Raw genomic sequence first — 55,193 nt, forward strand, 5'->3', positions numbered from 1 at the left:
ACCGTAGTGCGGCACGGGATAAAATTTCACCAGATCAAGCCCCGTTTTCGCCGCGGCCCCATAGTCGCCCACATCGTCCATAACGCTCGCGTACTCCACGCTGGGTGCGGCGATAATCGCGCCCGCCGACTCGCCCACGTATACGAGCTCGCCGCTTCGGACGCGACTAGCGATGAGGTCTGTAAGACCTTTCTTTTTAAACTCGCGCAAAAGATAAAAGGTGTTGCCGCCGCTTACGTAAAGTACCTGCGCCGCGCCGATCTTTGCCTTCGCTTCGGCCTCGCTCGCTTTGGAAACGTCTAAAATTTGAAGCGTAAAGCCCATTTTGGCAAACGCCTCTTTCGCCTCGTCCACGTAGTCTCGGTACTCCTCTACGTTTGCGGCGGTCGGGATAAAAAGCACCTCTTTAGCGCGGATATTTTGTCTCGCATAGTCCTCAAAAAGCGTCGCCGCACCCGCAAAATAGGAGCATAAAAACATCTCTATCATCGTTTTTCCTTTCAAAAGGCCGAAATTTTGCGCTATTTTAGCTTAAATTTTATAAAATCACCGAAAATTTAAACGAAGGAGCGAGCGTGAAAAAAATGTGGGAGGGGCGCTTTAGCGAGGCGAGTTCGGCGCTTTTGGAGGAGTTTAACGCCTCGATCGGCTTTGATAGGGCGCTTTGGCAGGAGGATATCGCGGGCAGTAAGGCGCACGCTCGGATGCTCGGCGCTTGCGGGATTTTAAAGGCTGAGGAGAGCGAAAAGATCGTCACTGGGCTTGACGCCGTGTTTGAAGAGATAAAAAGCGGTAAATTTGAGTTTAAAACCGCCAACGAGGACATCCACATGGCGGTCGAAAAGCGCCTAAGCGAGCTCATCGGAAGCGATCTTGGCGGCAGGCTACACACCGCGCGCAGCAGAAACGACCAGGTCGCGCTTGATTTTCGCCTCTACGTGCTCAAAAGCGGCGCTGCTATAGCCGAAAAAACTCGCGAGCTAGTCGCCGCGCTACGAGATATAGCTAGCGAGCACGCGGACACGCTGATGCCCGGCTACACGCACCTTCAGCACGCCCAGCCCGTGAGCCTTGCCTATCATTTGCTAGCTTACGCGTTTATGTTTCGCCGCGACTACGAGCGCTTTGCCAGCTCGCGCGAGCGAAATAACCTCTGTCCGCTGGGCTCTGCCGCGCTTGCGGGCACGCCGCATCCGATAAATCGCGAGCTGGTCGCGCAGCAGCTTGGCTTTGCGGGAGTAACGCCAAACGCGATGGACAGTGTCAGCGACCGCGATTTCGCGCTGGAGATTTTGTTTAACGTAAGCGTGCTGATGACGCATGCGTCGCGCCTGTGCGAGGAGCTCATTTTGTGGAGCTCGCAGGAGTTCGGATTCGTCACGATCAGCGATGCGTACAGCACGGGCAGCTCGATCATGCCGCAGAAGAAAAACCCAGATGTCGCCGAGCTAATACGGGGCAAAACGGGGCGCGTAAACGGCAATCTCGTCGCGCTGCTAACGGTGATGAAGGGCTTGCCGCTAGCCTACAACAAAGACATGCAGGAGGATAAGGAGGGTGTTTTTGACAGCGTCGCCACCTCGCTTGCTAGCCTTGAAATTTTAAAACAGATGCTAAAAACGGCTAAATTTAACGAGCAAAATATGCTAGCGATGACGCGCCGCGGGCACCTCACGGCGACCGATCTGGCGGATTATCTCGTGCGGGAGAAAAACGTGCCGTTTCGCCAGGCGCACTTCATCACGGGCAAGGCCGTGGCGTATGCGGAAAATTTGGGACTGGATTTGAGCGAGTTAAATGCGCAGCAGCTTGCAAGCGTGGATGAGAGCTTGGGCGGCGATGCGGTTAAATTTCTTGATCTAAACGCTTCTAAGGAGGCGCGAAAGTCGCAAGGAGGCACGGCGAACGAGAGCGTTGCGGCGCAGATTGAAATTTTAAACGGGTGGCTGAAAGGCTAAATTTAAGGAGTCAAATTTGACCGCTCGACTTAGCAAAAGCGGCGGTCTATTTGGAGATTTAGCGAGCTTGCCGTGCTTGCGGCCGGCTCGCTAAGCAAAATTTACGCTCAAATTTCGAGCGTAAATTTAAAATTTAAAACGTACTTTGCGGATCGGTTGCGGTATCTACCCAGCCCAGTTTTGCGCCAGCTAGTAGGTGAAAGTGCAGATGCATGACCTCTTGGCCGCCGTTTTCGCCGCAGTTCGTCACTAATCGGTATCCGCTCTTATCTACGCCCATCAGCACCGCGACCTCTTGGATAAATTTCGTCATCTCGCCCATCAGCGCCCCGTCCATCTCCTGGAAATTTTCAAAGTGCTTTTTCGGGATGATCAAAATATGAATCGGAGCCTTTGGATTTATGTCGTTAAAGGCTAGAAATTTGTCGTTTTCTAGTACTTTGTTGCAAGGTATCTCGCCCGCTACGATTTTTTCGAATATCGTCATGATTTTCTCCTGGTTAAAATTTGGCTTAATTATAACAAGTAAAAGTTAAAATTTCCCGCCTTTTAGGCAGATTTTATTAAATTTTGACTACAATCTATCCTAAAATTCAGTAAAGGTAAAAACTTGCAAGAGTATAAAGAAAGTATCGCAAAATGCGGGAATTTGGCGGATTTGGACAAGATTCGCGTCGCGCTACTGGGCAAAAAGGGCGCGATCACGTCGGAGTTTGCTAAGCTTAAGGATATGGACGAAGCGGCCAAGAAGGAATTTGCGGCAAATTTAAACAAGCTAAGAGACGAATTTGAAGCGCTTTTGGCGGCTAAAAAAACCGAGCTTGAAAGCGGCGAGATAAAAGCCAAAATGAAGGCCGAGGCCATCGATATAACGCTATTTAACGAGCCAAGCGGCGCGGGCGCGCTGCATCCCGTGATGGCCACGATGGATAAGATCATCGAGTACTTTATGATGCAAAATTTTTCGCTCGATACCGGGCCGCTGATAGAGGATGATTTTCATAACTTCGAGGCGCTAAATTTGCCTAAATATCACCCTGCACGCGATATGCAGGATACGTTTTATTTTAAAGACTTTAGACTCCTTCGCACGCACACTAGCCCCGTGCAGGTGCGCACGATGATGAGCAAAAAGCCGCCGATTCGCATGATAGCTCCGGGAACGGTGTTTCGCCGCGATATGGATCTAACGCACACGCCGATGTTTCATCAGGTAGAAGGCCTCGTGGTCGAGGAGGGCGGCGCGGTGAGCTTTGCAAATTTAAAATCAATGCTTGAAAATTTCTTAAAATACATGTTCGGCGACGTTAAAGTGCGCTTTCGCCCTAGCTTTTTCCCGTTTACGGAGCCTAGCGCGGAGGTCGATATCAGCTGTATTTTCTGCCACGGCGACGGATGCCGCATATGCAAGCAAACTGGCTGGCTCGAGGTACTAGGATGCGGCGTGGTCGATCCAAACGTCTTTAAGGCTGTGGGCTACAAAAACGTGAGCGGATACGCATTTGGACTCGGAGTCGAGAGATTTGCGATGCTGCTTCATCAAATTCCTGATTTGCGCTCGCTTTTCGAGGGAGATTTAAGATTATTGGAGCAGTTTAAATGATAATTTCAAGAAATTGGCTAAACGAATGGCTAGACATCTCAAACGTAACGAGCGAAACTCTGCTAAAGACGTTAAATTCGATCGGGCTTGAGGTCGATAGCTTTAAAGAGATCAGGGTACCTAAAAACATCGTCGTAGGCTACGTAAAAAGTAAGATAAAACACGAAAACGCCGAGAAACTAAGCGTTTGTCAAGTGGACGTGGGCGGCGAGACGCTACAAATCGTCTGCGGCGCGAAAAACGTCGAGGCCGGACAGTTCGTGCCGGTGGCGCTATCAGGCGCCGTTATGCCAAGCGGTCTAGAGATAAAGAGGACAAAACTGCGCGGCGTAGAGTCAAACGGCATGATCTGCTCATCCGTCGAGCTAGGCCTCGTAAAAACAAACGACGGCATAATGCCGCTAGATGAAAGTGTCGGCGAGCTAAAACTAGGCAAAGAAATTTGCGAATATCCGCTACTAAACGACGACATCATCGAGATCGAGCTAACGCCAAACCGTGGCGACTGCTTGAGCGTTTACGGCGTAGCGAGGGATCTATCGGCTGCGCTTGATCTGCCGCTAAAAGATGCCGCCAGATACGAAGAGGGCGAAAATTTACTCGGGATCGGGCGCATTTTAGCTATCCACGCCGAGGAAAATTTACAAAGTAGCTTTCAGTACCGAGCCTTTGAGATAAAAGAGTATTTTGATGAAAATTTACTGATGAAGATCCGCTTGGCACTGATCGAGTCTGACAAACAAAACCGCATCGAGCGCCTACTAGACTATGCTACGCACTCAACCGGCGTGCTATTTAGCGCATATGATTACGCCAAGCTCAAAAAGGACGACGAGCGTGCTATTTTTGATCTGCAAAAGGGCGCAAATTTGGCGACTGAAATTTTAGCCGGCGGCGAGCTTTTGGGCGTTGGCGGCGTATATCAGACCGATGCGGCGAGGCTTGACGAAAACAGCAAACTAATCATAGTAGAGGCTAGCTACACCGATCCTCAAGTTATCGCGACTACGGTTTACGAAGACAAGCAAATGCCGCGCCAATCGCAGGCTTATCGCTCATTAAGAGGCAGCGAGCCAAACGTCGGCTTTGGCGCTGATTTTTTATTTAAGCAGCTAGTCGCGTTAAAATCGGTCGCGCTTTATGCGGGTTCTCAGCAAAGCGTGATGACGCGAGAGCCGAAGGTCGTGAGCTTTACGATGAGCGAAATGCAAAAAATGATCGGTCAAGAAGTCGCGCAAAACGACGTCGTGAGGATACTTAAAAAGCTTGGATTTAGCCTAACTTTTAATGCCGAAAAAGAGGGTGCGAACGTGAAAGTTCCGCTATTTCGCCACGACATCGTAAATGCGCAGGACGTCTGCGAAGAGATCGTGCGAATGGTCGGTATCGACAATATCGTCTCAAAACCGCTAAATTTCAGCGAAGCTAACCGCATAAACGATACTTTTACGGACTATAAAAATGCGCTAAATTTGCGTAAAAAAGCCGCTGCGGCTGGATTTTTCGAGAGCGTGCATTATGTATTTGATGATGCTAATGAGCTATCGGCACTCGGTTTTGCGCCTTGCAAAGCCGAGATAGCTAACCCGATAAATAGCGAGCTAAACACGCTAAGACCGACGCTTGCAAATCACCTGCTAAAGTCAGCCGAGCGAAACGTAAAAAATCAGCGAAAATCGGTCAAAATTTTTGAATTCGGTAGCGTATTTAGCGAGGATGGCGAGCAAAGCGAGAGATTTGGCTTCGTAGCTAGCGGACTAACGAGGGAGCCTAGTCTACTAAACAGCGCAAAACCTGCCGATATCGACTTCTTGGGCTTTGCAACGGCCGTTAGAAACGCGATCGGCGAATTTGAGCTAAAAGCGTGTGACGAAGTAAAATATCTAAGTGAATTTGAACAAGCGAAAATCTATCAAAACGGCGTTTGCGTGGGCTATATCGGCCGCGTAGACGTACGAGTCGAGGCTGCGCGCGACCTACCGCGAACCTATCTTTGCGAGATAGAGTTTGAAAAGCTTAAATTTGACGGTGCAGTCGTCAAGCCATACTCGAAATTTCCGGCTATCAGCAGAGATTTGAGTCTAATCGTGCCTAAATCCATGAAATTTGAAGCGATAAAAGAGTGCATAAACGCGCTAAAAATCGACTGCCTAAAAGAATTTGCGCCGGTTGATGTATACTCGGACGAAAAGCTCGGAGACGACGTAAGCCTGAGCGTCAAATTTAACTTCCAAGACATACAAAAAACGCTCGAGGACGAGGAAGTAGCGGCGATAATGGATAAAATTTTGGACGCTTTAAAGCAAAATTTAAATATCGGACTAAGATGAAAGTTTACGCATTAAGAACGCCGATAAGCGCGAGCCTGGAAAACATCGCGGCCGATAAATCTATCTCGCATAGATGCGCGATATTTTCGCTTTTAAGCGATAAGCCAAGCCGCGTGAAAAACTATCTAAAGGCCGAGGATACGCTAAATACGCTGGAAATCGTAAAAAATTTGGGCGCGCGTATCGAGGAAAAAGAGGACGAGCTAATCATAACTCCGAGCGCAAATTTAAAAGAACCTAGCGTTGTTTTAGAGTGCGGAAACTCGGGCACGGCGATGAGGCTTTTTATGGGCTTTTTGGCCGCTAGCGATGGTTTTTTCGTGCTAAGCGGGGACGAGTTTTTAAATCGTCGTCCGATGGCGCGCGTGGCCAAGCCGCTGATCAGCGTTGGCGCTAAAATAGACGGCGCAAACGGCGGAGATCATGCGCCTTTGGCGATCCGAGGCAAGAAGCTGGAGTATTTTAAATTTGATAGCAAAATCGCCTCCGCACAGGTAAAATCGGCGCTGATTTTGGCGGGACTAAAGTCAAGCGGCTGCGAGCTTAGCGAACCTGAGCTTAGTCGCGATCACACCGAGCGCATGCTAACCGGCATGGGGGCAAATTTACAAATTTTGCCTCACGGCGTCAAGGTTGAGCCGATGAACGCGCCGCTAAAACCGCTTGAAATTTGCGTTCCAAACGACCCTAGCTCGGCGTTTTTCTTTGCCGTAGCCGCAGCGATAATCCCAAATTCCCACATCGTGCTAAAAAATATGCTGCTAAATAAAACGCGCGTCGAGGCCTTTAAAATTTTAGCCAAAATGGGCGCGCAAGTAACGTTTAAAGAGACTTCAAGCGCATACGAAAGTATCGGCGAGATCGAGATAAAGCACGCGCCGCTAAAGGCCGTGGACGTGAATGAAAATATATCGTGGCTAATCGACGAGGTGCCAGCACTTGCCATAGCATTCGCAAACGCGCAGGGCATTAGTAGCGTGAAAAACGCAAAAGAGCTTCGCGTAAAAGAGAGCGACCGCATCGCGATCATGGTGCAAGGACTACGAAAATGCGGGCTTGAGGTCGAAGAATTTGAAGACGGCTTTAGCGTAAAAGGCGGCGAGGCAAACTGCGCTATCATCGACAGTAACGGCGATCACCGTATCGCGATGAGCTTTGCGGTGCTTGGCCTAAAATGCGGGATGGTTATAGAAAAGAGCGAATTTATCGCGACTTCGTTTCCAAATTTTAGTGGGATTTTAAGACAACTTGGAGCCAGCGTTGAAGATTGAGCTTGCTAGCAGTTACGGCTTTTGCTTTGGCGTCAAGCGCGCCATAAAAATCGCCGAAAACGCTAAGGACGCCGTAACCATCGGACCCATCATACATAACAATGACGAGATAAATCGCCTAAATAAAAATTTTAATGTTAAAACGCTTGAGGGGATAAGCGAAATCGACGGCGAAAAAAAAGCGATCATTCGTACGCACGGCATCACAAAAGGCGACCTAGCCGAGCTAAAAAAAAGCGATATAAAGGTGATTGATGCTACGTGCCCATTTGTGACCAAGCCGCAGCAAATTTGCGAGAAAATGAGCAAAGAGGGCTACGATATCGTGATATTCGGCGATGAAAAACATCCCGAGATAAAGGGTGTAAAATCATACGCCGTCGGTAAGGTTTTCGTCGTGCTAGAAGAGAGCGAGCTAGAGAACGTAAAACTAGCTCAAAAAGTAGCCGTCATCAGTCAAACTACGCGTAAGGTAGAAAAATTTATGCAAATCGTAAATTATTTGATGCTGCGCGTAAAAGAGGTACGCGTTTTTAATACGATTTGTAATGCTACTTTTGAAAACCAAGAAGCTGTTAAAAACTTAGCCGTTAGAGCCGACGTGATGGTTGTAGTCGGCGGCAAAAACAGCTCAAATACAAAGCAGCTTTATCTCATCTCAAAAACCGCCTGCGAGGATAGCTATCTCGTGGAAAATGAGTTGGAACTCGAGCGCGCATGGTTTGAGGGGAAAAATCTCTGCGGAGTGAGCGCTGGAGCCTCTACGCCTGATTGGATTATCCAAAAAGTGATTGATAAGCTGGAGAGCTTTCAAATTTAATAAATACTCATTACCTTTTTAAACAAAATTTCAAATTTAGCCCTGAAATTTCGCAAGTTAATCTACAAATAAGTTAATATTAAGTAAAATTGGGTCTAATTGTGTTAAAAGCAAAATATATACAAAAGGAACAAGATGGCTGCGGTGAACAAAAAAGTTCAGCTTAGTAAGGCAAACGACGGTATCGAAGACGACGATTTTGCCGCGATGTTAGAGGAGTCTTTTAAAAAGACTGAAGAAGATAGCGACGGAATAATCGTCGATATTAAAGGCGACGAGGTTTTTGTAAACGTCGGTAAAAAATCGGAGGGAATTTTAAATATTTCCGAGATCCAAGACGAAAACGGAGAGCTTAAATTTAAAGCTGGCGACACGATAAAAGTCGTAATAACCGGCTCAAGAGGCGGTAAACCCATCGTTTCTCACAAAAAAGCGCTTAGAAAAGAAAAAGTAAAAGCTTACATAGACTCATATAACGAAGAAAATCAAGACGTATTTGACGTAAAAATAATCGGTAAAAATAAAGGCGGTTTTGTTGCTCAAAATAGCGAGGGTATCGAGTTTTTCTTGCCTCGCTCGCAAGGCGGTTTTAAGGACGCAAACGCGGTAGTAGGAAAGTCGTTTAAAGTAAAAGTCATAAAGATAGATAAAGACGAGCAAAGCATCATCGTATCGAGAAAAAAACTACTCGACGAAGATAGAAAGAAAAAAAGAGAGGCAATATCCGCAGTCGCTGAAAATACGGACGTAATAGAGGGCGTAGTTAAGAAAATCACTACCTACGGCATGTTTGTGGATGTAGGCGGAGTAGACGGACTCGTACACTATAGCGAGATAAGCTATAAAGGACCAGTAAATCCTGGCTCTATCTACAAAGAGGGCGATAAGGTTTTAGTGAAAGTTATCAAATACGATAACGAGAAGAAGCACCTGTCTCTATCTATCAAGGCCGCAACTCCTGATCCTTGGGAAGAGATAAAAGACGGTCTAGAAGTGGGCGATACTATAAAGGTAACGGTCAGTAACATAGAGCCTTACGGCGCATTTGTCGATCTTGGTAATGATATAGAGGGCTTTTTGCACATCTCTGAAATTTCATGGGATAAAAATATCAAAAATCCAAAAGATCACATCAGTGAGGGCGAGGAGCTTGACGTCGAGGTTATCGAGATAGACGCGAAAGATCGCCGCTTAAGAGTGAGCCTAAAAAATCTACTCAAAAAACCGTTTGACGAATTTAAGGCCAAATTTAAAGAAGGCGACGTTACTAAAGGCGTAGTTACTAGCGTGACGAACTTTGGCGCATTTGTTAGAATCGGCGGAGTGGAGGGTTTACTTCATAACGAAGATGCTTCTTGGGATAGAAACAACAAGTGCAAAGATTTATTTAAAGTAGGCGATGAGATTGAGGTTAAAATCATAAAAATCGACTCTAACGAGCAAAAAATTTCGCTTAGCCAAAAAGATCTAAAACAAAGCCCGGTACAAGCTTATGCAAAGAAATTTAACGTAGGCGACATTGTGACGGGCAAAATTCGCGATATTAAAGATTTCGGCGTATTTGTAGAACTCGGCGATAACGTAGATGCGCTCATCCGCAAAGAAGACCTCGGTAGCGTAAGCGCTGAAAGTCTAAACATAAACGATAATATTGAAGCTGCGATAGCCTTTATCGACGAGAAGAAAAATAGAATCCGCCTAAGCGTAAGACGTCTTGCAAGACAAAAAGAGCGCGAGGTGTTAAACGAGATAAATAGCGACGATAAGGTTACTTTGGGCGACATTATCAAAGAACAGCTATCGTAAATAAATGAAGCGATATCTGCTCTGGGGCGCGATGGCTTTTATACTGATTTTCGTCTGTATATGCGGCGCTTTGCTGTATAAGTATGCGGATGTAAATTTAAAAGCGCCCGCGCCTGCGGATCTAAAGATATCGCAAAATAACGAGGAGCAAAATTTGTCCGGCGGTCCAGCTTCTTGGGTCGGCGAAATGGCAAATTTAGCTCCTAGAAAATATGCTTTGGCAAGCAACGAGATATTTGTAGAATTTAAAGACGACTCAAAATCCGTCATAAAAACAGCCTATCAGCTAATGATTGATAAAAACGATATCTATTCGATGTTTTGCCTTACTCAAACATTAAAAAACATACCCGTAGATTTTAGCGTAGTAAAAGAAAATTCACAAAATTTAATTTACATCAACACGCAAGATAACGGCGTTTTAAACCGCGTTATAAACGAACTTAAAGCGTATGATATACGCTCAACCTTCAAGGAGATCAAGCTATGAAAACGATAATAGTGTGCGACGCAATACATAAAGTCGGCTTTGAAATTTTAAATCGCGAAGAGGATATAAAAGTAATCGATGCGGTAAGTATGCCTAAAGACAAGCTTTTGGAGATCTTAGGCGAGGCTGACGTAGCCATCACGCGAAGCTCGACCGAAGTCGGCGAGGCGTTTTTAAATGCGGCCAAAAATTTAAAAGCTCTCGTGCGTGCGGGCGTTGGCGTCGATAACGTGGATATCGACGGTTGCTCAAAACGCGGAATTATCGCGATGAACGTCCCTACGGCAAACACGATTGCCGCGGTAGAGCTAACGATGGCTCATATGCTAGCCGCCGCCCGCTCGTTTCCGTACGCTCACAACGATCTAAAAATCGACCGAATTTGGAAACGCGAGAAATGGTACGGCGTCGAGCTTTTTAACAAGACTCTAGGCGTCATCGGCTTTGGCAACATTGGCTCTCGCGTAGCTACTAGGGCTGCGGCTTTCGGTATGCAAATCGTTGCTTACGATCCGTATATCGATCCGTCGAAAGTAACCGATATGGGCGGCGTTTATACGCGAAATTTCGACGATATCCTTGCGTGCGATTTCATCACCATACACACTCCTAAAAATAAAGAAACCGTAAACATGATCGGCGAGGCGGAGATCGCAAAGATGAAGGACGGCGTGCGCCTAATAAACTGCGCTCGCGGTGGCCTTTACAACGAGGAGGCGCTGTATAATGGCCTAAAAAGCGGTAAGATAGCGTTTGCTGGTATCGATGTGTTTGAGAAGGAGCCGGCGACGGATCATCCGTTGCTTGAGCTAAATAACGTCAGCGTTACGCCGCATCTTGGCGCAAATACGCTGGAGTCTCAAGCCAATATCGCTATCGCCGCAGCCGAGCAGGCTATCTCGGCGGCTCGCGGCATCAGCTATCCTAGTGCGCTAAATTTACCGATAAAAACGGAAGACCTACCGCCTTTTGTGGAGCCTTATATCGAGCTTACGAGCAAGATGGCCTTCCTTGCCGCGCAGATCAACAAAAAAGCTATCAAAGCTATCCGTATCGAGACGCACGGCCCTATCAGCGAGTACACCAACTCTATGCTTACCTTTGCGATCGTGGGCGCTTTAAAAGAGAGTTTAGGCGATACGATAAACTACGTAAACGCTAAATTTTTGTGCGACGAAAAGGGTATAACGACGGAGAGCAGCGTCGGCGGCAATAGTATTTTCAAAAACAAAATCACCGTTCGTATCACGACCGAAAACGACGTCGTGACGATCGGCGGAACGGTGTTTGGCGAAAATCAACAACGCATCGTGACGATAAACGGCTTTAAAACCGACTTTAAGCCTAAAGGCAAGATGATTATCTTTAAAAACAACGACGTTCCGGGCGTTATCGCTAAAATTTCGTCTATCCTCGCTGAGGAAAAGATCAATATCGCCGACTTCCGCCTAGGACGCGACGATCACGGTATGGCGCTAGCGGTCGTGTTGGTCGACGAAAAGATAACCAAAGAGACGCTGGCTAAGCTAAACGATCTTGACGTTTGCGTATGGGCAAAATACGCAGTTGTCTAAATTTAAGCCCTAATTCGGGCTTAAATTTAAGGAGGGTTTGAGTATGAAATTTTTACTTTTTATTCCGATTTTGCTTTTGCTGATGGGCTGCGAGAGCGAGGCGCAAAAGCAAAGTACTAAAAATTTCGAGAAAATTTTGACCGAAAAAAAGAAATTTCAAAAGATACAAAAAGACGATCCTAGCGTAAGCGAACAGATGAAAAGAGAAATCCACTCGCAGTCTGAACAAAGCAAGGAAAAAGGCGAGTTCAAATTTAAGCCTTAAATTTGAGTTTTACTTCGGCGGGCGCGGTCAAATTTGCCGCCTCGCCGCTTCTTAAACTAAACTAAAAGCTTTTTTGATATAATCACCCTTTAAAACTACAAGGAGAGAAAATGGCAACCTATTCTATGGGCGACCTAAAAAAAGGACTAAAGATCGAGCTAGACGGCGTTCCGTATAAAGTCGTCGAGTATCAGCACGTAAAACCTGGCAAGGGCGCGGCTTTCGTTCGCGCGAAAATCAAATCTTTCATCGACGGCAAAGTGCTTGAAAAGACGTTCCACGCGGGCGACAAATGCGATCAGCCGAATTTGGAAGAAAAAGAGATGCAGTATCTTTACGACGACGGCGAGTTCTGCCAGTTTATGGACACTGCGACCTACGAGCAAGTGGCGATCAGCGACGAGGACGTGGGCGATGTCAAAAAATGGATGATAGACGGCATGATGGTTGAGATTTTGTTTCACAACGGCAAGGCTATCGGCGTAGAAGTGCCGCAAGTCGTCGAGCTAAAGATCGTTGAGACTCCGCCGAATTTTAAAGGCGACACCCAGGGCGGCAAAAAGCCTGCTACGCTTGAAAGCGGCGCAGTCGTGCAGATACCTTTCCACGTGCTTGAGGGCGAGGTTATCCGCGTAGATACCGTCCGCGGCGAATACATCGAGCGCGCAAATAAATAATCGCAGTCGTCAAATTTGATGAAAGCAAAATTTGACGAGCTCATAGCCCAAGTAAAGCCGCTGTTTAAAGATAACGGCTTTACCAAAAACGGGCTAAATTTCTACAAAAATACTCCAGATTTTATCTATGTCGTAAATTTTCAAAAAAGTAGCGGCAATACCGCATTTGAAACTAGATTTTACGTAAACTGCAGCATTCATGGCGCGTTTATCGATGCCGCGACTGGCAAAGAATTTATCTCAAAACCCAAAGAATACGAATGTCATTTTAGAGATAGGATTTCATCTATCATAGACTCCAAAACAGCTTGCTATGAAATCAACGAAAGTACCGACGCGGCAGCGCTTTGCGAAAATTTAACGAGCGATTTAAGAGCGGTATTTAGATTTTTTGACGCGGTAAAACCGAACGAAATTTGATTGATTTGATGCTGGAGCGAAACGGCCTAGCGGTGATTGACCAGCTTTTTGAATATTTACTCATAAAGCGTGAACAAGAATTTTTGACTCGCCAAGCGTTAAGTTTGTTTGAAAAACATGGAAACGAAACTAGATGGAAAATTTTTGAGAGGCGTATAAACGATTTGCTGAAAAAATATGAAAAAGACGAGATAAAATTTGAAAAAATAAAAGCCAAGGCCTAAGCCTCGGCTTAGACTTTAGGCTGATTTTTTAACGCTATCGACCAAAGCAACGATCTCTTCGTGGTTTGGCAGGGCATTTACTTCCGTGCCGATGAGATCTTTTTTGGAAAATACTACTTTTCCGTTTACTTCAACTATGAAGTTTCCGCCGCTACCGACGATTTTGCTAATATTAGCGCCTGGGATTTGACTTAAAAATTCATCTTCTACACGAGAAGCTACCGGTCTATAGTTTCAAGAATTGCAATACGTAATCTTTACTTCCATTTTCCTTCCTTTCGAATTTAAAGTGCGCCGATTATAGCGTAAATTTAGCAAATAGCAGTATAATTATGGAAAATTTAAGGAGAAAATTATGAAAAAAGTTGCCGTGATTTTTGCCGACGGGTTTGAGGAGATAGAGGGCGTTAGCATCGTGGACGTGCTTAGACGAGGCGGTGTGGAGGCCCATATAGTAGGCCTTGACAAGCTACCTATAACGGGCGCTCACGGAGTGAAATTCGTCTGCGATATGACGCTTTACGACCTTGAGGAGGGTGACTACGATATGCTGGTTTTGCCGGGCGGATACACCGGCGTCACGAATCTCTCGGGCAACCTAAAAATGAGAGAGACGATCAAAAAGTTTGATAAAAAAGGCAAATTCGTCGCCGCCATTTGCGCCGCGCCGATAGCTCTTGGAGTGGCGGAGATCATGAGGGGCGAGTATACCTGCTATCCTAGCTGCGAGGCTAGCATAGAGGGCGGAACGTACGTGAGCGATAAAAACGTCGTGCAAAGCGGAAATATCATCACCTCAAAAGGCCCTGCCACCGCAATGGAGTTTGCTTTGGAGCTTGTTAAAATTTTAAACGGCGAGCAAGTTTATAGCGAAGTGAAAAACGGACTTTTATTTGTCAAATAACGATTTGCGGGTTTAAATTTTGATAGACACCGCACCTTTGTTTAAATAAAGGTGCGGCTGGTTAAATTTTTGAGTAAAACACGAAAGTGTCAAATTTGCGATTGTAATTTGCCGACAAAATCGCGTTTTTAGCTTAATTATAAAATTTATTTGCGCCGATTGGCCGATGCTTTGCATCAAACCTGACTTAAATTTACTTCAAATTTTACGCAACCCCAAACCTTCGAATAAAAATAAATTTCCAAAAAAGCCAGCCGAGGTTTAAATTTACAAAAAATTATAAAAATATCAATTTTTATCTAGCTTTTTTATTTAAATTCAGGTATCATCTATTAACCGATTTTATCGGGAATTTGATTTAAGGAAACGTTACTGTGAATATTTACGTCGGTAACTTGTCATATCGCATGACTGAGGCAGAGCTTAAGGATACATTTGCGCCGTTTGGCGAAGTAAAACGCGCGAAAATCGTCAAAGATCGCGATACAAATCGCTCAAAAGGATTCGGATTCGTCGAGATAGAAAACGACGCAGACGCGTTAAAAGCGATCGAAGCGCTAAACAACAAGGAAGTAGGCGGCAGAGCTCTAAGAGTAAACGAATCTAAACCTAAAGAATAATCCGGCCGTCAAATCTGACGGCTTTTAACTAATTTTTAAATTTAAGCTTTTTAAGCAAAATTCTCTCAAAATGAACCAAAAAATCACTTCTCGTATCGCTCCGACGCCAAGCGGCTTTTTGCATGCGGGCAACGTCTATAACTTCTTGCTAACCTATCTTTTTACTCGTGCGTTTGACGGGATTTTGTACTTAAGGATCGACGACTACGACTTGCCGCGCTACCGCAGGCAGTATGTGGAAAATATCTTTCGCGTGCTTGATATGCTGGGCATTGATTTTGATGGCGGACCCGGCGGAGTGGGGGAATTTGAAACCAAATTTAGCTCCAAATTTCGCCTTGGAGCCTACCAAAATGCGCTAAAAAAGCTCGAGCAAAAAGGCGTTTGCTATGCTTGCGAGTGTTCGCACTCGATGAAAAGCTCGTTTAAAAACGGCATTTACACGCGGGTTTGCGCGGAGAAAAATCTTAAATTTAAAAAAGACGAAACGGCCATGCGGCTACGCGTCCTTGACGGGGCGGAAATTTTAGTCGGGCAAAATTTGATAAATTTTGATGCTCTGTGTGGCAAACCAGACGGTCCGGCAAACCAGACGGGCGTGCTTTGCGGTAATGAGCAAGCAACGCAAGGCGGCACGGCAAACGGTTTAAAAAATTCGGCAAATTTGGGCGACTCGGGCGGAGCGAAACCCGGCGGTGAAAAATTTAGCCCTAACGCCGCGGAAAATTTAAATTCGGCAAATTTGGGCGCCCTAAATTTGACGGACGAAACGACTTTTGAAACGGAAAAATTCGCGCAAGCTCAAAGCGTAAATTTGGCGCAAATTTTGGGCGATTTCGTCGTTTGGAAAAAGGACGACACGCCCGCGTATAATCTCGCTAGCCTCGTGGATGACGAGATTTTGGGCGTAAATTTGCTAGTGCGAGGCGAGGATCTGCTCGCGTGCTCGGCTGCGCAAAAATACGCGGCGCAAATTTTGGGCTACGGGTTTGAAAGCGCGAATTTCATCCATCACGGCCTGCTAGCGCGTGAGGGCAAAAAGCTATCCAAAAGCTCGCGCGCACCTGCGGTGAGCGTAACGGACGGTGCCAAAATCCACTATAAATTTGCCGCCCTTAGGCTCGGCCTTGACGCATCAAAATGCGACGCTTTGTCAAATTTGCTTGAGATGTTTAAAGAGAAATTTGTTTGATAGAATTTTAAACGATAAATTTGACGATATGGAGCATCCGGCTTAAAAATGGTCCGCTAGAAATAATATTTTTTGATTTTATCCATTTCGATATTGCTTTTTTGTTCAAAATACTCCTTTACTTCCATATAAGCTTTCTTATCGATTATGTATAAAAGATAGTTTTTGTTTGCTACTAGCCCAGTCAAGTAACCAGAATATTGAAGCTGTTGATCGCTTTGGGGCAAGCCGTTAATCACAATTGCTGAAAATATTGAAAGCCCCTTTAATCTGCCAGAAAAAACGATATGAAAAAATAGCTTAAATAAAATATTAAGCGCAATAGGAATAACAATAAAATACCAAAGGCCTATGCACAAAATCAAAATACACATGAGTATAAAAATAATCTCTATAATGCGCGAAGAGGGCATCAGCCAAAAACTCTTAGATAAATTTAGATCGCAGGACGCTAATTTTCTTTCGATTTTATCATTTTTGTAAAAGCAAATAAAATTTGAGGTAAATTTCACCTCAAATTTATTTTTTATCACGCAAACGTAATACGAGATGATGATATATAGCAGCCCTTGCACGATAAAGTATTCCAAAATAATGTTATTTACTAAAATCTGACGAGGCGTTTTGTCAAATTCAGGCCAAAAATAATCAAGTCCGAGCATTATAACGACCGTTGCGAAAATACAAAACGGAAGTAAATTTGCAACAAAAAACCTCTCGTAGTTTTTGATAACTATCGGCTCTTTATCGTAATCCCTCTCAAATTTATCCGAGCCTAAATTCGTGAAATTTGAGTCTTTTTTGTCTGCCGTATTCAAATTTTACTCCCGCTACCTGCTAAATTTACCCGAATTTTAGCAAAATTTACGTCCGTCCGCGAGATTGCGTCAAATTTGCCGCTCAAATTTAAGCCGAATTTTGAGTCGTAAATTTAGATCAAATACGCGTCGCCGACTGCAAATTTTACGCCGCCGGCCCAAAAACCCGAGCGTCAAATTCGGGTTAAAATTTGACGGCAAAGACGGGCTAAATTTTTGTAAAGATTCCAGTCGAAATTTCACGAAAAATCCGTCTAAACAGCCTATTTTCCGCGCTTGCTTAAATTTAAGCCAGGCCGAATTTATCCGCCTAAAAGCAAAGTTTCTGTAAAATCAAATGCATTAAAAAGGACGAAAAATGAGCGATTTTACAGATTTTACGCACCTGCACCTACACACGGAGTATTCGCTGCTAGACGGCGCCAACCGTATCAAAGAGCTAGCCAAAACCCTAAAAAGCCAAGGCGTCAAAGCCGCAGCCATCACCGACCACGGCAATATGTTTGGCGCGATAGACTTTTATAAAACGATGAAAGGTGAGGGAATAAAGCCGCTAATCGGCATCGAAGCCTACATCCACAACGGCGAGGAGCTGGGGGATAAAAGCACCAAACAGCGCTTCCACCTCTGCCTCATCGCTAAAAACGAAATCGGCTATAAAAACCTGATGTATCTTAGCTCCATGAGCTATATCGAGGGGTTTTATTATTATCCGCGTATCAACAAAAAGATGCTAAAAGAGCACAGCGAGGGCATCATCTGCTCCTCAGCGTGCCTGCAAGGCGAGGTGAACTGGAACCTCAACCAAAGCGAGCGAAATTTGCGTTTCGGCGCGGGAGGATATGAGGCGGCGAAGGAAGCCGCGCTGTGGTACAAAGAAGTATTCGGCGATGATTTTTACCTAGAAATCATGCGCCACGGCATCGGCGATCAGCGCAGGATAGACGATGAAATTTTGCGCCTAGCAAAAGAGCTAAACATCAAGGTAATCGCAACCAACGACACGCACTATACGTTTAAGCAAAGAGCCGACGCGCACGAGGTTTTCATGTGTATCGCGATGAACAAACTGCTCGACGATCCAAACCGCCTGCGCCACAGCGTGCATGAGTTTTACGTCAAGACGCCCGCGCAGATGAGCGAGCTTTTCGCCGATATCCCCGAAGCCGTCGCAAATACGCAAGAAATCGTAGATAAATGCGACCTCACGATCAAACTAGGCGACGCGACGCCGCCAAATTTTAAATTTACGCTCGAGTACGCCGCCGAGCGAAATTTGAGCCTGCCCGAGCCTGATAAACGCTACAGCATACCAAACGACAGCGTGCTGTTTGAGCACGAGTGCAGGCGGGGGCTAGAAGATAGGCTTAAATTCGTCCCCGCAGAGCGCCACGAGGAGTACCGCACCCGTTTGCAGCGCGAGATAGATATCATAAACAAGATGAACTTCCCGGGCTATATGATGATCGTTTGGGACTTTATCAATGAAGCTAAAAAGCGCGGCGTGCCGGTGGGTCCCGGACGCGGCTCGGCGGCGGGAAGCCTGGTCGCATATAGCTTGAAAATAACCGACCTTGATCCGCTGCCGTATAACCTGCTTTTCGAGCGTTTTTTGAACCCCGAGCGCGTGAGCATGCCCGATATCGACGTGGACTTTTGTCAAAACCGCCGCGGCGAGATCATCGACTACGTCATCGAAAAGTACGGTAAATTTAACGTCGCGCAAGTCATAACCTTCGGTAAGCTACTAGCAAAAGGCGTCATCCGAGACGTCGCGCGCGTATGCGATATGCCCTATGCCGAGGCCGACGCGATGGCTAAGCTCATACCCGACGAGCTAGGTATCACGCTAGAACAAGCCTTTGCAAAAGAGCCAAAGATCGGCGAGCTGATAGCGACTAACTCAAATGCAAATAGAATTTGGAAATTCGCCCTTGATCTAGAAGGTCTAAACCGAAACGCCGGCATGCACGCAGCAGGCGTGGTCATCTCAAACGAGGAGCTGTGGAACAAAACCCCGCTTTTCCGTCAGCCAAACGCCGAGGAGGATCACTTCGTCACGCAGTATAGCCTAAAGTACCTAGAGGACGTGGACTTAATCAAATTTGACTTCCTGGGCTTAAAGACGCTAACTGTGATCGATAACGCCGTCAAGCTCGTAAAAAAGAGATTCGGTAAAGAGATTATCTGGGAGCAGGTTAATAAAAACGACCCAAAAACCTACGAGACGATCAGTAGCGGCCAGACGCTGGGGCTGTTTCAGATAGAGAGCGAAGGCATGCAAAAAGTCGGAGCCGATATGCGCCCGGATTGCTTCGAGGATATCATCGCGATGATCTCGCTTTACCGCCCGGGCCCGATGGATCTTATACCAGATTTCATCAAGCGCAAACACGGCCTGGAGCCTATCACGTACATTTTTCCCGAGCTTCAGCCGATCTTAGAGCCCACATACGGCGTCATCGTATATCAAGAGCAGGTTATGCAAATCGTGCAGACTATCGGCGGCTTCTCGCTAGGAGGCGCCGATCTCGTGCGCCGCGCAATGGGTAAAAAGATAAAAGAGGAGATGGATAGACTAAAGGGCAAATTTATCGAAGGCGCCGAAGCGCAGGGGCTAGACGGCAAAAAGGCCGACGAGCTGTTTGAGCTTATTTTGCACTTTGCCTCTTACGGATTTAACAAATCCCACGCCGCGGCATACACCTACGTGACATTTCAGACGGCCTATATGAAGACGTACTATCCGGCCGAATTTATGGCGGCTCTCATCACGAGCGAGGAGACCAACGCCGATAAGATTTCGCGCTACATCGACGAGTGTAAGCGCCTAGATATCGCTATCCTACCGCCGTCGGTCAATAAATCTGCCAAAGAATTCTCAGTCGTTAGCGAAGGCGGCAAAGACGCCATCATCTACGGCCTAGGCGCTATAAAAGGCGTCGGAGGCGCGGCGATCGAAAATATCTTAGAGGAGCAGGCTAAGGGCGAGTTTAAAGACATCGACGACTTCGTCTCGCGCGTGGATAACTTTAAGGTAAATAAAAAAGTCTTTGAAAGCCTGATAAAATCGGGCTCGTTTGATAGCTTCGGCCTAACGCGCAAGATGATGCTAAACAACCTAGATAACATCGTGGAGGCGTGCAAAAACGCCGCGACTATCAAGAAAAACGCGGCCGAGAGCCTATTTGGCGACGACGAGAGCATGGGTACGGTTAAAACCAATCTCGTTCGCGACGACTCCGAGCTAGAGCTAAAAACCAAGCTCAAATTTGAGCTAGAAAGCGTGGGTATCTACCTCTCCGGTCACCCGCTAGACGAGTACCGCGAGCAAATCTCGAAGATAAAATACACGCTAAGCGATAAATTTGACGAGCTACCCGAAAACGGCGAGATGCTGCTAGTCGGCAAGATAGAGGATCTAACGACTAGGATCAGCAAGAAAAACGGCAAAAAAATGGGCACGATCGAGATGCTGGATTTTCACGGTACGGTCGAGATCGCGGTCTTTGACAGAGGCCTTGGCGCGGTCGAGTCGATGAGTGCCGATGAGCGCGATTTGCCGCATGCGTTTAAGGTTCGCTACTCCAAAGACGGGCAGTTTATGCGCATAAATTTGGATAAAATTTTGACTCTTGACGAGGCTATGGGCATGGATTTTTCGCATCCGCTCGAAAAATACAAAGAGCAAATCGAACAGATAAAACACACGCCTAGCAAGGACTTTGGCAAGATAGATAAAACGAGCGAGATCCTAGTCGTCGGCAAGATCAGAGAGGTCGCCAGCATCACGAGCAAAAAGAGCGGCAAAGAGTTTATGATGCTAAGCATCATGGACCTTTTTAGCACGTTTAAGGTTGCGGCGTTTGATTCCGAAAAGGGGCTCATCGAGAGCCTAAGCGAGGAGCAAAAGGACGCTCCGCTAGCATTTAAGGTGCGCTACAGCCGCGACGATCAGGGCGCTCGCATAAATCTAATCGACGTCGTGAGCCTAGAGGACGCGCGCGATATGAATTTCCAAAGCAGAAGCTTTAAACAGCGCAAGGAAAGTAGCGGCGGCAGCTACCAAAACGGCTCGGCGGCTAGCGAAAGCAGAGGCAAAAGAGAGCTTGAGGATCTGGTTTTGGAGCTAAATTTGGACGAAACGGGTAAGGATCTCATCACGCAAATTTACCGCGCCGCCATCGGCGAACACCGCACCGCAGCCGATAAAAACAACAAACGCCTAATCATCCGTATCAAAGACGTGCAGGAAGGCCGCGCGCTGGTTTATACGACGGAGTTTATCGTGGGAGAGGGTTTTGAGGAGAGGGCGTTAGGTTTAAGGCAAGCCGTTTAGATTAAATTTGACGGCTCGTCTTTTTGGTTTATACTTCGCTGCTTTTAAATTTAGCTCGGTCATTACCCGCACGGTAGCTCCCGTCGTAAAATTTGAATCCGCCTAGTCTAAACGCAAAAATACTTTACCTTATGTTTATGTGTTTAAATTTGGAGTCAAATTTTTAAATTTTAGTTGCCAAAACCCGCATCTTGAAAATGTTAAATTTGACCGTAAAAAGCAAAAGTATGAAATATAAATGCAATCCACTTGAGAAAGGGTATAAATGAAAAAATTATTTCTAATCGGCGTTGTGTTTTTTGCCATGGCTGTATCGGCTAGCGAGCCCAAAAAAGGCGAACTAAGCCCCGAAAAAGAGGCGTTTTTAAACGCTAGATACGAGGAGCTCAAAAAATCCTGCGCCCAAAAGGACGCGAGAGCTTGCAAGCGCGTGATCTTGTTTTACCAAAAACAGGCCAAAAAGCAAAACGAAAAAGACATCCGCGAGGCGATGCAAATTTTACTCGGCGCGTGCAAAGAAGGCAAATTTGACGCATGCGCGGCAGCGGGCGAAATGCACATAAATAACAAAGATTTCATCGCCGCTAGAGAGATTTTGAGTCCGGCTTGCGATAACGGCTATCAGGATGCTTGCGTGCAGTACGGCAAGAGCCTTGAGGCTGACGGCGCGCCAGGCAAGGACGAAAAGCGCGCGAAAAAGCTATACGAAACCGCCTGCGAAAAGGGCTCGGCGCTAGGATGCGAGCATCTGGGACTAGCGATCGGTAGCAGCGCGCCGCAGCAAGCGGTCGGCTATATGCGCAAGGCGTGCGAGATGGACGCTTGGCGATGTTTTAGATTCGGCACGATGGCGATGCCTTATGGGGCCAAGGAAGGGGTAATGGCGCTTGTTAGAAGCTGCCACGAAACAGATATGCTCGCAGGCTGCATCATGCTGGCTAAATACCACGAAAAAGAGCTGCGCGAGATCTCCGGCGAGGCTGAGGTGAAACGGCTACACGCGCGCCTTTGCGAGCTGGTGCCGCACGGGGAGCACTGCCAAAAAGCGCGGTGAATTTAGCTAAATTTGCAGTTTTTGGGTTTGAGGCGAGCAACTCGGCGAGGCGAGGTAAATTTAAAGTCAAATTTAAAAGCACTCGCTAAGACGGCCTAAAATTTAACAAAAACTAGGTCAAAGGAGCAAAAATGGCGATCATAAAAGTAGGTCTACAAAAATCATATCGTATCCTAAATCCGGGCGCGACCACGCTCATATCGGCCAAGTACGATGGCGACGTCAACGCGATGGCGATAACGTGGGCGCAGGCGCTTGACTACGACAAGGTTACCATCGTGCCGCACAACGGCTCGTACACGCGGACGCTCATCGAAAAGAGCGGGTATTTCGCCGTGCAGATCCCCACGGCCGCGCAGGCGGAGCTAGTTAGCGAGCTGGGCGCCAAAAACAACTCGCGCTTTGATAACGCGGACAAGATGAAAAACATGGAAATCTTTTATAAAGAGGAGTTTGATGTACCGCTGATAGCGGGCTGCGCAGCATGGCTCGTTTGCAAGCGTATCCCCGAGCCGCATAACGAGCAGAGCCATGATCTTTTCATCGGCGAGGTCGTCGCGACGTATGCGGACGAGCGGGTCTTTGACGGCGGGCACTGGCTGTTTGAAAAGATCCCTGACGAGCTAAAAACGCTTCACTACGTCGCCGGCAGTCGGTACTATCTAGACGGTAAAGCGGTAGATACCAAGCGCACGCCCATAAGCGGCGAGTAAGCGCCTCGCAAAATGCCGGCAAATTTGTGAATTTAAGACGAGCGCACGCGTAAATACGCGGCGAGCTTCGGTAAAATTTCAAGCCAAAGAATCTGAAAAGGATAGAAAATGAAAAAATATATCGTCATCACGGGCGCGAGTTCTGGTATCGGAGCGGCTACGGCAAAGGCGTTTGCGAGGCGCGGAGAAAATTTGATCCTAATCGCTCGCAGAGCGGAACTGCTGCAAAGCTTAAAGGACGAGATCGCTAAAATTTCGCCTGAATCAGACGCCCTCGTTAAAATTTGCGACCTTGCGCGCAGCGAGAACGTCCTAGCGCTTTGGGACGAGCTAAAAAGCTACGAGCTAAAGGCGCTCATAAACAATGCGGGCTTTGGAGATTACGGTACGGTCGGCGAGCGCGATCTATCCAAAATCTCACAGATGTTACAGCTCAACGTCATTTCGCTCACGCTGCTAAGCCACCTCTTCGTGCGCGACTACAAGCGCAAGCCCGCCCAGCTCATCAATATCTCCTCCGCGGGCGGCTACAGTATGGTGTCAAACGCCGTCACCTACTGCGCGAGCAAGTTTTTCGTAAGTGCCTTTACCGAGGGCTTGCACCGCGAGCTAGCGCAGGATAAAGACGCCAAAGTGCAGGCTAAAGTTCTAGCGCCCGCCGCGACTAGGACGGAGTTCGGTCCCGTGGCGACGGATGATGCAGGCTACGACTACGACGCGGCTTTTAAGCGCTATCACTCAAGCGAGGAGATGGCGGAATTTCTGCTCGCGCTTTACGATAGCGACGCGTGCGTGGGCGCGGTGGATCGAAACAACTTCGAGTTTAGTTTAGGGGCTGCGCGATTTGACTACGCGGGCAAACGCTAAATTTATGCATTGTGCGTCGCACGACGAGCCGTAAAATTTGAGTAACGCAGCGCCTGAGCTAAATTTGAGCTCAAAGCGCGTTAAAATTTAAAGAAATTTAAGGAATGAAAATGGGTAAAACGGCCTTGGTCGCAGGAGCTACGGGAGCAGTCGGACGCGAGATCGTGCGCGGACTTTGCGAGAATGAAAACTATGACAAAATCATCGTTTGGACGCGCAGGGAGCTAAAATTTAGCCACGAAAAGCTAGAGACGCAGATCGTAAATTTTAGCGACGTCAAAAACATGCCGCCGCGCGAGATAGACGAGATATTTTGCGCGATGGGCACGACGATGAAGCAAGCCGGTAGCCGCGGGCAGTTTTATAAAGTGGACGTGAGCTACCCCGTAAATATCGCAAAATGGGGCATCGCATCAGGTGCGCGCCGTTTCGCGCTCATCTCGTCGCAGGGCGCAAACGAGCGGTCGAGATTTTTTTATCTGCGCGTAAAAGGCAAGGCGGAGAAAAAAATCGCCGCGCTGGGTTTTAAAAGCTTGCAAATAGCGCGGCTGCCTGCGATAAAAAGCGAGCGCGAGCAGGTGCGTATGGGCGAGCTCTTTACGATTTGGCTGTTTGGGCTTTTGCCAAAATTTATCTTAACGAACTACCGCCCGATGAGCGCGAAAGATATCGCGGCTGCCGTCATCGCCGCCGCGCAGACGGAGGCTAATGGCGTGCAAATTTATCATCCCAGAGAGTTTATTTAAAAGCAAAATCGTAAAGGTAGTTTTGGCTTTAGGGTTTTAAAAATGCTGAAAAATGCGCCCGCTATTTTAAAATAAAAAATCGGCCGAATTTTGCAAGGCGCGCGGGCTTATTTAAATTTGGCCCTTGAGCGCGGTTTAGCTATTTGCTCGGTCGCGGCCAAAAGTCGGGCGTGTTAAAAGAGGCTCGCGTTTATGTTTGGCTATTTACCTGGCTGCGGCCAAAAGCGCCTCTAGGATGGCTTTCACGCCGCAAGCCGCCTAACAGGTAGCGCGAGCCTGCGCGCAGTTTTGCTTTGCTCGCGCAAAAATCAAAACGCCTACTTAAAGACTATGCCAGATGCGGTAAAATCCATTTGTTCCGGTTCGACGTTTAGTAATGATTTAAAAACTAGCTTGCCTACGGCTTTTAGCTCCGTCTCATGCGCGGGATTTGGATGCTGCTGCAACTCCTGCTGCATCGCCATCAGCAAAAACCCAAGCCCCATAGATATCTGATACGAGTTCATCATTTCCGTAGCCTTTCCCTCAAACAGCTCCGGTTTTTTGCGCAAAAACTCGGCGATCTGTAAAAATGCGGGCTTTACGGCCTCGTCCGGCATCGGATGATTAAAATACGCCGCGTAAGCGCCTCCTAGCAGTGCCACGATGCCGGTCGCCACGTTTTCTTTGGGTATGCCGTATAGCTGCTCGACGCTACCGTTTAGCTTATCTATACCCTCTACTAGCAAGCGCCGCCCCTCGTCTTGCTGCGCGGCGGGAAAAAGCTGCGCTATCTGCTCTATGCCGTCCATATCCAAAAAATGATCTCCCGCTCGCACCAGCGCGCCCGTATAGAGTATATCGGTCTTAACGTCTTTGACATAGGCGGAATCATCGGGCGGATTTAAATTTTTCTTCGCCTCATTCATAGCACGGTTATACGCATCCTGCCGCAACCACTGCTCGTTAAAATCGATATAATCGATAACATAAAGCGCTTGCGCGCTACTAAAACACATCACCGCTCCAAGTGCTGCCGCGCTGACTCGAATCTTGCCTAAAATTTTCATAAAACGCCTCCTAATACAAATTCATGCGACGTCGCCGCATTGCCCGCATTATACCTAAAATAACGCGGCTACGATCTTTTTTATTCTGATTGCCTCTACGCTGTCGCCGCGCAGACGGAGGATAAGGGCGTGCAAATTTATCATCCTAAAGATTTTTTACAAACTCGCAGTGATACGTAGGGCAAATTTACGCGCCGCCAAACGTCTTAAATTTCGCGCTTTAGCTCAAATTTGATGCCGCTAGCCGCCTAAATTTACTAGCCGCTTCGCCTGCAAAATCGGCGCTAAAATTTAATCCCTCGCACGACCTGCGCGCCAAGACCAGTTTGCATATGCCGCAAAAACATCGCGTGATAAAAATCCCCTTCGTGCCCCGGCGTGTCGTAGGTGGCGACGAGGCTTGCCGGCACTAGGACTTTGCGCCTGATGTTTGCCTCGTTTGCGCTAAGTTTTAGGTGCGAGACTAGCTGATAGACGCAAAGGTCGGTGCAGTCGCCTAGCACTACGAAGGTGTCGATCTGCGGATTTTGCGCGATAAACGCGTTAAATTCGGCGCAGTAAGCCGCGCTCAGGGAGTTTTTGCGAAAGATTTTTATCTCGCCAAAAAACGGTAGTTCGCGTAGCTGCGGTATCGTCTTTGCGCCATCGGTGCCTTTGATAGCGTGTGGAGGAAACGCGTCAAATTCCGCGCAGTTTGCCTCGTGGCTATCCTCGAGCAGCACGAGATTTCTCGCACCCGCCGCGTAAGCCGCGCTAAAAGTCCGCGCTATGGCGTCCGCGATCGCGCCCACTCGCGGGCTAGCTAGCGGCCCCATGCTGCAAAATCCCTCTATCATATCCACGCTGATAAATGCGGTGTTTGCCGCATCGCCCGCTAAAAGTTCGCTAAATTTAATCTCCTTTAGCTCCTTAAACCACTCCGCCAAATCCTCTAAGATTTTTGCATCAAATTTCATTTTCTTTCCTTGTTTTGATTGTTTTTACGTTCGTTGTTCGGCTAGCCGAAGCAAATTTCAAACCGCGATCCGCCCTAAATTTCGCGTTCAAATTTAAACTCCGCCTAGAGCATCAAATTTTATCAAATTTACCGCCTAACCGCGCGTCTTTGCGGGCAAATTTACGCAAAAGCTCTTTGGCTCAAGCTCGATCTCGATACTGCCGCCGTGGGCTTGGACTATTTGCAGGCACAGGTGCAGACCAAGGCCGTTGCCCTTTAGCTTGCTCGTTTTAAACGGCTCAAAGACCATGGCTTGGTTTTTGATCGGCACGCCGCTATCGGTCACGGCAAATTTATGCTCGCCCTCGCGCTGCTCGTAGTCCACGCGCACCCAGCCCTCGTCGTCCTCGTTTTCCTCGACCGCATCGATCGCGTTAAATAGCATATTTTGAAACACCATCGCCAGTAGATCGCGGTCGCCCACATATGGCAGATCGGGGAAATCTAGGCTAAATTTGATCTCCTTGCCGTATGTGTAGCACTCTATTGCCGCCTCGCACTCGCCTTTTAGCTCGGCTAGATTAAATTCGCGCGCGTTTATCGTTAGGCCTTTGGTGAAAAGCAAGGTGGCCTTGATGATGCGTTCAACCCGCCAGATCGCCTTTTGCATCTGCTCGACTACGGGGCGAGCGCGTTCGTCCGCTTTTTTTATCAGCGTGGAGGCCAGCAGCGAGATCGAGCCCACGGGGTTGCGTATCTCGTGGGCTAGGTGGGCTGCGACCTGACCCATCGAGGCTAGGCGCTCGGTGCGCTTTTCGGTCGTTATGTCGGTTGCGGAGATGATTTTTTTGCCATCTTTTTGGGCGATTTTGATGAGGTAGATTTGCCCCGCGGCGTTTATCTCGCCTCCCTCTTGCGGGATAAATTTTAAAATTTGCCCTAGTTTTAGGGCTTCCGAGTTTTGTAAAAATATCTCTCCCGCCTCGTCCAAAACCCAGATCGCATTGGGCAAAATTTCCACAATATCTTTGATGAAACCTTGCAGATTAGCATACGACGCGGTCAGATTTTTGTACTCGCGCTCTATCAGATAGGTCTGCTCGATCAGGCTTTTTAGTCCGTCCTGGACGCTGGTTTTATCGATCTGGGTCATAAAAGCTCCTCGAAATTTTCTAAATCAAAAAGTAAAATTCGGTCGTTTTTTAGGCGGCTTACTTCGTTGCTAAAGCCGCTTTTGGAAAACAGCGCGACGGCGTCTGGCACAAAGCCTAGTCGCTCGCATTTTTTAAGGAGTAAATTTACCACGTTTTTGCAAATTTTATGCTCTTTAAATTTAGCTTCTCCGACGATGATACGTCCGTCTAGGCTCAAAAATATATCTATCTCGATATTTTTCGCCCACAGACTCCGCACCCGCGCGGGCTGGGCACCTAGTCTAAATGCCAAAAGCTCGCGGCAAAGCAGCTCAAAGCCAAAGCCCGCGTACGAGTCGAACTCTCGTCTGATAATCTCCATCAAAGCGGCATTTTCGCCGTTTTTTAAAAGGGCTAAATTTGGCTCGATGAAATAAAACCAAAACCTAGTAAAATTGTCGTTAAAGACCACTTTATCCTGCGCCTTATCGCGCTCTGGTAGCTTTTTGGCCTTTTGATATTTGCTTTTTACGCGCGGTTTTTCCAGCGTCTTTTCGATGCTAACCACGCCCGAGTTTATCGCGGCGGCATAAATTTTTAGGATGAGAGGGCGGGGCAGAAATTTATTTAGAGCGTATTTTTTGCGGTCGTTTTTAGCAAGCTTGCAAAGGGCAAATTTAAGCTCGTTTTCAAAAGGCGCGTCAAAGCTAAATTTGAGCGACAGATTTTCAAATTTATCTAAAATTTCCTTTTCGATCGCCTCGAAAATATCGTAATAATTCGCCTCAAATTTTAGTGCGTCAAAGACTAGATGAAAGTAAATAAGCTGCAAGATATCAAGGTGCTTAAAGCGCGCGTAGCTTGATTTTAAGGCGTAGATTTTTGCTCCTTTTTAGCCCATTTTAGCACAACTTTGGTTATAATCTCTTTTTTTATAAGGAAAAATTTTGGTTAGCATCGACGAAATCAGAAAAAATATTATTTTAAAAAAGGGCGTGCGGTACTTTGACTACACGGCCTCGGGCCTAGCCTACGCGCCTATCGAGCGCAAGATCGCAAAATACCTAAAAACCTACGCCAACACGCACTCAGAAAGCGCCTCAAACGCGCTAAAAACGCAAAAACGCTACGAAAAAGCAAGGCAGAACCTAAAAGACGCGCTCGGGCTTGACGAGCGATTTTATCTGATCTCAGCCGGCTGCGGCGCGACTGGAGCTATAAAGAAATTTCAGGAGATCATGGGGCTTTACCTGCCGCCTATGAGCGCGAACCGCCTGGGCGAGGAGAGGCTAAAGGGCGCAAATTTGCCCCTCGTCATTGTCTCGCCCTACGAGCACCACTCAAACGAAGTCAGCCTGCGCGAGGGGCTATGCGAGGTCGTGCGCATACCGCTAAGCAAGAGCGGGGAGATAAATTTCGGCAGGCTCGATCAACTGCTCAAAATCAACTCAAAGCGCGAAATCATCGGCTGTTTTAGCGCGGCCTCAAACGTCACGGGGATAATCAGCGACTACAAAAAAATCTACGTGATGATGAAGCGATACGGCGCGACCGTGGCCTTTGACGCGGCTAGTTTTAGCTCGCACGACAACCTCGACGCCGACTACTTCGACGCGCTATTTCTATCGCCGCATAAGCTTTTAGGAGGCGTAGGCAGCTGCGGACTGCTCGCGATAAAAAAGGAACTCGTAAAATCGGACAAACCGACCTTCGCCGCGGGCGGGACGGTTAGTTACGTGAGCCGCAGCTCGCATTTTTTTGCGCCAAGCGTGGAGCGCACAGAGGAGGGCGGCACCCAGCACGTGATGGGGCTCATAAGAGCCGCTCTAGCGTATCGGCTACGAAACGAAGTAGGGCTAGACGTCATAAAGAGCCGTGAGGATGAGCTTGCAAGGCTATTTTGCGAGGGGCTGGATAATATCCACGAGGTCGTGAGCTACTGCCCGCGCGGAGTGCCCAGATTGCCGATTTTCGCGTTTAACGTTAAGGGTGTTTCGCCGTATGATTTCGCCGAGGCGCTGAGCGAGGACTACGGCGTGCAGACCCGCGCGGGGTGCGCGTGCGCCGGTCCGTACGGACACGATCTGCTCGGACTAAAAGACGATCAGAAATTTGATCAAAAGCCCGGCTGGGTGCGCGTGAGCCTGCACTACTCGCACACGCAAAAAGACGTCGCCTATCTGCTAAAGGCCATCAAAAAAACTATCAAAAAATTTAAAACCAAAAAGGATAAAAAATGAATAAAATTTTAGCCGCGGCCTTGTTTGCCCTTTGCGCCGTTTGCGCGCAGGCAAAGCCATATAGCCCCGAGCAGTACGCAAAAGTACTGCGCGAGTACAACTCCGTCGCGGGCGCGAACAACTACTTTGAAAGCGGTAAATTTAAAGAAGAATTCGAGCTTCGCAAAAAATACTGCGACGAGGGTCTAAGAGACGCCTGTGGGGATCTTGGGCTGCTCTACGTTACTGGTCTAGGCGCGCCAAGAGATAGTAAAAGAGCGGGCGAACTACTCGAGTACGCCGCTAAAAACGGCGAGTTTAAGGCCATTTCGCAGTACTACGAAGCCGCACTTAACATAGCTCGCGCGGCGGAAAAATATCCGGACGACAAGGTTACTCAGCACCTAGGAGCCGAGTTTAAAAACTCGCTAGAGCAGTGCAAAGCCTACAAGGGCGACCGCCACGTGTGCTTCCGCGCGCTGGTGATCAGCGGTATGCTGCCAAAGGGCGAGGGCGGCCTGGGACTATCGCAGACTGAGTTTGCCAAGACGTGGGAGGATATCGTCGTGAGCGACGTCGAGCGCAACGGCATGGACGAATCGAAAGTAAACGCGCTGGCAAACGAGCTAGACGGGCTGGCGACACGGTAAATTTGCGGGCTTTTGCGGCGTAAATTTGCTTTTTCGGCCAGGCGATCCGTCAAATTTGACCGTCCGCGCTTTTGTCTTTTTGCGGACGGCTTCGCGTCTCATGTAAATTTAGATTACTCGGCTCAAATTTGACGAGTCGGCGATTGCTAGGCTTAAATTTGGGTCGATTTTGAGTAAATTTATCAAGCGGCGCATAATTTGCTTTTGCTCAAATTTGACCGCTTTTTACGGATAAATTTAGCTCTCTCCTGAATGGCATTTTGCCGCTTGCGAGTTTTTGCCCGGCGGACTTTACGGCTATCTTTACGGCGTAAATTTGCTAAATTCTGCTAGCGCCTGGGCAAACTCGGTCATCAGGTTTAAAGCCTTTGCTTGCGCTTTTTTGCGCGCGGTCAAATTTAGGCGTCCGCGCGGGTTTTTGTCCTACTCAAATTTGACGTATTTTTGTGTCCCGCTCAAATTTGCGCGGCGTTAATTTTTACGAATTTACAAAAACTTTGGAGAAAATTTAGATGCGAGATTCGCGTGAGTTTCAGGTCTTAGCGGGAGAGGTAAAAAACGTGAGATGGGATGCGGCGACGGATGAGTGCGCTTTTGAGATCGCGGGTGCGAAATTTAACGCCAAAATCGCCAAAGAGCAGCGCCTCGTGCCGCGCGAAAACGACCGCCTAGCCGTAGCCTACGACGAGCAAAACGAGGTTTGGAATTTTAAAAATTTAACCTCGGACAAGTGGCTCAAAAACTACTCTTGGCGCGCGTATTTGATGATTTTTGAGGAGGCTGTGCTTAAGTCTTTGCCAAGGCCAGAACTTTATGGATTTATTTTGATGATACCAATTTTTTGCCTGTGCAATTATCTCCCGACGCCCGTCTCTTTATTTCTTATTTTTGCGGTTTTTATTTGTTTGCTTTTATCGGTACCTTTGATGTATACAGACGACAAAACTCCGACCGATAAGGCAAATGCGTATCTAGCTTTGAGAAAATTTTTAAAAGAAGCAGATTTATAGTTCGCCGTCAAATTCGCCCGCTAAAAAACGCGGCAAATTCGGCGCCTATTTTTAAATTTAACGGGCGAATGAGCGATCAAATTTATAGGCGCGCAAATTTATATCGCCCGAATTTTGGACGCGAAAACGTAAAATTTAAAAGGATTTAGCTTGCAAGAAACGCAAAACGGCCTAAAACTGCTCGGCGGCCGCGTAAATTCGCTTGAGTGCGTCTATAAAGACAAAAGCGGATTTGATTATAGCTTTAGCTTGGAGGATCAAATTTTAAACATCCGCTCGCTGCAAAGCTCGCTCCTGCCGGTAAATGACGGCGACGAAACGCTGGTCGTTTGCGATAAAAAGGGGCGGGTTTTGGGGCTAAAAAACCGCTCCCTAAACTCCGCGGCCTGGTATGCCTATGAGCCTAGCCTCTTTTCTGCGACTCTATTTCTTGCGCTTTTTGTGCTTTTTGCGCTGTTTGCCGCGGCTTGCATTTGGGCTGTTTTTTCGGGGCTTGACGAATGGCGGCTGCTTTTTAGCGATTTGCTGCTTGTTTTTGCTTTCGGCTCTTTTGCTATCGTTTGGTTTAAATATCACCGCGAGGCGCTTTTGAGCTTGCGCGTTAGATCGATGCTGGGCGCCGTAAAAGAGCCCAAAGCAAGCGGCGAGGTTAGCGGCACGGCGCGAAATCTAAGGATTTTTGAGACGAAAGAGAAAAATTATTTTAGCGTCACGGTCGGCGATACGTTTTTGTGGGGTAGCAGCCCTAAAAAGCGCGCCCTGGAGCTAGCAAACGGCGACGAAGCGAGCGTGAAATACGAAAATTTCAAGGTTTTAGAAATACGAAATCTCAGTAAAAATCTGACGGCGAAAAAATCTCAAGGCTTTTTCGAGAGGGGCGTTAGTTTTATCGCGGATATCGCGATCAGCCTTTGCGCGGGACTTGTTTTGCTCTATGCGGGGACGATGGATTTTTGGTTTTCGCCTTTTGCGGGGATTGCCGGCTTGATAATCTTGCTCGGCGGATTTGGATTTAACGTGTTTTATAAAAAAGATTAACTTTTTGGCGCGCGGTCTAGTCGTAAATTTGCGTCTTTTGGCGTGCTTGGTAAATTTGACGTGGGGATTTCAAATTTGAGCCCGTTTGCCGTAAATTTGACATGTTAAATTTTAGCTGCCAAAGTTGACTCGTCAAATTTAAAGTCGCCAACCCGCGTTTAAATTTCACAAAAATGCTTGCAAATTTTGCAGATTTTCTTTTATGGATGTGGGGCGGTAGAGTGCTGAGATAACGGCGATGTAGTCTGGATTTAGCGCGACCTTCGTGATTTATAGCGAGGCAAATTTACGCACGGCAAGGCTAAAGCACGCTCGTCAAATTTAGCCTAAATTTCGCAAAAACTCCGCGTATTCTCTAGCTCCGCGCTCTAAATCGTCCTGGCTTGATACGTAGTCCACGCCCGGGGTCTCCTCGGCGCCGTAAAATGCGAAAAAGTCGCGGTAGTCGGCGCGAAAATAGTATTTAAACGCAAGCTCAAACGGCGTAAGAATCTCGCGCAAGCTAAAATGATAGCGTCCTTGCGGGCAGTAGTCGCTCTTTTTTGATACCCGCAGTCACGGCTAGTGCGACCTTGCGGCCCGTAATACCGTCCGAGCCGCATCCGTAGGCAAAGCCGTGCGTCATCACCGCGTCGATCCATGATTTTAAAATCGGAGGGCAAGAGAAGTTGTGAAGCGGAAACTGCAAAACGAGGGCGTCGTGGGCTCTGATGAGCTCTTGCTCGCGCGCGGCGTCGATATCGCCGCTCCCGTAAACCTGCGTCAAATCATGAACGCTAAAGCGCTGCGGCTCTTTGAGAGCCTCTTGTAGCAGGCGTTTGTTTATGACCGAGTTTTGGATGCCCGGGTGGGCTAAGATAATTAGAGTTTTCATTTTTTTCCTTTTTAATCGAGCAAATTTTATCGGACTTTGCTTAAATTTGAGCGGAGAATTGCGCAGTCTAATGACGTAAATTTAGCGTATTTTTACAAAAACGCTTGCAAATTTCGCAGATTTTCTTTTATGGATGCTGGGTGGTAGAGTGCTGAGATAATGGCGATATAGTCTGGATTTAGCGCGGCGATTTGAGCGATATTTGCTGCGTTTATACCGCCGATCACGCAAATGGGGATACGTAAAATTTCCTTTGCGCGCATTATCGTTTCAAATTTGCAAAGCGGAGCGTTTGGTTTGGTCGGGCTCGCAAACACGGCGCCAAATGCCGCGTAAGAAGCGCCCTCATCCTGCGTCTTTAGCGCCAAATTTAAGTCGTCGTAGCAGCTAACGCCGATAAATGCGTCCTCGCCTAGGATCTTGCGAGCGGCCTTTACTCCGCCGTCATCTTTGCCGATGTGCACGGCGTTCGCGCCTATTTTAGCGGCAAATTTTACATCGTCGTTTACAATAAATCTCGCTCCGTAGCGCTCGCAAAGCTCTTTTAGAGCAGTCGCTACGCGCTCATTTTTGGGATCGAGCTTGGTGCGGTACTGTAAAAACTTCACTCCGCACTCTAGCAGCTCGCGAGTTTGTTTGAGTACGCTATTTTCAGGCGTTAGGACATCATCCGTGATAGCGTAAATTTTAGCCACGGTTTGCGCCCGCGGCTTTGTGATCTAGCAGCCGCATGCCGAAATTTGAGCCGTGAGCGTTTTTGATGGCGTTTGCGACAAAGGCTTTGGCACGCCTGATCGCCGTTATCTCGTCTGCCCCGGACGCTATGGCGCAGGCGATAGCCGCGGAGAAGCTGCAGCCCGCACCGTGCATGATCGTAGGCTGCTCTAGCGGCTCGCCGAATTTAACTACCTCGCCGCTTTTTTTATAAAGCGTATCCTCGCAAATCTCGCTCGTTTGCGTGCGTTTTAGCACCACGTCGCAGGGCAGATCCGCGCCTAAATTTAACCGCTCGCCGTCAAAATTTAACCCCAAAATGCGCGCTTCGTCTAAATTCGGCGTTGCGATGCGGGCGAGGCTTAAAAGCTCCTTTAACGCGTTTATGGCGCCCTCTTGCAGCAACTTGGCGCCTGATTTAGCCACGCAGACGGGGTCTATCACGACTGGCGCGCCGTGGTTTTGCTCTAGCCAGGCTTTGACGCAGGCTATGAGCTGTTCGTTAAAGAGCATGCCGATCTTTACGGTGTCAAATTTTAGCTCGGCGCAGACTGCTTCCAGCTGCGCGTTTAAAAACTCGGGCGTTACGGGCATCACCGCACTCACTCCGCTCGTGTTTTGCGCGGTTAGAGCCGTGATCGCAGTCGCGCTGTAGCAGCCGTAGGCCTCGCAGGTTTTTATGTCCGCTTGTATGCCTGCGCCCCCGACGCTGTCGCTGCCAGCGATGATTAGGATATTTTTTTTAGGATTTTTCATTGTTTTGCCTTGAGCGGTTTTGTTAAATTTATCTTTAGGCGAATTTATTTGTCGCCAAAATCCTTGCCAAACTCTACGCCTAGCTCCTTTAAATTTACGGGGCCGTTTCCTTGCGACTCCATCGGCGTCGGCCGAGTTTGCGGCTGCGTTTGCGCAGGTTGCAAGTCTAAAGAGTTTTGCTCGGTTTGATCGTTTTTGGTGGCGTTATTTTCGGCTTTTTTAGCTTTTTTCTTCTCTTCTTCTAGTTTTTTGCCGGTTAGGCACTCGTAAATTTCCGAGTGATTTTTCTTTGCCCAGTCCTCTTTTACCTCGATTTTTTGGTACTCTTTGCTAGTAGGCGAGACAAGGCCGTTTTTGACTAGGGTTTTGTTTAAGATTTTGCTTTCGTCGCTTACTTCGCACAGCCATCTATCGCCTAGATTTTTTATCGTGAGCACGTAGTAGTTGCGCTCGGGACGAAATATCTTTTTGATCTCTTTGTCGTAGGATTTGCCGAAAATTTCCAGCCCTTTTTTATCTTTTATGCATTTTGAGCCGTCGTAAAATTTAACGTTTGCAAGCTTGCAAGGGGCGATCACGGCGGCGTTTAGTCTAAAGACAAAGGTATCGTAGTCTAAAATTTTCTCTAAAAAAAGAATTTCTTTGGTAACTTTTTCGCGTTTGGATTTGGTAGTCTGCGTGATTTGCATGTCGGTAAACTGGGCGGCCAAATTTACCGACAGCAAGGCTAAAGCGCAAATTTTAAGCAGAGTAAAAAATGCGCTTTTTTTCATTATTTCAGATCGTATTTTTCTAGCAGTTTATCGTAGCTGCCGTCTTTTTTCATCTCTTCAAGCGCGGCGTTTATTTTAGCGATTAGATCTGCTTGCTTGCCTTTGTCAAACGCCATAGAAAAGCCCTCGCTACCGTCGGTTTCTTTATAAAACTCCTCAAGCTCAGGATTTTTCTTTAAAAAGCCGTAACCGATCGAGCTATCAAGCACGACCGCGTCTATCTTGCCTTTTTTTAGTCCCATGATTAGCGGAACCGGATCCTCGGCAGGTACGACTTTAGCGCCTGCGATAGAGTTAGCGGCGATCTCTTGGACGGTGCCTTGTTGCACGCCTACTCTTTTGCCGTTTAAGGCGTCTTTGCTCGCGATAGCGTCGTTGCCTTTAGCGCGCAGGTAGATGTTTTCGGTCGCATAGTAAGCCTGCGTGAAATCAATCGACTTTCGTCTATCGTCGGTTGCGCTCATCGCGCTTGCTACGGCGTCGATCTTGCCCGTTTTTAGAGCTGGGATTAGGCCGTCAAAGCTCATATTTACGATCTTGTACTCAAAACCCGCGCGTTTAGCGAGCTCCGCTACTAGATCCATATCAAAGCCCGTGATCTTGTTTTGCTCGTCCACGTACTCAAACGGCGGATAGTTTGCGGCGGTACCGATCTTTAGCTCGGCGGCGCCAAGCGTAGCTAGAGCCGCTAAAAGCAGCGCAAAAATCTTTTTCATTTTCTCTCCTTTAAATTTGGTTTTAAATTTAATCCCGCGACTAGGTGCTGGCTCGTAAATTTACTTCAGGCCGTATTTTTCCATCATCTTGTCAAATTCGCCGCTCTTTTTGAGCTCCTCTATCGCGGCGTCTATCTTGCCGATTAGCTCTAGGTGCTTGCCTTTATCAAACGCGACGGCAAAGCCCTCGGTGCCGTCTGGAAGCTTTAAAAACTCCTCCAAATCAGAGTTTTGTTTTAGGTACTCGTAGCCGATAGGGCTATCGGTTAGCACGACGTCTATTTTGCCAGCTTTTAGCGACAAAATCGCAGCCGCTACGTTTTCTGCAGGCACGGCTAGGTCGCCGCAGATAGATTTAGCCGCGGTCTCTTGCAATGTGCCTATTTGCGCGCTTATTTTTTTGAGATGCATATTGGTCGCATTTACGTCGGTACCTTTTTTGCGGATGAAAAGATTATCCGAAAAATAATAAGGCTTGGTGAAATCGACTGATTTTCTTCTCTCCTCAGTCGCGCTCATACCGCTTAGCGCGGCATCTATCTTGCCCGTTTTTAGGGCAGGGATCAGTCCGTCAAAGCTCATGTTTTGCACGTCGAATTTGACGCCGATTTTCTTGCCGACGGCCTCTATCATGTCGATTTCAAAGCCTACGATCTTGTTGTGCTCGTCAATATACTCAAACGGCGGATAGTCTGCACTAGAGCCCACTCTTATCGTTTGCTGTACCGCTACGGGGGCTGCCTCGTTTTTTACTGCGGTGTCTTTGCTTGCTTTTTCATTCGAGCTTTGACCGCAGCCTGAAAGCATCAAAGCGGCGGCTACGAAAACGAAAAGTTTTTTAAATTTGCCGGCGGACAAAGCCGCAACGATGTTTTGGGACATTTTGACCTCCTTTTAGTGGTTTAAAATTTTACCTAGAAAATCCTGTAAACGCTGATTGCTAGGGTTTTCAAATACGTTTTTAGGCGTGTCGTCCACGGCTATTTTGCCGCCGTGCATGAAAAATATCCTATTTGCCACGTTTTTAGCAAAGCCCATCTCGTGGGTGACGACTAGCATCGTGATGCCTTTTGCCGCGACGTCTTTCATGATGTCTAGTACCTCGCCGATCATCTCGGGATCTAGCGCGCTGGTCGGCTCGTCAAAGAGTATGACCTCGGGGTTCATCGCGAGGCTTCTAGCGATTGCTATACGCTGTTTTTGACCGCCTGAGAGCTTGTGCGGGAAGGCGTATTTTTTATCGCTTAGACCCACGCTTTTTAGTAGCTCGTCGGCTCTTTTTTCCGCGCTTTCTTTATCCAAAATCCCCGCTTTTATCGGAGCTAGGGTTAAATTTTGCAAGACGTTTTTGTTTGCAAAAAGGTTAAAGTGCTGAAAAACCATGCTCACTTTTTGACGGATTTTGTTTATATCCGTTTTTTTGTCCGTTATATCCTCGCCGTTTATCTTTATGTGCCCGCCGCTTGGCTCCTCTAAGCGGTTTATGCAGCGCAAAAAAGTGCTTTTGCCGCCACCGCTAGGGCCTATGATAGCGATGATTTCGCCTTGTTTGATATCTACGCTGATGCCATCGAGGACGCGTAAATCGCCGTAATTTTTACTCAAATTTCTAATCTCAATCATGGCGATTTAGTCTCCTCTCTAAAATTTTAACCAAAAAGGTAAAGAACTTCACGCTGACGTAGTAAACTATGCCCGTGAAAATGACGGGCTCCGGGCTATAAAACACCGCTTGCAGGCTCTTGCTTTGCATCGTGATATCTATAACGCTGATATAGCCTACGACCGAGGTTTCTTTAAACAGCGAAATAAATTCGTTCGCAAGCGCAGGCAAGATGTTTTTAGTCGCCTGCGGAAACACCACCTCGCGCATCGAGACGTAGTAGTTTAGGCCCATCGCCCTTGCGGCTTCCATTTGCCCTTTATCGACGCTATTTATACCGCTACGCACGATCTCTGCGACGTATGCGGAGCTGTTTAGCCCAAGCGCGATCAAAGCGACGTAAAAGTTGTCGCTCCAGGTTGCGAAAATCACGACCGAAAATATAAGAAGCTGCAAAATAATCGGCGTTCCGCGCAAGATATCTACGTATTCGTCGATGAGAAAGCTTAAAATTTTGATATTTAAAAACTTTAAAAACGCCAAAATAAAGCCCAAAGTCACGCCGATAGCCGTGCCGCCTACGGTGAGTCCCAGCGTCACGCCGTAGCTTTTAAGGTAAGCTAGACGTTGCGCCTCGTTTAACTCCGTCGGATAAAAATAATAAACGCCCGCGGAGACGATGACGACGAAAAACAGCGCCCTAAAAAATTTTTCGTTTAGCATTTCTTAAACCTTAAAAGCGTAATGAGGCTTAATAATACGAAAAAAAATATAAATTTAACCTTTTTTACGCGAAAAAATTATCTTTTAAACAAATTTATCATATTATCGTAACTCAAATTTAAAACCCGAGGGAAATTTATGGATTACGCTCGCTATATCGCCATCGCGCTGTATTTTGGATTTTTGCTTTTCGTGGGGCGATACTCGTATAACAAAAACGCCAATATGGGCGAATACCTGCTCGATAATCGCCGCCTAGGGCCCGTAGTTACGGCGCTAAGCGCGGGAGCTAGCGACATGAGCGGCTGGATGCTGCTTGGCGTGCCGGGCGCGCTATATGCCACCGGGCTTGCTACGATTTGGATGGTTTTGGGGCTAGTTATCGGCGCGTATTGTAATTACCTCTTTTTAGCAAAGCGCCTGCGCGTTTATACCGAGGTTGCCAGCGACAGCATCACGATCCCAGATTTTTTACAAAATCGCTTCAAGGACGAGACTAAAATTTTACGCATAGTCTCAGGGCTTTTGATTTTGATATTTTTCACGCTATACGTGAGCAGCGGCATAATCGCGGGCGGCAAGAGCTTTGAGAGCTTTTTTGGCTTGGATTTTAAATTCGGCGCAATCTTTACGCTGGCTATCGTAGTTTTTTACACGTTTTTCGGCGGATTTCGCGCGGTTTGCATCACGGACGCGTTTCAGGGTACGCTGATGTTTTTGGTTCTAGTCGCCGTGCCGATAGTGGCGTTTTGTAATCTAAATTTACCTGACGGCGCTACATTTTGGAGCGAGGTGGCAAAATACGGCAAAAATCACCTAAACGTCTTTTACGGCCAGACTTTTTTAAGCATCCTAGGACTCATGGCGTGGGGACTTGGATATTTCGGGCAGCCGCATATCATCGTGAGATTTATGGCGATACGAAGCTCAAAAGAGCTAGCCCAAGCGCGCCGCATCGGTATCGGCTGGATGGCGATAGGCTTAGCTGGAGCGATAATGAGCGGGCTTATCGGCTTTGTGTATTACAGCGAGTTAAATTTGCCTCTAGCAGACCCCGAAAAGGTCTTTTTGCAGCTTGGCGAGACGCTGTTTCATCCGTTTTTCGTGGGTATCATCATCTCGGCCGTGCTTTCAGCCATCATGAGCACGATCTCTAGCCAGCTTTTGGTTAGCGCAAGCTCGGTGACGCAGGACTTCGTGTTTGCCTTTTATAAAAAAGAAATCTCGCAAAAAGCTCAGGTCGCCGCGGGCAGATACGCCGTCGTGGCCGTCGCGCTAGTGGCTACCGCGCTTGCTTTTAGCTTTAACGAAAGCGTGCTAAACGTCGTGGGCTACGCGTGGGCCGGTTTTGGCGCGAGCTTTGGGCCGGTGCTGCTTTTTAGTCTTTATTGGCGCAGGATGAGCGCGCTAGCGGCCTTGCTGGGTATGATAACGGGCGGAGCGACGGTGATTGCTTGGATAGCGCTTGGGCTAAATTCTTACGTTTACGAGATATTGCCGGGCTTTGCGGTTTCTTGCGTCGTGATTTATCTCACCAGCCTCTACGGCGACGCGATAGATAAGATGAGCAACGAGCCAAACTCGGCCACCGTGCAGGACGAATTTGAAAAAATGAAAACGAGGCTGTAAATGCAAAGTAGCGTAAAATGCGGTAATTGTGGCGCCGAGGTCGATGTAAATTTGGCTCTAAAAACCGAGCTTGAGCTTGAAATGAAGCAAAAAATGGCGGCAGCCAGGCGAGATTTCGACAAAGAGATCGAAACTAAAAGGGCCGAATACAAGGCGCATTTGGACGCCTTAAACGCGAAGGAAAAAGAATTCGACGCTAAATTTGCAGCAGCCTTAAACGCTAAAAAAACAGAGCTTGAAAACGAAATAAAAGCAAAACTCGAGGGCGAAAATTTAAACATAGTAAATGCCCTAAAAAACGAGCTTGAAGCCAAGTCAAAGCAGATAAACGAGCTAAATTTAAAGACGCTTGAAATAGAAAAGCTAAAGCGCGAAAAGAGCGAGTTTGAAAGCGCGCTGATGGCTAAAACCGAGGCTGAGCTAAGCAAGCGCCTAAACGAGGAAAAAGAGCGGCTAGGCAAGGCTTTGGCCGAGCAAAACGAGCTAAAATTTAAGCAAAAAGACGAGCAGCTAGAAGCGCTAAAAAAGCAGCTAAACGAGGCGCAAAGGCGCATAGAGCAGGGCAGCGAGCAACTCCAAGGCGAGACGCAAGAGCTTGCCATCGAGGCGTGGCTGCGGGAGAAGTTCGTATTTGACGTCATAGACGAGGTCAAAAAGGGCGCAAACGGCGCGGACGTGATGCAGATCGTAAACACCCGCGAGGCGCAAAACTGCGGCAAAATTTACTACGAGAGTAAGCGCACGAAAAATTTCTCAAACGAATGGATAGAAAAATTTAAGGCCGATATGCGTGCCTCGGGCGCCGACGTCGGAGTACTCGTTAGCGAGGCGCGGCCGCGGGAGCTGGAGCGCATGGGGCTGGTTGACGGCGTATGGGTGTGCAACTACGAGGAGTTTAAGGCGCTTTGCTTTGTGCTAAGGCAGGGCATTGTGGAGCTAAATTTCGCTAGGAACTCTGCACAAAACCGCTCAAACAAGATGGAGATGCTCTACTCGTATCTAGTTAGCAACGAGTTTAAGATGCGCATCGAGGCTATCGTGGAGGGCTTTTCTGCGATGAGCGAGGAGCTAGAGCGCGAGAAAAACGCGATGAAACGCATCTGGAAGAGCCGCGAAAAACAGATAGAAAAGGTGCGCGACAACGCGATCGAAATGTTTGGCTCGATAAAGGGGATCGCGGGAAATGCGATAGGGGAGATAAGGACGCTGGAGCTGGGGTTTGATGCGGGCGATTTTGATTCCCCGTAAACGGCGGATTTTAGAATAAATTTTTTTACGACCGCTTCAGTCACGGACGACTAGTCCGCTCCTTTGCGGGTAAGAAAAATTTATTTAAACTACGCCTATTCTGTCCGGAATATTTGTCTCATATTCTGCTAAATTTGCAAATTTAACTCTGCTAAAATTTAAAAACGAAAGGCTCAAATTTGAGTGATTATGATTTGCCTAAAGGTGCCGGGCTTGATGACGATGAGAAGGTTCTGTATTGCTATCAAAGTACAAATTCTTTTTTTGTCGTTAGGATGTTTATTTGCATGTTTTTGTTATTCGTTTTGTTTAATATCATAGACGGTAGTATCTTGTCTATGATTGCCATATCCGCCGTTTCAATTTTTCTATTTTACATTATGTATTGCGAGATATTAAATTATAAAAGACGGTGCATATATATTACCAATCAAAATTTTATTACTGGAAATAATATAAAAACAAAAAAAGAGGAAATATCATATTTCTATACAATTTATGCATTCGGATATCATCCCGTAATCGTCTTTTATAAAAATAAAAAGTTTTTGTATTTTTTATTTGTCGAGGATGATGTAAATTTTAAAACTGCGATGAGCGCTATTTACGATATCTCGCTTAATGAAGATTTTAAATTTGATTTAGGTAGCGGAGCGTATGGATTCGCCAAGAGCTATGCGATAAGGAAATTAATAAAATAGTGCAAGTACGCAAAAGCATATTGATTAAGCACTGGTTCGGTGTGCCGCCGCGCTACATATTTTAAATTTGCAACGGGGCTAAATCTACAAATTTGATTCGGCCAAAATTTAAAAAGCCAGCGAAGTTCTACTTTAGCTTCACTGCGTTCGCTACCGCTTAAGGCAGCCTGCAAGCAAGAGGAGACTGCTACGCTTGCAACCGCCAAGCATGGCGCAGTTTAAACCCCTCAACATAAAAGCAAAATAACGTCAAATTTTAACAAACTAAATTTAGGGTCTTCAAGATGCAAGTCCGGGCGAGTAAAATTTTTCAAATTTAGCCTTAAATTCAGCTCGCATCGACATAAATTTTATACTTGCCGCAGCGGATGCAGCGAAACAGATAGCCCGCCATATCGCCGCTCGCGACGAGGTAATCACGCACGTCCTCTACCGCAAATTCGCCGCGCAGGGCGTAGTCTGCAAGCACCTCCTCCGCTATGCCCAAATCCTGCAGCTCCTTCGTACCCACGCCGCCCAAAAACTCGCAGTAATCGTCGCAACAAGCAAGCCAGTGCTCCCCCTGCCAGCTAAAATATCCTGGCGTCCTTTTAAACAGCTCCTCGGTTTTAGCCTGCGCGTCCGAAGTGCTAGGCGACAGAGGATCGGCATCCTGGATGAAGCTGGCGTCAAATTTTGCCGCCGCCGCGCCGCTAGCGATGCAGTGCGGACAGAGGTAGTTCACGTCCGCCGTGCTGTAAACGCTACCGCAATAATACACGTCCGTCGCCTGCTCGCAGCACTCGCAAACCACGCTCGCGTCGTCCTTAAACGCACCTGTTTTAAAGGGATCCGGGTGGTAGCGAAAATGAGGTAGACTTTTTAGCTTTTTGCTTTGGCGTGCGGCTTCGCTCGCGGTTTTTGGGCGCTTTATCGCTCCCGCGTCGCCGTTTTGCGCATACTGCTTTAGATAGCCGAGCTTTTTGAGCTGCTTTTTGTCCTTCGGATCGCAAATTTTGCCGAGTAGCTCGCAGGCGCTCTTTTTGAGCTCCAGCAGTTCGTAAACGTCGACTAGCACGAGCTTTGCCTCTTTTTCGCCGCATTTTTCGAGCTCGTCCTTGAACTCATACAGCGCCAAAATGCTCGCTGCACCGCCGTCTGAGTCCCAAAACGCCTTTTGAAGCGCGATATATTTTTCTTTTAATTTATCCATTTTCTCCCCTCAAATTTGCGGTTGCGTGCGGGATTATCTTTAAATTTTACTGAGTAGACCTGCTATTTTTGGGTCAAATTTTACTCAGCGCAGATCGCTTTGAGCTTTGCAAGATCTAAAATCAAACTATGCGAGAACGCGTCTATCACGACTCCTGCGTATTTGCCTTCGGCGCCATCTAGTATCGCGGCGTAGTCCTTTAGGCGCAGGTTTATCGCCTCCTGCTCGGCGTCGTTTCGCCATCTCATCATCTCGGCTCTGCTGGAAAATGCCGGAAAGTAGCTAAGTCCGCTCTCCTCGTCTTCTAGTAAGACAAATTTGATATTTGAGCCCTCTTCTTCGTAAACTGCGCTGCCGTCTGGTTTTGATAGGGCTTGGTTTATGAGTACGGGAGCCAAAAATTCTGTCTTTTTTAGCGCTGCGATTAGCGCCTTTTCGCTCTGCTCGCCGCCGTCTAGTAAAAATGCGTCTATGAAATCGCTTAAATTTTTGTTCATCTTTTGCCTTGGATTAAATTTGGCGTATTATACATTTTTGCGTTTTTAAATCAAAATTTAGCAGTAAATAAGCTTTGCGTTGCTATAATCACAACCTCACTTCAGCTGGCGGGTTCATAGCTCAGTTGGTTAGAGCATCCGGCTCATAACCGGATGGTCCCAGGTTCGAGTCCTGGTGAACCCACCATTGCTTACATTTTAATCCCTTTCAATAGCTTTAAAAACCTTACAAAAAATACGGTAAATACGATATTTGTTAGACTTTGTTTATTTAAATGGCTTTCAATGATTTTAAATTGATTTAATTGTTTTTAAGGACTTTTTACGGATAATTTAGGGGATAAAAATTTAGTCCGCTAAAAAATGTCCGTAAAAAATCATAGCTTGATTTTTTGGGGCTTGCGAGTGCTTAAAGGATAAAAATGCCAAAGATCAATCCCCCTCTAACCGATACGGCAATAAAAGCATTGAAACCCAAGGATAAAATTTATAAAAAATCAGACGGGCAAAATTTGTTTATTTTTATCGAGCCCGGCGGACGCAAATTTTTCGCACTCGAATACAAAAGCCCGCTCACGCTAAAAATGCGGCGCATAGCCTTGGGAAACTACCCAGACCTTAGCTTGTCGGCGGCCAGAGAAAAGCGTAGGGAGCTGGCCGCGCAGATATTGGATGGTGTCGATCCGCTCGTAAGCAAGAGGAGCGGGGAAAACACATTAAATGAAATCGCCGCAAAATGGCTGGATATAAAATCGGCGAACATATCGCCCGGTTATCTAAAAAAGCAAAATTTGATATTTAATAAGCACGTCGCGCCTTACCTGGGCGACAGGCCACTAGAAGGCATAAAGGCGGCCGAGATAATAGATGTTTTAAAAATCATAGAAAAAGCTGGAAATTTAGAGACGATAAAACGCATATTTATTTTACTAAATCAAATTTTCAGATACGCCGTAACTTATGAGATAATCTCTCATAACATCGTCGCCGATATAAATTTCAAATACGCTTTTAAAGCGGCCAAGCCTAAAAATTTCCCGACTATAACGGACGAAAACGAGATACGCACACTGCTTGACGCAGTAGACGGGTATAGCGGCGATATAAAAACCAAGGTCGCTTTAAAACTCGCTATCTATACCGCTGCGCGTCCGTTTAACATCAGAGCGGCACAGTGGGATGAGTTTGATTTGTCTGCTAAAATTTGGACGATTAAAGCCGGCAAAATGAAAATGAAAGAGGCTTTTAGGCTGCCGCTATCGGATGCGGTCGTAAAGCTGCTGAAAGATTATGTTAAAATTTGCGGGAGTGCGGGCGGATATTTGTTCCCAAGCGCGCTAGCCAAAAGCCGTCCAATGAGCGAAAACACGCTAAATACTGCACTAAGACGTATGGGATACGGCAAAGACGAGATAGTTTCTCACGGGTTTCGCGCGATGTTTTCTACGATAGCAAACGAGAAAAGGAGCGAGCACGGACTGCATGCCGATATAATCGAGCGATGCCTCGCACACAAAGATAAGGATAAAGTTAGAGAGGCTTATAACAGGGCTGAAAATTTAGCCGACATGAGAAGACTGATGCAGTGGTGGGCGGAGTTTTTAGACGGACTTGCCGTCTAAAACTACCGATGAGTTTATAAATGCCGTAATCTCGCTAAGCGAGTAAAGGACGTTTTTGCGCGTTAGGGCGTATTTTTTAAACTTGCCGTCTCTTACGTAGCGCCACAGGGTTACGGCGTTGCACTTTAAAAGCTCGCAGGCTTGTTTGGTCGTGATCGGGTCGGTTATGGGTAAAAGCGGGGCCATTTCTCATCCTTTAAATTTCGCGATAATCTAAACATCTCTATTAAACCTCCTTTTTTCTCGAGCAAGATATGCGCCTAAGCCTGCGTTTTTTAATTCTGGCGCCTTTAAAATTTCAAAGAGTTTTTCTAAGATTTCATCTACTTCTAGATCGGGAACATCCAAATCTATTTCAAATACAAGCCCTGTCTTCTCAGGCTTGAAGCGGCATAGGCTGCCTATAAAAGGGCGGCGCACGATATAGATCTCAAACTCCCAATTAAGGCTGATGTTGCAAGATACGCGCGCATTTTTTGTTTGTATTTTGCTTATCCTGTCCCCCAAGAGGCTTAATTTTGTTAGCACCCCTCTTAAGTCACCAAGACACATAAAACTCTCCTTAAATAGTTTATTTCCCTCAGATCCTAATCCAAATATTTCCTCTGCGGAAGCACCTTTTGCATTCATTTTCTAATCCTTTCTACTATATTTTTAATCTCTCGCAACTCGTCTATCCAAGCTTTGTATGGCTCCCTATTTGATCCTAGGGCCAAATTTATTTTTAGCTTTAGAGCGTCTAGCCGCTTTTCAAGCGTGCCCAACTCGCTGATGATCGCCCTTAAGTCTTCAGCCGCAAAGCTGAGTATGGCTGTGCTTGTTGCTTTGGCTGCCGTCATTTTTCTAATCCTTACTATAAAGTTTCTTTGATACTTTCTGATATGCGCGCGTACGGGTTATAACCGAGTTTATCAATTGCCAAATATACTCTTGTTGCCAGCACTATAAGAACGCTGTCATTTATCCCATATTTTATCGCATCCTTAATTATGGCCGTAATTACAACGCCTGAGCAAGAAACCCAAGCAAGAGGAGGTTTTTCTATTGCGCTTATCAAAAATATGGCAATACGACAAAGAACATATGCGCGCTCGCTATCGTTTTGTGCCCTAGAGTATTTTGCCCCCTCTTCATATATATTTTTTACTAGCCTCGCGCGTTGAATTTCTGTGCTTAGTTTTTGTTCTTGCTTTTGCTCTTGTATCAGTTTGTAAATTTCGTTTAGTTGTTTTTGCATATTAACTCCTTATGGGTTGCCGATACGGCTTATTATGCCGCGCAGTCGGCGATCTTTGTACGTCATTGTCTTGGCGTTTAGTGCTGCCTGTGCGCTCTCTTTGACTTTTCGCAATATTTCCGCCGCACGCGAGGGCAAGACTACTTTTTTACGTCGTAGCCTTGCAATTTCCTCTTGCGCCGCTTTTAGCTTCGCTTCTAGTCCTTCCATAGTCGCTCCTCAATTTTAGATTTTGCAAAAACAATCTTTCAGCGGTTCGTCGCTGAAGTCAAACAGCCCGCTTTGCTTGTCGGCTTTTTTGAATTCTTTTTCCATGTCCGCGCAGGTTCTTTGTCCGCTAAACCAGTATTTGTTTTGCACGCGCTCGCCCTGTTTTTCTAGTTGAAACAATTTTGCCTCAATCTGCTTTATATACTCCCAATCTTTGGGAAAATGTTTCCAGACTTGGAAAAAGCTCCTATCGCTTTGAGCCGGACAAAAAGAGCAACCCGTGCGAGTGAAATATCTATACAACGGGTTCTCCATCTCTCGTTCTTTTAGATACGCCGCACAGTCCGTTTCACTCATACAAAAGTCATCAATGAGCGGATATAAAAACTCGTCGCCCGCCATTTTTCTATGAATTTCAGACGTAGTAAAGCCGATGTAAATTTTATACTCGGTTATGCCTTGCCCTTTTAGCCAGCGTTCAAAAGGGCGATTCTTTGCCTCTCTACGCCAAGTGCAGGGATAGCCGATAGGCATCGGAAGACCTCTGATCCAGCCTTGCCTCTTTTCGCTTCTCTCGCCCAACCTGCCAAATACGCTATCCTCAAACGAAATTTCAGGTTTTAGCGTGACGACTTCTTTGTCGTAGCGCGCTTTGAAGTATTCAGATAGCCGCTCGACGTAGCGATACATCGGCTCAAACTCGTGAAGCGTGTCTTTGAATACGATGTAGTCCAACGGGCGTCCGTGGTGCAAGAGCATATCGACTATCGCCGTGCTGTCTTTGCCGCCCGAGAGTGTTGCTATGTGGACCATCTCACATCCCCCTTCAAATTTCGATCGCCCCAAACAGCGCACCCGGGTCGTAAATCGCATAGCCGTTTAGTAAAGCGTGATTCATCTCCATTAAAATACCTTTTGAATCTTGTGTGATGTCGGGGTTGCAAGACTTCTGGCTAGGTACGAATATCGCGCCACAGCTATCAAGCTGCTTTAGGCAAATTTGCATAACTTCGTCATAGTCTAGGTTCCTATACCTCGCATTGTTTAGCACTGGGCTAAAAAGCTCGTATCGCTCGTCGCCGTTAAAATACTCGTTGGCTTCGGCTAGAGCTTTGATGGCTACGTCGCGCGCCGTTTTCTTGTCATCACCGAATGCAGAATAGGGGCTGCAGACGTAAATTTTAATAACTTCCATATTTATTCCTCAAATAAGCTTCGTTCTTTTGATGCCGCGGCATCCGTGAATATCTCATCGCCGTCCTCGATAGCGCGTTCCATAGACATCTCTTTTTTTGGGTCTAGCATAAATTTAACCCTCTTTGCCGCTAAGTCCAGCATCAAAACGTCGTAAACGAGTTTTTGGCCGCTAGGGCGTATCTTTAAAATAGGTAAAACCATCTTTTTCTCCTTTATAAATTTGCTAAATTTTGACATATCGCTAAAACTAAAACCAGCCCCAAGGCCGCTAAAAACCTTTTAGCCCCGCGGATAAACAAAGTGCGCCCCAAAGACGGGGAGCTGCCCAAAGCACGGCGCGGCACGCCGGCGGCGTCGTAAATCCTAATCGCTACTTTTTTCATCTTGCACCTCCGCATCGATAACGTCGTCCTCAACCTCGATCGTGATCTTGTTTAGGCGGGACAAAATCTGCTGAGCCGACACAGCCTCGGGCGGCATGATAGCTAGACGGTCTAGCATCTTGTCGCTTCTGCCGGCTGAAAGCGTAGAGATAAATTTCGCTCGCTCAAAGTCGTCGGCGCTAACCATGCCCGTCTCTCGCTGCCTAGCTACGATGCGGCGCGCCTCGCCTTCCATGATCTCGTAGCTAGCCGCTAGCAAGACGTTGTTTCGCTCGATATCTACCTTGGTGTTTTTAACCACCGTCTCGAGGCTTGACTTTTGTAACAAATTTCTAGTTTGCTTGTCCTCGCTCATAGCTAGAGTTACTTTATTTTGTAGGGCCTGCACCCAGTTAAAATCCTTTTTCCAGCGATTTATAGAGCTACTAGAGCCTTTTAGCCCTAGAGCGTCTAGTTTGGCGGCTAGCTGCTCCTCGCTGATAGGTTTATAGTCCGTTTCAAACGTCGCGCTATCAAGATATATCTCGAAGGCTTTTTGCTGTGTTTCGTTCATCTGCTTCATGTTTTTCCCTTTGCTGTCTCGCATGGCTCACGATTATCAAAAAATCGTGAGCCGCCCCAAACCCCTAAAATACGTAATCTTATAAACTCTTTGGCTCATAAGGTTAAACAATGTGAGCCAACAGTTAAACCCGATTTTACCGATGTTTAATAGCTTAAGAATTCTCTTTGGCTCATCATTTTTTTATATATAGGTTATGAAAAAAATTTTTGAAAAACAAAAAACGATTTCAAACCGATATAGGGGCAAAAATGGCGAGATTGCGAGCCAACAGCCCGCCAAGCCCCAAAAATACGGCTTTTCATTGGCTCAAGAAAAATAAAAATTGTGAGCCAGAAGTGAGCCGCCCCAGATGTAAAACATCTATCAAACGCCCTAAAATAGGACGCTTTGTAGATATTTTTATTTAAAATTATCGTGAGCCGCAAAGAAAGATTAGTTTTCATCGGATTTTGCTCCGCCTGCTTGATAATAGCTCATTTGATTTATTATGATTTCGCCACCGTTTTCTATCTTTACGCTGTCAAAGTCGAGATTGTCGCTGCTAACCCTAAACCCAAAAAAGCATCTAGGCCTCTCGCCGACGCCTGCATAATTTACCGGCATTCGTTTTTGGCCGTAAGAGCAGCTAATTCCCGCAAGTGTAAGCTCGTCGCGCAAAGCCTGCGCGAAGTTCTTTTGCGCTATAGGTTTACCACCTTTGTCGTTCATGTATGCTAGATAAATTTTATAAAGCGGTACCGACGGCACAAAATAATCAGCGTCCGCAACGATCGCGTCTTTGACGAAAGTGCGAAGTGGATTTACGCTATCTCTATACTCTTCTAGCTCGGTTTGCATGCGTTTAGAGCGCGTAAATTTGTTTTGTTTAATGAGGCGCTTTAGCCCCTCGAGCGCCATATTAAAAATACCCGCCAACTCATCGCTGAAGCGATCGCTAAGGCCGCGTATTTTTTGATTATCTTTTACCTCTTTATCAAATACTATAAGCAGCATGCGCCTAAATACGCCGTTATCGATGCCGCTTTTTGGCTTTTCGTTACCGGCAAACGCAAGCTTAGGCTTCTCGCTAGGAAGCAGCGAATAAGGCTCTTCGTTTTTTGGGTTTATGGTGATCGCGTCTTTGGTGCTGACGATAGCTTTTAGATTTGCCAGTTGGCCTTTATCGGTACCGTTTTTGTCGATCTCGGAGCCGATATTTAAGAGCTTATTCGTAAGCGCGCAAAGCTGGTGCCCTTCAAACTGCTGAAGCTGAAGGGACGAGACGTTATCCTCGCCGAAAAAGTTTCGGATAGTATCTAGTATAACGCTCTTGCCGTTTGCGCCGCTTTTACCGTAGAGGAACAAGAAGCTTTCAAACTCATGGCTAGGCATAAAGCAGTAGCCGATAAACTCCATAAGCGTTTTGATATCGTCCTCGTCGCTCATGATGTCGCGCAAAAACTTAGTCCACTTCGGGCATTTGGCCGATGTGTCGTAGTTAAATTTTAAGATATTCGTCGCGGCATCTTTATAGTCGTGCTTTTCTTTAAAGGTGATGACGCCGTTTTTGCTGATAAAGATCGTGCCGTTTAGTAGATTTATAACGCGGCGCGGCTCGTGCGCTTTGATCTCGTCTAAATTTAGCGACAGGCTCGTTAAGTCCTCTACGATTTTATTTACGTTTTCGCGGCTTTGCTTTTTCTTATCTACGTATGCCGCGGCCATCCAGTGCGTGTGGATAAATTTGGCTAGTGCATTGGTATCGATTTGCATAAAGTGATTACTCGCCCAAACGTGCAAATTCTTTTTATACTCGCCAAGGCGGCAACCTAGTTTTAAAAACGTTTGATTTAGACTTGCCGTCATATCTGTGATGTGCGTTTGATGATAGTTCGTGCGCATAGTTTTGTTGATGCGGAAGGCGTCGCTAAAAGCCTTTGAAAAACGCTCGAAATTTTGCTCCTCTTGCTCGGTCAAAAGGAAACTTTGGATATAGGCTTTTTTAAATTCCTCGTATCGCTCGCCCATTTTTCTTTCTAGCTCTTTAGCAGCGTTTAGCACTTCATCGACGTATTTGTCGTCCAGCTCGCCTTTGACCGGAAAAATATTTATAAAGTTGCCTTCGATATCTTGCGCCATTATCTCGGCTTTGATTTGGCGAAATTCTTTAATGGGTAAGTTTTGCTTAAATTTGTCAAGCTTTGCCGAAAGGTTCGGGAAGTATTCACAAATCTCGTCAATGACGACGTTAGTCGGTTCAAAGCAGCTAAAGGCTACGACATCTAGCGGGCTAGCGTCCTGAAATTTAAAGGCGAAGTCGTAAAGATAATCGCTGATGTCGTAGCCTTTTGAAAAGTTCTTGCCTATCATATAAAAGAGCACGATGCGGATACTTTTGGCGACGTCTTTTAGTTCGTAAAATTTCTTGATAGCGTTTTCATAGCCCGCCTCGTCATGATCGAACCAGATAAAAACGTGTTTGTCTCTTAAAAGCTCTTTGTATTCTTCCCAGCTCGCCGTTACGCCGCCCAGAGTCAAAGCGCATATACCAAAACACATCAAATTTAACGCGTCTTTTTCTCCTTCGCAAATAACTACTTTATCGCCTTTGTAGTCGGCATAGAAATTTAGCGGGAACGGGCTAGCGTGTGCACCGCTCTCGCCGATCCATTTGCCGGGCATTCGCTCGTTTGAAAGTTCTCCCTTATACGTATCGTAAGAGAATTTCTCTCTATATTTTACGTTCACGGGCGCGCCGTCTGCGTCTCTGATGATGATGGCCAGGCTTTTATGCTCAAAGCTATAGCCGATAAGTTCGCGGCTATATGCGTCAAAGCTATCGCTGGGCGTCGGGAATAGGGCCGAAATTTGATCCTTGATCAAATCGTAATTTTTTAACTTATTTTCCACGAGCTGCGGAGCGGTTTTAGCCAACCTAAATTTAAGTTTGGCTTCCTTGTTCGCGCGCTCGGCGGCTTCTTTTTTCATGCGAGCTTCATTTTCGGCTTTTAGCAGAGCTTGGTGCGCCTCGTAGGCCTTCTTTTCCTCTTCGGTCATCTCTTTTGCGTTGATAGTATTTGGGATACCGAAATGATCGCAAACCCTTTTGGCCGCTTGAAGCGGCGAAATTTGCTCTTTTAGCTCGACGAATCTCACGATATCGCCGCTAGTATTGCAAGCAAAGCACTTGAAATACGCGCCGCTAGCGTCGGAGTTTATGCCTAGGCTAGGGGTGCCGTTGTTATGATCGTGAAACGGACAAAAGGCGTTGCCGCCTTTAAATTCAATGTTATAAGCGCTTTGAATGAAATCCTTAAAGTCTTGTTTCGACACCGTTTGTTTTATCGTTTGAAAAATACTATCACTCATATGTTTGCCTATCCGACCAGTCTAAATTCTTTATTTTTTGTGAGCTTTATCCGCTCTAAAATCATTTTTACGACGTTTACGCTCATTGCGTTTCCAGCTTGCTTATATGCCTGCGTATCACTCACGACGATCTCAAAATTCTCAGGAAAGCCTTGCAGGCGTAAACACTCCCCAGGGGTTAGCTTGCGTATGCGCTCGCTCTTTAGTAGATTATTTTGCTCAAAGCTATTTGAGCTAATCGTAAGGCAAAGTTCAAACTCGGCGCCTTTATTAAACCCCCTTGACCTTTGAATAACTTTGGGCGTTTCTTGATTGTTCTTGGCCGTCAATAGTGTTGGGCTCACTCCGTCTGTATCATAAATTTGCCTTGCTCTTTTAAATGTAGGTATATCGAGCTCGCCGACGACCTTGATAAAAGTATCTGTCCTGCAGTGTCCCTGGTTTGTAGCGAGAGTGTTGGCGATATTCGCGTTTGCGTCTTTAGGGCGAAATGCGCCGTTAAATTTTGAATGTTTGCTGCGAAAATACGCCAAAGCCCTATCGCTCAAAAAGTATTTTTCCTCTACGCTCGCATCCAAAAAATCAGCCAGCCGTCCGCAGCCGGTTTTAGGGGCTAGCGAAAAAGCGTGGTATTCGCGGGCATCTAAAAAGCCCACGATATAAAGCCGTTCTCTGTTTTGCGGTATACCGTAGTCTTTGGTGTTTAAAATTTCCGCGTGGCAATGATAGCCTAGCCCTCGCAAAACCTCTAAAAACCTTTCATATTTTTTGCCGCCGTTGATAGATAAAAACCCTTTGACGTTTTCGTAGATAAAGACCTTAGGGCGAGCCTCGCTAACGACGCGGTAAAACTGCCATATCAGATTGCCTCTCTCGCCGTCCTCGCCCGCGCGTTGGCCTGCGATTGAAAAGTCTTGACAAGGACTGCCACCTATCAAAATATCTATTTGCCCGGCGTAGGCTTTGGCGTCAAGATCGCAAACGTTCTCGTAAAAAGCTAGCGGGGCGTCGTGATTAGCTAGATAGCTTTGACGTGCGAATTTGTCTATCTCGCAGGCAAATATCGTTTTGGCCCCGCTAAATACTTCGCGAGCCGCAAACTCTGGCGCGCCGATGCCTGAAAAGAGGGTAGCGAGGGATATTCTACTCATCGTCAAGCTCCGCAAAAAGGTTATTTTCTCTAATAAATTTTTTTAAAATTTCTACGACTTCGCGTGCGAAATCGGGGTTTTTGAAACGAAAACGCCTAAAATAGAAATAGATCGCGGCCTTGTTTTTGCCCGTATGTTTGGCTACGTAGTCCGCTAGCGCGCTTTCGCTGGCGGCGCATTCAAGAGCCTTGTAATACCAATCAGCTACCTCGTCAAAATGCGGACAAAGGTAGTTTTGTTTGACGAAGAGGGCATGCTCGTAAATCATGAAGCGGTCACGGCGGTTATGATCTCGGTCAATATAGCTCAAATTTTGCAGATTTTTCTTGCAAGTTTGCAAAATAGAGGCGTGATCCGCGCGGATATAATCTCTCGTTGCAGTCATAACTTAGTCCTCTTTGGGCGCGAACAACCCAGCTGCAGCTAAAGCCAAAATAGCTCCTCCAGTGAAGGAACAAACCGCAATAGCGATAACGGTTACGGTAAACACTCCAGACATCGCTCATCCTTTTTGTTAAATTCACTCTTTAAACCCCTTTGGGATATAATCAGGCTGCAAAACAAAATCCAACCCAAAGGAGCTAAAACAATGAACCAATGCGAAATAACCCTAGAGCTAGTAAAGCTCGCTGCGCAAGAAGGCGCTTTTGAGGGCGCCTCGCCTAAAGAACTTCCACAACTTATCGCCAAAACCTTTAACGAAATCAAGGCAGAAGTTTTTCCAAAAGCCACGCCCAAGCCAGAAACCGAACAGCCCTCGGACGAGGACGGTTATCTTTAAGAAAAATGACCGAAACACCGTGCCCGTTCGTTCTCGGGGGCGGTAACAAAATATCCCTGTAGGGCGCATATAACGGCCTCTCTAGTAACCGGAGTAAAATGGCTTAAGCCTTTTATCGTCTCGTAAAGGAACAGCGCGGGAGACTTAACGGCGAGCTTTTCGCCCATTTTCGTCTCCGCTTCGGTCGCGGTTCGGGTACTCGTTTGCGCCGCGCCATCTAGCTCGTCCATAAACTCCAGTAGCCGCGTTATTACGTCGCTCGACGGCAATTCGCCGCATTTTAACGCGTCTTCTAGGAAGACTCTGGCGTCTTTCGTTTCTACGCCCACGACCTCGGGGTAGATAATATGGGCGGTTTGTTTTCGCTCGTTCGCGTCCTTTAGTTTGGCTTCTAGGACGCTAATCTCAAGCCTATATTTATCCAACTCGGTTTTTAAAAACGACCTTACGGCTTCTTGTTTTTCAAACTCAGACATCGCTTCTCCTTTTATTAAAAATTTCGCCTTGTCTTTGATATATCCAGTTTTGATTGAGGTTATATTTTTC

Annotated in this window: 63 protein-coding genes and 1 tRNA gene (2 of these 64 cut by a window edge); 30 read left to right on the top strand and 34 right to left on the bottom strand. The window is 46.8% G+C overall.

From position 1 onward, the window contains the following. On the bottom strand, positions 1–489 hold the 5' portion of the coding sequence (locus ACTTJF_RS00600) for a Type 1 glutamine amidotransferase-like domain-containing protein (RefSeq protein ID WP_442550293.1). Its footprint begins 129 nt before the window's first position; the window shows 489 of its 618 coding nt (coding positions 1–489); its start codon is at positions 487–489; the stop codon falls past the left edge of the window. Positions 490–584: 95 nt separating this feature from the next. Here ACTTJF_RS00600 and argH point away from each other — a divergent pair, with 95 nt between their 5' ends. After that, a complete protein-coding gene (argH, locus tag ACTTJF_RS00605; RefSeq protein ID WP_442550443.1) occupies positions 585–1,958 on the top strand; it encodes an argininosuccinate lyase in 1,374 nt (457 codons plus the stop codon). Positions 1,959–2,091: 133 nt separating this feature from the next. Here argH and ACTTJF_RS00610 read toward each other — a convergent pair whose 3' ends face one another. Next, positions 2,092–2,445, bottom strand: coding sequence for a histidine triad nucleotide-binding protein (locus tag ACTTJF_RS00610; RefSeq protein ID WP_009493554.1), 354 nt, complete (start codon positions 2,443–2,445; stop codon positions 2,092–2,094). Positions 2,446–2,568: 123 nt separating this feature from the next. On the opposite strand from ACTTJF_RS00610, the gene pheS reads away from it, so the two are divergent. From pheS to ACTTJF_RS00665, 11 genes are all read left to right on the top strand, one after another. Then, entirely contained in the window at positions 2,569–3,561 is a 993-nt protein-coding gene (gene pheS, locus ACTTJF_RS00615; RefSeq protein WP_442550294.1) for a phenylalanine--tRNA ligase subunit alpha, read from the top strand. Further along, entirely contained in the window at positions 3,558–5,891 is a 2,334-nt protein-coding gene (gene pheT, locus ACTTJF_RS00620; RefSeq protein ID WP_442550295.1) for a phenylalanine--tRNA ligase subunit beta, read from the top strand. Before pheS ends, pheT begins: the two co-directional genes overlap by 4 nt. Beyond that, positions 5,888–7,162 (top strand): 3-phosphoshikimate 1-carboxyvinyltransferase, encoded by a 1,275-nt coding sequence (gene aroA / locus ACTTJF_RS00625; protein WP_442550296.1) that lies wholly within the window; start codon positions 5,888–5,890, stop codon positions 7,160–7,162. Before pheT ends, aroA begins: the two co-directional genes overlap by 4 nt. Further along, on the top strand, positions 7,152–7,982 hold the full coding sequence (locus tag ACTTJF_RS00630) for a 4-hydroxy-3-methylbut-2-enyl diphosphate reductase (protein ID WP_442550297.1): 831 nt from the start codon (positions 7,152–7,154) through the stop codon (positions 7,980–7,982). Before aroA ends, ACTTJF_RS00630 begins: the two co-directional genes overlap by 11 nt. 135 nt (positions 7,983–8,117) lie before the next feature. Then, positions 8,118–9,788, top strand: a complete 1,671-nt coding sequence (locus ACTTJF_RS00635) for a 30S ribosomal protein S1 (protein WP_442550298.1) — start codon at positions 8,118–8,120, stop codon at positions 9,786–9,788. A 4-nt stretch (positions 9,789–9,792) separates the two neighbouring features. Further along, positions 9,793–10,278 (top strand): hypothetical protein, encoded by a 486-nt coding sequence (locus ACTTJF_RS00640; RefSeq protein ID WP_442550299.1) that lies wholly within the window; start codon positions 9,793–9,795, stop codon positions 10,276–10,278. Further along, on the top strand, positions 10,275–11,852 hold the full coding sequence (gene serA, locus ACTTJF_RS00645) for a phosphoglycerate dehydrogenase (protein ID WP_442550300.1): 1,578 nt from the start codon (positions 10,275–10,277) through the stop codon (positions 11,850–11,852). The genes ACTTJF_RS00640 and serA overlap by 4 nt, the downstream gene beginning before the upstream one ends. Before the next feature lie 43 nt (positions 11,853–11,895). Continuing rightward, positions 11,896–12,117, top strand: coding sequence for a hypothetical protein (locus tag ACTTJF_RS00650; RefSeq protein WP_442550301.1), 222 nt, complete (start codon positions 11,896–11,898; stop codon positions 12,115–12,117). Between the two features lie 110 nt (positions 12,118–12,227). Further along, entirely contained in the window at positions 12,228–12,794 is a 567-nt protein-coding gene (gene efp, locus ACTTJF_RS00655) for an elongation factor P (protein ID WP_002948377.1), read from the top strand. An 18-nt stretch (positions 12,795–12,812) separates the two neighbouring features. After that, positions 12,813–13,214, top strand: a complete 402-nt coding sequence (locus ACTTJF_RS00660) for a DUF4304 domain-containing protein (protein ID WP_442550302.1) — start codon at positions 12,813–12,815, stop codon at positions 13,212–13,214. 32 nt (positions 13,215–13,246) lie between these two features. After that, the gene (locus tag ACTTJF_RS00665; protein ID WP_442550303.1) at positions 13,247–13,438 is read left to right on the top strand and encodes a hypothetical protein; all 192 of its coding nucleotides are present in this window, start codon (positions 13,247–13,249) and stop codon (positions 13,436–13,438) included. A gap of 15 nt (positions 13,439–13,453) precedes the next feature. On the opposite strand, the gene ACTTJF_RS00670 is transcribed toward ACTTJF_RS00665, so the two are convergent. Then, positions 13,454–13,705 carry a SelT/SelW/SelH family (seleno)protein gene (locus tag ACTTJF_RS00670; protein ID WP_277418917.1) on the bottom strand — a complete coding sequence of 84 codons (252 nt, stop codon included), beginning with the start codon at positions 13,703–13,705 and terminating at the stop codon, positions 13,454–13,456. 88 nt (positions 13,706–13,793) lie between these two features. Here ACTTJF_RS00670 and ACTTJF_RS00675 point away from each other — a divergent pair, with 88 nt between their 5' ends. The 3 genes from ACTTJF_RS00675 to ACTTJF_RS00685 all read left to right on the top strand — a co-directional run bounded on the left by ACTTJF_RS00675 (position 13,794) and on the right by ACTTJF_RS00685 (position 16,154). After that, positions 13,794–14,342: a DJ-1 family glyoxalase III gene (locus ACTTJF_RS00675; RefSeq protein WP_442550304.1), complete on the top strand. Its 549-nt coding sequence runs from the start codon at positions 13,794–13,796 to the stop codon at positions 14,340–14,342. A gap of 374 nt (positions 14,343–14,716) precedes the next feature. Continuing rightward, positions 14,717–14,962, top strand: a complete 246-nt coding sequence (locus ACTTJF_RS00680; RefSeq protein ID WP_002948394.1) for an RNA recognition motif domain-containing protein — start codon at positions 14,717–14,719, stop codon at positions 14,960–14,962. A 70-nt stretch (positions 14,963–15,032) separates the two neighbouring features. Beyond that, positions 15,033–16,154, top strand: coding sequence for a glutamate--tRNA ligase family protein (locus ACTTJF_RS00685; RefSeq protein WP_442550305.1), 1,122 nt, complete (start codon positions 15,033–15,035; stop codon positions 16,152–16,154). Between the two features lie 56 nt (positions 16,155–16,210). On the opposite strand, the gene ACTTJF_RS00690 is transcribed toward ACTTJF_RS00685, so the two are convergent. After that, positions 16,211–16,972: a hypothetical protein gene (locus ACTTJF_RS00690; RefSeq protein WP_442550306.1), complete on the bottom strand. Its 762-nt coding sequence runs from the start codon at positions 16,970–16,972 to the stop codon at positions 16,211–16,213. A gap of 358 nt (positions 16,973–17,330) precedes the next feature. On the opposite strand from ACTTJF_RS00690, the gene dnaE reads away from it, so the two are divergent. The 5 genes from dnaE (at position 17,331) to ACTTJF_RS00715 (ending at position 24,691) form a co-directional block, all read left to right on the top strand. After that, positions 17,331–21,311, top strand: a complete 3,981-nt coding sequence (gene dnaE, locus ACTTJF_RS00695; protein WP_442550307.1) for a DNA polymerase III subunit alpha — start codon at positions 17,331–17,333, stop codon at positions 21,309–21,311. A 265-nt stretch (positions 21,312–21,576) separates the two neighbouring features. Then, positions 21,577–22,365, top strand: a complete 789-nt coding sequence (locus ACTTJF_RS00700; RefSeq protein ID WP_442550308.1) for a tetratricopeptide repeat protein — start codon at positions 21,577–21,579, stop codon at positions 22,363–22,365. Between the two features lie 131 nt (positions 22,366–22,496). After that, positions 22,497–23,078 carry a flavin reductase family protein gene (locus tag ACTTJF_RS00705; RefSeq protein ID WP_442550309.1) on the top strand — a complete coding sequence of 194 codons (582 nt, stop codon included), beginning with the start codon at positions 22,497–22,499 and terminating at the stop codon, positions 23,076–23,078. 108 nt (positions 23,079–23,186) lie between these two features. Next, positions 23,187–23,945, top strand: coding sequence for an SDR family NAD(P)-dependent oxidoreductase (locus tag ACTTJF_RS00710; RefSeq protein ID WP_442550310.1), 759 nt, complete (start codon positions 23,187–23,189; stop codon positions 23,943–23,945). 110 nt (positions 23,946–24,055) lie between these two features. Next, the gene (locus ACTTJF_RS00715) at positions 24,056–24,691 is read left to right on the top strand and encodes an NAD-dependent epimerase/dehydratase family protein (protein ID WP_442550311.1); all 636 of its coding nucleotides are present in this window, start codon (positions 24,056–24,058) and stop codon (positions 24,689–24,691) included. Between the two features lie 317 nt (positions 24,692–25,008). Here ACTTJF_RS00715 and ACTTJF_RS00720 read toward each other — a convergent pair whose 3' ends face one another. The 4 genes from ACTTJF_RS00720 to ACTTJF_RS00735 all read right to left on the bottom strand — a co-directional run bounded on the left by ACTTJF_RS00720 (position 25,009) and on the right by ACTTJF_RS00735 (position 28,642). Then, positions 25,009–25,740 (bottom strand): DUF6683 family protein, encoded by a 732-nt coding sequence (locus ACTTJF_RS00720; RefSeq protein WP_442550312.1) that lies wholly within the window; start codon positions 25,738–25,740, stop codon positions 25,009–25,011. Between the two features lie 284 nt (positions 25,741–26,024). Next, the gene (locus ACTTJF_RS00725; RefSeq protein WP_442550313.1) at positions 26,025–26,696 is read right to left on the bottom strand and encodes a cysteine hydrolase family protein; all 672 of its coding nucleotides are present in this window, start codon (positions 26,694–26,696) and stop codon (positions 26,025–26,027) included. Positions 26,697–26,831: 135 nt separating this feature from the next. After that, positions 26,832–27,830 carry a sensor histidine kinase gene (locus ACTTJF_RS00730; protein WP_442550314.1) on the bottom strand — a complete coding sequence of 333 codons (999 nt, stop codon included), beginning with the start codon at positions 27,828–27,830 and terminating at the stop codon, positions 26,832–26,834. Continuing rightward, on the bottom strand, positions 27,827–28,642 hold the full coding sequence (locus tag ACTTJF_RS00735; RefSeq protein WP_442550315.1) for a DUF234 domain-containing protein: 816 nt from the start codon (positions 28,640–28,642) through the stop codon (positions 27,827–27,829). The genes ACTTJF_RS00730 and ACTTJF_RS00735 overlap by 4 nt, the downstream gene beginning before the upstream one ends. A 115-nt stretch (positions 28,643–28,757) precedes the next feature. On the opposite strand from ACTTJF_RS00735, the gene ACTTJF_RS00740 reads away from it, so the two are divergent. The 4 genes from ACTTJF_RS00740 to ACTTJF_RS00755 all read left to right on the top strand — a co-directional run bounded on the left by ACTTJF_RS00740 (position 28,758) and on the right by ACTTJF_RS00755 (position 32,727). Then, positions 28,758–30,050 carry an aminotransferase class V-fold PLP-dependent enzyme gene (locus tag ACTTJF_RS00740; protein WP_442550316.1) on the top strand — a complete coding sequence of 431 codons (1,293 nt, stop codon included), beginning with the start codon at positions 28,758–28,760 and terminating at the stop codon, positions 30,048–30,050. Next, positions 30,047–30,679 (top strand): hypothetical protein, encoded by a 633-nt coding sequence (locus ACTTJF_RS00745; protein WP_442550317.1) that lies wholly within the window; start codon positions 30,047–30,049, stop codon positions 30,677–30,679. The genes ACTTJF_RS00740 and ACTTJF_RS00745 overlap by 4 nt, the downstream gene beginning before the upstream one ends. Before the next feature lie 512 nt (positions 30,680–31,191). Further along, a complete protein-coding gene (locus ACTTJF_RS00750; protein WP_442550318.1) occupies positions 31,192–31,689 on the top strand; it encodes a hypothetical protein in 498 nt (165 codons plus the stop codon). A gap of 150 nt (positions 31,690–31,839) precedes the next feature. Continuing rightward, positions 31,840–32,727 carry a hypothetical protein gene (locus ACTTJF_RS00755; RefSeq protein WP_442550319.1) on the top strand — a complete coding sequence of 296 codons (888 nt, stop codon included), beginning with the start codon at positions 31,840–31,842 and terminating at the stop codon, positions 32,725–32,727. Between the two features lie 321 nt (positions 32,728–33,048). Here the strand turns inward: ACTTJF_RS00755 and ACTTJF_RS00760 are convergent, their stop codons facing one another. From ACTTJF_RS00760 to ACTTJF_RS00800, 9 genes are all read right to left on the bottom strand, one after another. Then, entirely contained in the window at positions 33,049–33,228 is a 180-nt protein-coding gene (locus tag ACTTJF_RS00760) for a hypothetical protein (protein ID WP_442550320.1), read from the bottom strand. A gap of 1 nt (position 33,229) precedes the next feature. After that, positions 33,230–33,601 carry an NAD(P)H-dependent oxidoreductase gene (locus ACTTJF_RS00765; RefSeq protein ID WP_442550321.1) on the bottom strand — a complete coding sequence of 124 codons (372 nt, stop codon included), beginning with the start codon at positions 33,599–33,601 and terminating at the stop codon, positions 33,230–33,232. A 92-nt stretch (positions 33,602–33,693) separates the two neighbouring features. Continuing rightward, positions 33,694–34,296, bottom strand: coding sequence for a thiamine phosphate synthase (gene thiE, locus ACTTJF_RS00770; RefSeq protein WP_442550322.1), 603 nt, complete (start codon positions 34,294–34,296; stop codon positions 33,694–33,696). Next, positions 34,289–35,071 carry a bifunctional hydroxymethylpyrimidine kinase/phosphomethylpyrimidine kinase gene (gene thiD, locus ACTTJF_RS00775; RefSeq protein ID WP_442550323.1) on the bottom strand — a complete coding sequence of 261 codons (783 nt, stop codon included), beginning with the start codon at positions 35,069–35,071 and terminating at the stop codon, positions 34,289–34,291. The genes thiE and thiD overlap by 8 nt, the downstream gene beginning before the upstream one ends. Before the next feature lie 44 nt (positions 35,072–35,115). Then, positions 35,116–35,844, bottom strand: a complete 729-nt coding sequence (locus ACTTJF_RS00780) for a hypothetical protein (RefSeq protein WP_442550324.1) — start codon at positions 35,842–35,844, stop codon at positions 35,116–35,118. Next, positions 35,844–36,560 (bottom strand): basic amino acid ABC transporter substrate-binding protein, encoded by a 717-nt coding sequence (locus ACTTJF_RS00785; protein WP_442550325.1) that lies wholly within the window; start codon positions 36,558–36,560, stop codon positions 35,844–35,846. The genes ACTTJF_RS00780 and ACTTJF_RS00785 overlap by 1 nt, the downstream gene beginning before the upstream one ends. 60 nt (positions 36,561–36,620) lie before the next feature. After that, entirely contained in the window at positions 36,621–37,442 is an 822-nt protein-coding gene (locus tag ACTTJF_RS00790; protein WP_442550326.1) for a basic amino acid ABC transporter substrate-binding protein, read from the bottom strand. 12 nt (positions 37,443–37,454) lie between these two features. After that, entirely contained in the window at positions 37,455–38,183 is a 729-nt protein-coding gene (locus ACTTJF_RS00795; RefSeq protein WP_122862686.1) for an amino acid ABC transporter ATP-binding protein, read from the bottom strand. Next, positions 38,176–38,886 carry an amino acid ABC transporter permease gene (locus ACTTJF_RS00800; RefSeq protein WP_442550327.1) on the bottom strand — a complete coding sequence of 237 codons (711 nt, stop codon included), beginning with the start codon at positions 38,884–38,886 and terminating at the stop codon, positions 38,176–38,178. The genes ACTTJF_RS00795 and ACTTJF_RS00800 overlap by 8 nt, the downstream gene beginning before the upstream one ends. 138 nt (positions 38,887–39,024) lie before the next feature. On the opposite strand from ACTTJF_RS00800, the gene putP reads away from it, so the two are divergent. The 3 genes from putP to ACTTJF_RS00815 all read left to right on the top strand — a co-directional run bounded on the left by putP (position 39,025) and on the right by ACTTJF_RS00815 (position 42,464). Beyond that, a complete protein-coding gene (gene putP / locus ACTTJF_RS00805) occupies positions 39,025–40,515 on the top strand; it encodes a sodium/proline symporter PutP (protein ID WP_442550328.1) in 1,491 nt (496 codons plus the stop codon). Further along, positions 40,516–41,763: a DUF2130 domain-containing protein gene (locus tag ACTTJF_RS00810; RefSeq protein WP_442550329.1), complete on the top strand. Its 1,248-nt coding sequence runs from the start codon at positions 40,516–40,518 to the stop codon at positions 41,761–41,763. 179 nt (positions 41,764–41,942) lie between these two features. Continuing rightward, positions 41,943–42,464: a hypothetical protein gene (locus tag ACTTJF_RS00815; RefSeq protein ID WP_442550330.1), complete on the top strand. Its 522-nt coding sequence runs from the start codon at positions 41,943–41,945 to the stop codon at positions 42,462–42,464. 328 nt (positions 42,465–42,792) lie between these two features. On the opposite strand, the gene ACTTJF_RS00820 is transcribed toward ACTTJF_RS00815, so the two are convergent. Beyond that, positions 42,793–43,656, bottom strand: coding sequence for a CbrC family protein (locus ACTTJF_RS00820; protein WP_442550331.1), 864 nt, complete (start codon positions 43,654–43,656; stop codon positions 42,793–42,795). 80 nt (positions 43,657–43,736) lie between these two features. After that, the gene (locus ACTTJF_RS00825; RefSeq protein WP_442550332.1) at positions 43,737–44,153 is read right to left on the bottom strand and encodes an SseB family protein; all 417 of its coding nucleotides are present in this window, start codon (positions 44,151–44,153) and stop codon (positions 43,737–43,739) included. 110 nt (positions 44,154–44,263) lie between these two features. On the opposite strand from ACTTJF_RS00825, the gene ACTTJF_RS00830 reads away from it, so the two are divergent. After that, positions 44,264–44,340: transfer RNA gene (locus ACTTJF_RS00830), tRNA-Ile, on the top strand. Between the two features lie 235 nt (positions 44,341–44,575). After that, positions 44,576–45,775, top strand: a complete 1,200-nt coding sequence (locus ACTTJF_RS00835) for a tyrosine-type recombinase/integrase (protein WP_442550333.1) — start codon at positions 44,576–44,578, stop codon at positions 45,773–45,775. Here the strand turns inward: ACTTJF_RS00835 and ACTTJF_RS00840 are convergent. The 13 genes from ACTTJF_RS00840 to ACTTJF_RS00900 form a co-directional block, all read right to left on the bottom strand. After that, positions 45,755–45,961 carry a helix-turn-helix transcriptional regulator gene (locus tag ACTTJF_RS00840; RefSeq protein WP_442550334.1) on the bottom strand — a complete coding sequence of 69 codons (207 nt, stop codon included), beginning with the start codon at positions 45,959–45,961 and terminating at the stop codon, positions 45,755–45,757. The genes ACTTJF_RS00835 and ACTTJF_RS00840 overlap by 21 nt on opposite strands. A 27-nt stretch (positions 45,962–45,988) precedes the next feature. Continuing rightward, positions 45,989–46,405, bottom strand: coding sequence for a hypothetical protein (locus ACTTJF_RS00845; protein ID WP_442550335.1), 417 nt, complete (start codon positions 46,403–46,405; stop codon positions 45,989–45,991). Further along, on the bottom strand, positions 46,402–46,614 hold the full coding sequence (locus ACTTJF_RS00850) for a hypothetical protein (protein WP_442550336.1): 213 nt from the start codon (positions 46,612–46,614) through the stop codon (positions 46,402–46,404). Before ACTTJF_RS00850 ends, ACTTJF_RS00845 begins: the two co-directional genes overlap by 4 nt. A gap of 14 nt (positions 46,615–46,628) precedes the next feature. After that, positions 46,629–47,012: a hypothetical protein gene (locus tag ACTTJF_RS00855; RefSeq protein ID WP_442550337.1), complete on the bottom strand. Its 384-nt coding sequence runs from the start codon at positions 47,010–47,012 to the stop codon at positions 46,629–46,631. Between the two features lie 9 nt (positions 47,013–47,021). Continuing rightward, positions 47,022–47,222, bottom strand: a complete 201-nt coding sequence (locus ACTTJF_RS00860) for a hypothetical protein (RefSeq protein WP_442550338.1) — start codon at positions 47,220–47,222, stop codon at positions 47,022–47,024. A 15-nt stretch (positions 47,223–47,237) separates the two neighbouring features. Further along, the gene (locus tag ACTTJF_RS00865; RefSeq protein ID WP_442550339.1) at positions 47,238–48,035 is read right to left on the bottom strand and encodes a phosphoadenosine phosphosulfate reductase domain-containing protein; all 798 of its coding nucleotides are present in this window, start codon (positions 48,033–48,035) and stop codon (positions 47,238–47,240) included. A gap of 13 nt (positions 48,036–48,048) precedes the next feature. Next, positions 48,049–48,417 carry a hypothetical protein gene (locus tag ACTTJF_RS00870; protein WP_442550340.1) on the bottom strand — a complete coding sequence of 123 codons (369 nt, stop codon included), beginning with the start codon at positions 48,415–48,417 and terminating at the stop codon, positions 48,049–48,051. A gap of 2 nt (positions 48,418–48,419) precedes the next feature. Further along, complete coding sequence (locus tag ACTTJF_RS00875; RefSeq protein ID WP_442550341.1) at positions 48,420–48,620, bottom strand: hypothetical protein; 201 nt, start codon at positions 48,618–48,620, stop codon at positions 48,420–48,422. An 11-nt stretch (positions 48,621–48,631) separates the two neighbouring features. Further along, positions 48,632–48,802 (bottom strand): hypothetical protein, encoded by a 171-nt coding sequence (locus tag ACTTJF_RS00880; RefSeq protein ID WP_442550342.1) that lies wholly within the window; start codon positions 48,800–48,802, stop codon positions 48,632–48,634. Further along, positions 48,783–49,364 carry a hypothetical protein gene (locus ACTTJF_RS00885; protein WP_442550343.1) on the bottom strand — a complete coding sequence of 194 codons (582 nt, stop codon included), beginning with the start codon at positions 49,362–49,364 and terminating at the stop codon, positions 48,783–48,785. The genes ACTTJF_RS00880 and ACTTJF_RS00885 overlap by 20 nt, the downstream gene beginning before the upstream one ends. 435 nt (positions 49,365–49,799) lie before the next feature. Further along, entirely contained in the window at positions 49,800–52,715 is a 2,916-nt protein-coding gene (locus ACTTJF_RS00890; protein ID WP_442550344.1) for a phage/plasmid primase, P4 family, read from the bottom strand. 8 nt (positions 52,716–52,723) lie between these two features. Further along, a complete protein-coding gene (locus tag ACTTJF_RS00895) occupies positions 52,724–53,866 on the bottom strand; it encodes a DNA cytosine methyltransferase (RefSeq protein WP_442550345.1) in 1,143 nt (380 codons plus the stop codon). Beyond that, positions 53,859–54,251, bottom strand: coding sequence for a hypothetical protein (locus ACTTJF_RS00900; RefSeq protein WP_442550346.1), 393 nt, complete (start codon positions 54,249–54,251; stop codon positions 53,859–53,861). The genes ACTTJF_RS00895 and ACTTJF_RS00900 overlap by 8 nt, the downstream gene beginning before the upstream one ends. Before the next feature lie 204 nt (positions 54,252–54,455). Between ACTTJF_RS00900 and ACTTJF_RS00905 the strand changes: the two genes are divergently transcribed. Beyond that, positions 54,456–54,647, top strand: coding sequence for a hypothetical protein (locus ACTTJF_RS00905; protein WP_442550347.1), 192 nt, complete (start codon positions 54,456–54,458; stop codon positions 54,645–54,647). Here ACTTJF_RS00905 and ACTTJF_RS00910 read toward each other — a convergent pair. After that, the gene (locus tag ACTTJF_RS00910) at positions 54,644–55,123 is read right to left on the bottom strand and encodes a hypothetical protein (protein WP_442550348.1); all 480 of its coding nucleotides are present in this window, start codon (positions 55,121–55,123) and stop codon (positions 54,644–54,646) included. The genes ACTTJF_RS00905 and ACTTJF_RS00910 overlap by 4 nt on opposite strands. After that, a protein-coding gene (locus ACTTJF_RS00915; protein WP_442550349.1) for a helix-turn-helix domain-containing protein crosses the window boundary here: on the bottom strand, positions 55,116–55,193 show its final stretch. It continues 186 nt past the right edge of the window; the window shows 78 of its 264 coding nt (coding positions 187–264); the start codon falls outside the window, past its right edge; its stop codon occupies positions 55,116–55,118. Before ACTTJF_RS00915 ends, ACTTJF_RS00910 begins: the two co-directional genes overlap by 8 nt.

Origin of the sequence: Campylobacter sp. (genome assembly GCF_052170435.1) — a bacterium.
Taxonomy (GTDB): domain Bacteria; phylum Campylobacterota; class Campylobacteria; order Campylobacterales; family Campylobacteraceae; genus Campylobacter_A.

Coding starts and splice junctions, on each gene's coding strand:
- argH (WP_442550443.1), top strand. CDS start 585: ATGTGGGAGGGGCGCTTTAGCGAGGCGAGTTCGGCGCTTTTGGAGGAG.
- ACTTJF_RS00610 (WP_009493554.1), bottom strand. CDS start 2,445: ATGACGATATTCGAAAAAATCGTAGCGGGCGAGATACCTTGCAACAAA.
- pheT (WP_442550295.1), top strand. CDS start 3,558: ATGATAATTTCAAGAAATTGGCTAAACGAATGGCTAGACATCTCAAAC.
- aroA (WP_442550296.1), top strand. CDS start 5,888: ATGAAAGTTTACGCATTAAGAACGCCGATAAGCGCGAGCCTGGAAAAC.
- ACTTJF_RS00635 (WP_442550298.1), top strand. CDS start 8,118: ATGGCTGCGGTGAACAAAAAAGTTCAGCTTAGTAAGGCAAACGACGGT.
- ACTTJF_RS00640 (WP_442550299.1), top strand. CDS start 9,793: ATGAAGCGATATCTGCTCTGGGGCGCGATGGCTTTTATACTGATTTTC.
- serA (WP_442550300.1), top strand. CDS start 10,275: ATGAAAACGATAATAGTGTGCGACGCAATACATAAAGTCGGCTTTGAA.
- ACTTJF_RS00650 (WP_442550301.1), top strand. CDS start 11,896: ATGAAATTTTTACTTTTTATTCCGATTTTGCTTTTGCTGATGGGCTGC.
- efp (WP_002948377.1), top strand. CDS start 12,228: ATGGCAACCTATTCTATGGGCGACCTAAAAAAAGGACTAAAGATCGAG.
- ACTTJF_RS00660 (WP_442550302.1), top strand. CDS start 12,813: ATGAAAGCAAAATTTGACGAGCTCATAGCCCAAGTAAAGCCGCTGTTT.
- ACTTJF_RS00675 (WP_442550304.1), top strand. CDS start 13,794: ATGAAAAAAGTTGCCGTGATTTTTGCCGACGGGTTTGAGGAGATAGAG.
- ACTTJF_RS00685 (WP_442550305.1), top strand. CDS start 15,033: ATGAACCAAAAAATCACTTCTCGTATCGCTCCGACGCCAAGCGGCTTT.
- dnaE (WP_442550307.1), top strand. CDS start 17,331: ATGAGCGATTTTACAGATTTTACGCACCTGCACCTACACACGGAGTAT.
- ACTTJF_RS00700 (WP_442550308.1), top strand. CDS start 21,577: ATGAAAAAATTATTTCTAATCGGCGTTGTGTTTTTTGCCATGGCTGTA.
- ACTTJF_RS00705 (WP_442550309.1), top strand. CDS start 22,497: ATGGCGATCATAAAAGTAGGTCTACAAAAATCATATCGTATCCTAAAT.
- ACTTJF_RS00710 (WP_442550310.1), top strand. CDS start 23,187: ATGAAAAAATATATCGTCATCACGGGCGCGAGTTCTGGTATCGGAGCG.
- ACTTJF_RS00715 (WP_442550311.1), top strand. CDS start 24,056: ATGGGTAAAACGGCCTTGGTCGCAGGAGCTACGGGAGCAGTCGGACGC.
- ACTTJF_RS00720 (WP_442550312.1), bottom strand. CDS start 25,740: ATGAAAATTTTAGGCAAGATTCGAGTCAGCGCGGCAGCACTTGGAGCG.
- ACTTJF_RS00725 (WP_442550313.1), bottom strand. CDS start 26,696: ATGAAATTTGATGCAAAAATCTTAGAGGATTTGGCGGAGTGGTTTAAG.
- ACTTJF_RS00730 (WP_442550314.1), bottom strand. CDS start 27,830: ATGACCCAGATCGATAAAACCAGCGTCCAGGACGGACTAAAAAGCCTG.
- ACTTJF_RS00745 (WP_442550317.1), top strand. CDS start 30,047: ATGAATAAAATTTTAGCCGCGGCCTTGTTTGCCCTTTGCGCCGTTTGC.
- ACTTJF_RS00750 (WP_442550318.1), top strand. CDS start 31,192: ATGCGAGATTCGCGTGAGTTTCAGGTCTTAGCGGGAGAGGTAAAAAAC.
- ACTTJF_RS00765 (WP_442550321.1), bottom strand. CDS start 33,601: ATGAAAACTCTAATTATCTTAGCCCACCCGGGCATCCAAAACTCGGTC.
- thiD (WP_442550323.1), bottom strand. CDS start 35,071: ATGAAAAATCCTAAAAAAAATATCCTAATCATCGCTGGCAGCGACAGC.
- ACTTJF_RS00780 (WP_442550324.1), bottom strand. CDS start 35,844: ATGAAAAAAAGCGCATTTTTTACTCTGCTTAAAATTTGCGCTTTAGCC.
- ACTTJF_RS00785 (WP_442550325.1), bottom strand. CDS start 36,560: ATGAAAAAGATTTTTGCGCTGCTTTTAGCGGCTCTAGCTACGCTTGGC.
- ACTTJF_RS00790 (WP_442550326.1), bottom strand. CDS start 37,442: ATGTCCCAAAACATCGTTGCGGCTTTGTCCGCCGGCAAATTTAAAAAA.
- ACTTJF_RS00795 (WP_122862686.1), bottom strand. CDS start 38,183: ATGATTGAGATTAGAAATTTGAGTAAAAATTACGGCGATTTACGCGTC.
- ACTTJF_RS00800 (WP_442550327.1), bottom strand. CDS start 38,886: ATGCTAAACGAAAAATTTTTTAGGGCGCTGTTTTTCGTCGTCATCGTC.
- putP (WP_442550328.1), top strand. CDS start 39,025: ATGGATTACGCTCGCTATATCGCCATCGCGCTGTATTTTGGATTTTTG.
- ACTTJF_RS00810 (WP_442550329.1), top strand. CDS start 40,516: ATGCAAAGTAGCGTAAAATGCGGTAATTGTGGCGCCGAGGTCGATGTA.
- ACTTJF_RS00820 (WP_442550331.1), bottom strand. CDS start 43,656: ATGGATAAATTAAAAGAAAAATATATCGCGCTTCAAAAGGCGTTTTGG.
- ACTTJF_RS00825 (WP_442550332.1), bottom strand. CDS start 44,153: ATGAACAAAAATTTAAGCGATTTCATAGACGCATTTTTACTAGACGGC.
- ACTTJF_RS00835 (WP_442550333.1), top strand. CDS start 44,576: ATGCCAAAGATCAATCCCCCTCTAACCGATACGGCAATAAAAGCATTG.
- ACTTJF_RS00840 (WP_442550334.1), bottom strand. CDS start 45,961: ATGGCCCCGCTTTTACCCATAACCGACCCGATCACGACCAAACAAGCC.
- ACTTJF_RS00845 (WP_442550335.1), bottom strand. CDS start 46,405: ATGAATGCAAAAGGTGCTTCCGCAGAGGAAATATTTGGATTAGGATCT.
- ACTTJF_RS00850 (WP_442550336.1), bottom strand. CDS start 46,614: ATGACGGCAGCCAAAGCAACAAGCACAGCCATACTCAGCTTTGCGGCT.
- ACTTJF_RS00855 (WP_442550337.1), bottom strand. CDS start 47,012: ATGCAAAAACAACTAAACGAAATTTACAAACTGATACAAGAGCAAAAG.
- ACTTJF_RS00860 (WP_442550338.1), bottom strand. CDS start 47,222: ATGGAAGGACTAGAAGCGAAGCTAAAAGCGGCGCAAGAGGAAATTGCA.
- ACTTJF_RS00865 (WP_442550339.1), bottom strand. CDS start 48,035: ATGGTCCACATAGCAACACTCTCGGGCGGCAAAGACAGCACGGCGATA.
- ACTTJF_RS00870 (WP_442550340.1), bottom strand. CDS start 48,417: ATGGAAGTTATTAAAATTTACGTCTGCAGCCCCTATTCTGCATTCGGT.
- ACTTJF_RS00875 (WP_442550341.1), bottom strand. CDS start 48,620: ATGGTTTTACCTATTTTAAAGATACGCCCTAGCGGCCAAAAACTCGTT.
- ACTTJF_RS00880 (WP_442550342.1), bottom strand. CDS start 48,802: ATGAAAAAAGTAGCGATTAGGATTTACGACGCCGCCGGCGTGCCGCGC.
- ACTTJF_RS00885 (WP_442550343.1), bottom strand. CDS start 49,364: ATGAAGCAGATGAACGAAACACAGCAAAAAGCCTTCGAGATATATCTT.
- ACTTJF_RS00890 (WP_442550344.1), bottom strand. CDS start 52,715: ATGAGTGATAGTATTTTTCAAACGATAAAACAAACGGTGTCGAAACAA.
- ACTTJF_RS00895 (WP_442550345.1), bottom strand. CDS start 53,866: ATGAGTAGAATATCCCTCGCTACCCTCTTTTCAGGCATCGGCGCGCCA.
- ACTTJF_RS00900 (WP_442550346.1), bottom strand. CDS start 54,251: ATGACTGCAACGAGAGATTATATCCGCGCGGATCACGCCTCTATTTTG.
- ACTTJF_RS00905 (WP_442550347.1), top strand. CDS start 54,456: ATGAACCAATGCGAAATAACCCTAGAGCTAGTAAAGCTCGCTGCGCAA.
- ACTTJF_RS00910 (WP_442550348.1), bottom strand. CDS start 55,123: ATGTCTGAGTTTGAAAAACAAGAAGCCGTAAGGTCGTTTTTAAAAACC.